This window comes from Polaromonas sp., assembly GCF_043778355.1.
Classification (GTDB): Bacteria; Pseudomonadota; Gammaproteobacteria; order Burkholderiales; family Burkholderiaceae_C; genus Polaromonas.
The window spans coordinates 1-53,467 of the sequence record NZ_JAYWHI010000077.1; the positions used below are offsets into that span (position 1 = coordinate 1).

Genomic DNA, 53,467 nt, shown 5'->3' on the forward strand with positions numbered 1-53,467 from the left:
TGCGGTCGTGGAGCAGCGCGGCGACCCGGCTGCGCTGGGTACCGCTGAGGGCGCCTTGGGTGAAGAAGCCGGATTTCAGGCTGACGCGGTACTCGGTGATGCGTTCGATGCGTTTGACTGCGAGCCCGCAGTTGTGGGCGATGTCGGTGGCCTTGGAAGCCCAGGGCGAGACGGTGCCAAAACGGGGCGAGACGATGAACAGCAGGCTATCGCTGGCTGCGGGCGCGGCGGGCTCACCGTAACTGAGCAAGGCGGCCAGCCGGGCCCGGAGGTCCTCGCCCGGCGGGGCTTCGGTCGCCACCAGATGCACAAAACGGGCGCTGATACCGCTGATTTTGGGTTCTATGGCTTGCAGGCGGGGAAGCAGTTGCTGAATACGGAAGTCGCTCAGGGCGCTGATGCCGTGGGCATCGCCCTCGAAAGTCGTCAGGTGCAGGGTCACGGTGGCGGTGGCCTTGTGGTTGTCGGCGGGCCGCAAGGGGCCACCGGGGTGCTCGTTAACCCTGAATTTTATCAGCGATGGCTGCCCTGCCTGCCGTCCTGAAAGGCAAGTGGGATAATCGCGGCATGAGTATTACGTACAAAGACGCGGCGGGCATTGAAGGCATGCGCGTCGCCTGCAAACTGGCGTCCGAGGTGCTGGACTACCTCACGCCGTTCGTCAAAGCCGGCGTGACGACCAGGGAAATCGACCGCCTCGCCAACGACTACATGGTCAATGTCCAGGGCACGGTGTCCGCCACGCTGGGTTACCAGCCGCCGGGCTACCCGCCCTACCCGGCTTCGCTGTGCACCTCGCTGAATCACGTGGTCTGCCACGGCATCCCGAACGACAAGCCACTCAAAAAAGGCGACATCATGAACATTGATGTCACCGTGATCACCAAGGACGGCTGGTTCGGCGACAACAGCCGCATGTACATGATCGGCGACGTGTCGATTGCCGCCAAACGCCTGTGCCGGGTCACCTTCGAGGCCATGTGGCAAGGCATCATGCGCGTCAAACCGGGCGTGCGGCTCGGCGACATCGGTTTCGCGATCCAGACTTTTGCCGAAAAACAGGGCTTTTCGGTGGTGCGCGAGTTCTGCGGGCACGGCATCGGCCAGCGCTTCCATGAAGAACCCCAGGTGCTGCATTACGGCCGCCCCGGCACGCTCGAAGAGCTCAAGCCCGGCATGACCTTCACCATCGAGCCCATGATCAACGCCGGCAAACGCGACATCAAGGACGGTGCCGAAAAAGACGGCTGGACCATCGTCACGCGCGACCATTCACTGTCGGCGCAGTGGGAACACACCGTGCTGGTGACGCCAACCGGCTACGAAGTGCTGACGATGTCGGCGGGCAGCCCGGCCACGCCGGACTTTGTGGCGGCCTACCACGCGGCCGCCGCGCCCGTCACGGCCGACTCGGCGGCCTGAGCCGGCGCATCGCCGCATCCCGCGCCCGCAGATGCTGTCCGCGCTGCCTTCCCCGCCTGCCCAGACCGAAGCGGCCGTTCTGCGCGCGCAGTACCGCGCCGGCAAAAACGCGTTGCTGGCCTCGCTGGCCGGCAGCGGCTCCTCCACACGCGGCATCCACAGCCTGCTGCGCCGGCTGGCCCGGCACACCGACGCCACCCTGCGCCAGCTCTGGTCAGGCGCTGATTTTCCCGTCGGCTGCGCGCTGGTGGCCGTCGGCGGATTTGGCCGCGGCGAGTTGTTCCCCCATTCAGATGTTGACGTGTTGCTGCTGTTGCGCGACGACTCGCAGGTCGAAGGCAACCCGGCGCTCAAAAGCAAGATTGAAGCTTTTATAGGCGCCTGCTGGGACAGCGGGCTCGAGATCGGCTCCAGCGTGCGCACCGTCAAGGACTGCGCTGAGGAAGCCGCCAAGGATGTGACGGTGCAGACCTCGCTGCTGGAAGCGCGGCTGGTGGCAGGTTCCACCAAGATTTTTGCGGCCCTGCTTGCCCAACTCGACAGCCTGATGGACCCACAGGCCTTTTTTGTGGCCAAGACGCTGGAAATGCGTCAGCGCCACAACAAGTTTGAAAACACGCCTTACGCGCTGGAACCCAACTGCAAGGAGTCGCCGGGCGGCCTGCGCGACCTGCAACTGGTGCTGTGGGTGGCCCATGCCGCAGGTCTGGGCAAGACCTGGGACGAGCTGGCCCGCAATGGCCTGGCGACTGCTTTCGAGGTGCGCCAGATCAAGGCCAACGAGGCCTTGCTGAGCCTGATCCGCGCGCGCCTGCACCTGATCTCGGGCCGGCGCGAAGACCGGCTGGTGTTCGACCTGCAGACCGCCGTGGCTGAATCCTTTGGGTACTCGGCACAGGCCGACGATGGCAGTAAGTTGCCGCGCCGCGCCAGCGAGGCACTGATGAAGCGTTATTACTGGGCGGCCAAGGCAGTAACCCAGCTCAACCAAATTTTGCTGCTCAACATCGAGGAGCGCATCAGCCCGCACAACGCGCCATTGCGTGTGATCAACGAGCGCTTTTTCGACAAGGGCGGCATGATCGAGGTGGCCAGCGACAACCTCTACCAGCGCGAGCCCCACGCCATCCTCGAGACCTTTTTGCTGTTCCAGACCACGCCCGGCATCCAGGGCCTGTCGGCCCGCACCCTGCGCGCGCTGTACAACACGCGCAGCATCATGAACGCGGGCTTTCGCAGCGATCCGGTCAACCGCGACACCTTCCGCCAGATTCTGCAGCAGCCCTCCGGTATCACGCACGCGATGCGCCTGATGAACCAGACCTCGGTGCTGGGGCGTTACCTCTGGGTGTTTCGCAAGATCGTCGGGCAGATGCAGCACGACCTGTTCCACGTCTACACCGTGGACCAGCACATCCTGATGGTGTTGCGCAACGTGCGGCGCTTTTTCATGGCCGAGCATGCGCATGAGTACCCGGCCTGCTCGCAACTGGCGGCCGGCTGGGACAAGCCCTGGATTCTGTACATTGCCGCGCTCTTCCACGACATCGCCAAAGGCCGCGGCGGCGACCATTCCGAGCTCGGCTGCCTGGACGTGCGGGTGTTCTGCCGCCAGCACGGTATCCCGGCCGAAGACGCCAAATTGATCGAGTTCCTGGTCGGTGAACACCTGACCATGAGCCGCATTGCGCAAAAGGAAGATCTGAGCGACCCGGAAGTCATTGGTGCTTTTGCCAAACGTGTCGGCAATGAGCGTTACCTGACCGCGCTCTACCTGCTGACCGTGGCCGACATTCGTGGCACCAGCCCCAAGGTCTGGAACGCCTGGAAAGGCAAGCTGCTGGAAGATCTGTACCGCTACACCCTGCGCGTGCTGGGCGGCCGCGCGCCAGACGCCGACGCCGAGGTCGAGTCGCGCAAACGCGAGGCACTGGCCATGCTGGCCCTGCATGCGGAGCCGTTTGAGGCGCACAAGGCACTGTGGGACACCCTGGACATCAGTTATTTCATGCGCCACGAGGCCGGCGACATTGCGTGGCATGCACGCCATCTGTCGCGTCACGTTGGCGCGGCCAAGTGCGTGGTGCGGGCGCGCCGATCGGCCGCTGGCGAAGGCATGCAGGTGCTGGTGTACACGCCCGACGCGCCCGACCTGTTTGCCCGCATCTGCGGTTACTTCGAAGAAGCCGGTCTGAGCATTCTGGACGCCAAGGTGCACACCGCCAAACCCTACAAAGACGCGCCCGGTTATGCGCTGGACACTTTCCAGGTCGTGAGCCCGACCCTGGCCGAGCACTACCGCGAACTGGTGGCCATGGTGGAAGCCGACCTGGTCCGCACGATTGAGGAAAACAAGCCGCTGCCGCCGCCCGGCAAGGGCCGGGTGTCACGCCGGGTGAAAAGCTTTCCGATCGCGCCGCGCGTCGACCTGCGGCCCGACGAAAAAGGCCAGCGCTGGCTGCTCAGCGTGTCGGCCAGTGACCGGGTCGGCCTGCTGTATTCGATTGCCCGCGTGCTGGCACACCACCGCATCAACCTGCAACTGGCCAAGGTCACGACCTTGGGCGAAAGGGTGGAAGACACGTTTTTGATCGACGGGCCTGAGCTTCAGCAGAACAAGGCGCAGATCGCCATCGAGACTGAAATCCTCGAAGCGCTGGCGGCCTGACCGCGCAGCGGGCTTACCAGGGACTCGCCCGGTCATGCCAAAATGACGGTTCTTAATTTTTTATTATTTACATATAAATCAACAAGTTAAACGCCTTTATTAAAGTTACACCTTATCACTGTTTAACACTTGCGGTAGTCGGTCTGAGGCAGACAATGGGCAAAGGCAGTATCGGTATTCCAGCGCATTAAAGAGGAATGCATCCGGTCCAGCCGCCGAACATTCAAGCTCAAGGAGACTGCCATGCATGCCCAGACCCAAACGCTGTTGGACCGTGAACAACAACTGCTGACCTCACGCGAATGCGACGACGACGGCCGGCCGTTGGCCCGGCAGATCTTTTTCGAGGCCGACAACTGGTTGGTGCCCGAAATTTATGGCGAGTTGCTGGCCACCCATGCCGCGTGGCTCGCCGACCGACCCGAACAGGTGGTGCTGGTCTCCGGCCACAGTTATGGCACCGGCAGTCACCGCTTCTTCTGGTTGATGGGTGATCGCCGCGCCATTGCCGTACGTTCGGCGCTGCTCAAGGCCGGCGCCGGACCGAAACAGGTACTGATCCAGAGCCGGGGCGCCGCCCGCCCGCTGATCGAGATGGCCGGTGAGGAAGTCGCGCAGTACCGGCGCCGCGTCACGCTGGACTATCTGGACGCCCAAGCCTTGAACACCGCGCCCCTGCCGCAGGATGGGTCAGCCGACTGGTGGCGCTCGGTCTTCGGCACGGGTGGCAAGGCGCCGCTGCCGGCCGATCTGCCAGCCTCGCAGGGCGGCTGACAAGCAAGTTGTCAGTCGTCTTCGGACGCGTCCAGTCCTGGAAACAGCACCTCGGTGAAGCCGAACTGCGTGAAGTCGCGAATCCGCATGGGGTAAAGCTTGCCGATCAGGTGATCACACTCGTGCTGCACCACCCGGGCGTGAAAACCCTCGACCGTGCGGTCTACAGCGTCGCCGTAGGGGTCGAAACCGGTGTAGCGAATGCGTGAATACCGTGGCACCAGCCCGCGCAGGCCAGGCACCGACAGGCAACCTTCCCAGCCGTTTTCCTCCTCGTCCGAGAGCGGTGTGATGACCGGGTTCAGCAGCACGGTGCGCGGCACCAGCGGCGCGTCCGGGTAACGCGGGTTGACTGCATCGGTGCCGAAAATCACCAGTTGCAGGTCGACGCCGATCTGCGGCGCAGCCAGCCCGGCGCCGTTGACCGAACGCATGGTCTCGAACATGTCGGACACCAGCAAATGGATCTCGTCGGTGTCGAATTCGGTCGCGGGGGGCGCAACACGCAGCAGGCGCGGGTCGCCCATTTTCAGAATTTCGCGGATGGTCATAGCGCAGGATGGGAAAGCAAAACCCCGAGCATACAGAGCCGCGAACGCCGCACGGCAAAATGGGGCATGGCTAACCGACCCGAACCCGCGCTCCCCGCCGCTGCACCGCCCGCAGCGCCGGTGCGCTGGCTGCTGATCGCGCTGGCGCTCACCAGCCTGGTGCTGGGCATCGTCGGGCTGTTCCTGCCGGTGTTGCCCACTGTGCCCTTCGTCCTGCTGTCGGCCTGGGCCGCCGCCCGCAGCTCACCGAAACTGCTGGCCTGGCTGGAAGCCCACCGCGCCTTCGGACCGATGCTGACCGAGTGGCGGCGCGGCGGTGTGGTGCGCCGGCGTGCCAAATGGCTGGCGACCCTGACCATGAGCGGCAGTGCGCTGATCTTGCTGCTGACGCTTCCGCAGCGCTGGATGGCGCTGGCGGGAATGGCCGTCATGGGCAGTGTGCTGGTGTGGCTCTGGCGACGACCGGAACAGATGCCGGAAGAAGGCAATCCATCCGCCTGAAAAATCTCAGGTTGCCGGCGCTTCCAGCAAAAGCAGCAAGCCAGCCTCGTCAATCACGGTGATGCCCAGTTCCTGCGCCTTGGTCAGCTTGCTGCCGGCCTCGGTGCCGGCGACCACGTAATCGGTTTTTTTGCTGACCGAGCCGGCCACCTTGCCCCCGGCGGCCTCCACCTTGTCCTTGGCCTCGTCGCGGCTCAGCGTCGGCAGGGTGCCCGTGATGACAAAAGTCTTGCCCGACAGCGGCTGCGGCGTGCGCGCGGCCGGCTCGGCCTCTGACCAGTGAACACCGCAGGCGCGCAGTTGCTCAACCACCTCGCGGTTGTGCGGCTGGTCGAAAAAGGTGCGCAGGCTCTGCGCGACGATGGGCCCGACGTCGCTGACTTCGAGCAGTTGCGCCTCGGTCGCAGCCATGATCGCGTCCAGCTTGCCGAAGTGGCGCGCCAGTTCCTTGGCTGTGGCTTCGCCCACGTGCCGTATGCCCAGGCCAAACAGGAAACGCGGCAAGGTGGTGGCCTTGGACCTGTCGAGTGCCTGCAGCAGGTTTTGCGCGGACTTGTCGGCCATACGGTCCAGTCCGGCCAGCGCCGTCAGGCCCAGCTTGTAGAGATCGGGCAGCGTGCGGATGATGTTGGCGTCAACCATCTGCTCGACCAGCTTGTCGCCCAGGCCTTCGACCTCGACAGCACGCCGGTGCGCGTAATGCAGGATCGCCTCCTTGCGCTGGGCGCCGCAAAACAGGCCGCCGGTGCAGCGGTAGTCGGCCTCGCCCTCCTCCCGCACGGCGTCGGAGCCGCAGACTGGGCAGGTGCGCGGCATGGTGAACACCGGACCGCGTTCGGGCTGAGCCTGTACACGCCTTGCCCGGACATCCGCCCCTTCGACAGGCTCTGGGAGAACGGGAGGAAGAACCACGCTGACCACTTCGGGAATCACATCGCCGGCCCGCCGTACGATCACGGTGTCGCCGACCCGAACGTCCTTGCGCCTGGCCTCATCCTCGTTGTGCAGCGTGGCGTTGGTCACGGTGACGCCCCCGACAAACACCGGCGCGAGTTTGGCCACCGGCGTCAGTTTGCCGGTTCGGCCGACCTGCACGTCGATGGCCAGCACGGTGGTGATCTGCTCCTGAGCCGGGTATTTGTGCGCCACCGCCCAGCGCGGCTCGCGCGTGACAAAGCCGAGTGTTTTCTGCAGGGCCAGGCTGTTGACCTTGTAAACGACGCCGTCGATGTCGTAGGGAAGCTGATCCCGTTCGCCTGCAATCTTCTGATGAAACGCTATTAATTCAGGAGCGCCTTGCGCAGTCTGGGTATGGGCTGCGACCGGAAAACCCCATGATTTGAGCGTCAGCAGCAACTGGAAGTGGGTGTCGAACTGCGGACCGCCCTCCTCCTGCGGCGTGACCTCGCCCAGGCCGTAGGCAAAAAAGCTCAGGGGGCGCTGGGCGGCAATGGCGGGATCGAGTTGCCGAACCGCACCCGCTGCGGCATTGCGCGGATTGACAAAAGTCTTCTCGTTTTTCAGGCCCTGGGCGATTTTCTCGCGCTGCTTGTTATTGAGCGACTCGAAATCGTCGCGGGCCATGTAAACCTCGCCGCGCACTTCGAGCACAGCCGGTGCGTCCTTGGGCAGGCGCAGGGGAATCTGCCGGATGGTCTGGATGTTCTGCGTCACGTCTTCGCCGACCTCGCCGTCGCCGCGCGTGGCGGCCTGCACCAGCACGCCGTCTTCGTAACGCAGGTTCATCGCCAGGCCGTCGAACTTGAGTTCCGCCACGTAGTCCACCGGCGGATCGGACTCGGCCAGTCCCAGCTCCTTGCGCACGCGGGAGTCGAAGTTCTGCGCCCCACTTGCCTCGGTATCGGTTTCGGTGCGTATGCTGAGCATGGGCACCGCATGGCGCACACTGGCGAACTGGTCCAGCGCCTTGCCGCCCACACGTACCGTCGGTGAGTCCGGGCTGGCCAGTTCCGGGTGCGCAGCTTCCAGTTCCTGCAGCTCCTGGAACAGCTTGTCGTACGCGGCATCCGGAATGCTCGGTTCATCGAGCACGTAATAACGATGGGCGTGTTGGTGCAGCTGGTTGCGCAGCACGGCCATGCGTTCGGCAGGCGACGGTCCGTGCGCCGCGAACAGGTCAGGGGTGGCCATGGCAGAGCAACAGCTTCAGGAGAACAGCCGGCGTCCCAGTGCCGAGCCGGCCGGCATGTCGCGCTCTTCCAGGGTGTTGTAGAGCTGCTCCAGATCGGCGTGGATGGCTTCCATGGCTTCGGGGCGGATCGGCTGGCCCTGGTCGTCGATGATCACGCCGTCCATGCTGGCGGCCAGTGCAATCGCCGCTTCGCACATGCGCACAAACGGCTGCTCGGCGCGCAGCACTTGCGGCACGTCCAGCGACAGCGTCAGTTCGCGCAATGCGGTCTGTTCAGGGTCTTCGGCCATGGCGGCCTGGGTGTCGAAGGACAGACCCAGCACCGGCGGTGCGTGCGGACCGGACTGGCTGGCCGGCAGCACCATGCGGCCGGGGATGGAGCCGGCGACAAAACCGAGTTTGGCTGCGTTTTGCTGCACATAACCGGGACTCCAGGCCGTGTGTTTGGCGCGCAGGGTGAAGCTCAATTGGGCATCATGGGCGCTGGCAAAGTTGTCGAGCTCGCGCGCGCGCGCCACCTCGTCCATCATGTCCGGAAACTCGGGCTGGCCGTCAATGGCGTCGGCAAAGGCCTGTGCTTTCATGACAAATTCCGAGTATTCAATCTGGTTCAGCGCGCCGGTGCGGTTGGCGAGCTGCACGCCGGCCTGGAAGGCGCTGTAACGCTGGCCGGCGGCTGGCGTTTCCCAGGCGCCCGTGGCCAGGCTCAAGCCTTCGACCGCAAACGGCTTGCTTCCGGCGCGGCGCGAACCGGGCATGGCGGCAAGCGCCGCCTCGCCAGACACCACCGAATCGATGATGATGGGCGCGATCACGTCGATCAGCGCGTCCAGGCCGGGCTTTTTCTCGGGCACGGTCAGCGCCGTCAGGGCATCGAGGCTGGAGTCGACATCGAAACCCGGTTCCAGCCGCTCGGCTTGCGTGTCGGGCGGCAGTTCATCACCCGTGGGCTCGATGCCAGGAGACACCGGGTCGGGCGTGGGTTGCATCGGCAGGTTTTTACGGGCCGACCATGCGCCGTGGGCCACCACGATGGCCAGCAACAAGCCGCCAATGATGGCCAGACTGATCTGGAGGGTACTCATGCTGCCTCCACAAAACCAAGCGCCGCTTCCATATCGACGGCAACAATGCGCGAGACGCCCTGCTCCTGCATGGTCACGCCTATCAGTTGTTCAGCCATTTCCATGGCAATCTTGTTGTGGCTGATGAAGAGAAACTGCGTTTCCTTGCTCATGCTGCTCACGAGCTTGGCATAACGCTCGGTGTTGGCATCGTCCAGCGGTGCGTCGACCTCGTCGAGCAGGCAGAACGGCGCGGGGTTCAGCTGGAAGATCGCAAACACCAGCGCAATCGCCGTGAGCGCCTTTTCGCCACCCGACAGCAGATGAATGGTCTGGTTTTTCTTGCCCGGTGGCTGGGCCAGCACCTGCACGCCGGCATCCAGAATTTCCTCCCCGGTCATCATCAGTTTGGCATTGCCGCCACCGAACAGGCGCGGGAACATCTCGCCAAAATGGCGATTCACCGTTTCAAAGGTCGATGACAGCAGGTCGCGCGTTTCTGCGTCGATTTTCTTGATCGCGTCTTCCAGCGTGTTCATGGCCTCGTTGAGGTCGGCCGACTGCGCGTCAAGGAACTGCTTGCGTTCGCGCGCGCTGGCCAGCTCGTCGAGGGCGGCCAGATTGACCGCGCCCAGCGACTGGATGTCGCGGTTGATGCGGTCAATCTCGCCCTGCAGGCCCGAGAGGCGCACGTTGCCGGACTGGATCGATGTCTCGACCGCGGCCAGGTCGGCCTGGGCGTCGCCCAGCAACTGCGCGTACTGCTCGAAACCCAGCCGCGCGGCCTGCTCCTTGAGCTGGAACTCGGTGATGCGCTGGCGAAGCGGTTCAAGTTCACGTTCCAGTTGCAGGCGACGCTCGTCGCTGGCGCGCAGCTTGGTGGTCAGGTCGTCGTACTGGCTGCGTTTGGCGCCCAGATCGGACTCACGCTCCAGCTTCACATTCAGCGCGTCCTGCAAGCCGGCCTTGGCCGCGGCATCACTCAGGCGCGACAACTCCTCTTTCGCACGTTCTTCCTCGCTGGCAATCGACGCGGCCTGCTGCGCCGCGATGGCCATGGAGCGTGTCAGCTCGTCGCGGCGCGAGGCCAGGCTGCGCAGCGCAAACTGCGCTTCCTGGGACTGGCGCTCCAGCGCACGTTGTTGCTCGCGCGATTCATTGAGTTTGCGTTCGGCCTCAATCACGCGGTCGTCGAGCTGGGCGTGGCGTTCCTGGCTATCGGCGAGCTGCATGTCGAGTTCTTCGAAGCGCGCCTCTGCGGTGGCCCTGCGCTCCTGCAGGTCGGTCATTTGCGCGTCGATTTCGCCGAGGTCGGCATTGATCTGTTCGCTGCGCGCGCGGGTCTGTTCGGCCAGTTGCGTCAGGCGCAAGACCTCGACTTGCAGCTCGTGCGTGCGGCTCTGGCCTTCGGCGGCGTCGCGGCGCGCCGTCGCCAGCCGCTGCGCTGCGTCGGCGTACGCGGCCTCGGCACGAATCAATGCACTGCGTGCTTCGTCGCTGATCAGCGACTGGCCGCGCAGCTGTTTTTCGAGATTTTCAATTTCCTGGGCGCGCGCCAGCAGGCCGGCCTGCTCGGAGTCCTGGGCGTAAAAACTCACGCTGTGCTGCGTCACCGCGTGGCCGGTCTGCACATAAATGACCTCACCGGCCTGCAATTGCTGGCGCGCGGACAAGGCGTCGTCGAGGCTGGCGGCAGTCAGGCAACCGTGCAGCCAGTCGCCCAGCAGCGCCGCCTGGCCGGCGTCATTGAGGCGCAGCAAACCGGCCAGCGGTTTCAGGCCGGTGCGCGAGGCCGGTGTCGGCGCTGCGGCTAAAGGGGCTGAATAAAACGACAGTTTGGCCGGCGGTGTGTCGCGGCCATCGGTGCCGGCAAATCCGCGCACCATGTCCAGCCGCGAAACTTCCAGCGCGCCCAGGCGTTCGCGCAGCGCGGCTTCGAGCGCATTCTCCCAGCCCTGCTCAATGTGGATGCGGCTCCACAGGCCCTGCAGCCCGTCCATGCCGTGTTTGGCCAGCCAGGGTTTGAGTTTGCCGTCGGTCTTGACTTTTTCCTGCAGCGCCTTGAGGGCCTCCAAACGCGCCGACAGTTCGGCCTGCTTGGCCGATTCGATGTTGACAGCCTGCTGCTTGCTCCGGCGGTCCTCGTCAAGCTGCGGCACGCTGTCGGTCAGCTCGTGCAGGCGGGCTTCGACCATTTCCTGGTTTTCCTGCGCGGCGCTGAACTGGGTGTTGAGGTTGGTCAGGCGTGTTTCGTCGGGTGCATTGAGGGCATTTTTGTCGGCGCTCAGGCGTTCGTGGCGCAGGCTCAGGGCCCGCGACTGCTCCTCGATGTTGCGCTGGTCGGCGGCCAGCACCTGGATCTGCTGCTGCACCTGGCCGACGCTGCTACGCTGCTCATTGGCTTTGGATTGCGCAGCGCGCAGCGCTTCTTCGAGTGCCGGCAACTGGCCGGCCTGGTCTTCGCTTTGCGCGGCCAGCAGTTCCGACTGCTCCTCGGCCTGCAGCGCCTGGGCGGCGAGGTTTTCGGTTTCCTGGGCTGCATCGTCCTTGCGGGCAGCCCACTGCGCAGTTTGCTCCTTGAGTTGTTGCAGGCGCTGCTCGACCCGCTGACGGCCTTCGACCACAAAACGGATTTCAGCTTCCAGCCGACCGACTTCGGCGCTGGCTTCGTAGAGCTTGCCCTGGGCCTGGTTCACCTGGTCGCCGGCGGCGTAATGCGCCTGGCGGATGGTCTCCAGGTCAGTCTCGATATGGCGTAAATCAGCGATGCGGCTTTCCAGGTCGTTGACCGACTTCTCCGCGTCGGCCTTCACCCTGGCCTGGTCGGCTTCGCTCTCGGCGCGCTTCAAGAACCACAATTGATGTTGCTTGAGCGTGGCATCGGCGTGCAGCGTGTTGTAACGCAGCGCGACCTCGGCCTGCTTTTCGAGCTTTTCAAGGTTGGCATTGAGCTCGCGCAGAATGTCCTCGACCCGCGTCAGGTTCTCGCGCGTGTCGCTCAGGCGGTTGGCGGTTTCGCGTCGGCGCTCCTTGTACTTGGACACACCGGCGGCTTCTTCGAGGAACAGGCGCAGTTCCTCGGGCTTGGATTCGATGATGCGGCTGATCGTGCCCTGGCCGATGATGGCGTAGGCGCGCGGGCCCAGGCCGGTACCGAGGAACACGTCCTGCACGTCGCGCCGGCGCACCGGCTGGTTGTTGATGTAGTAGCTGCTGGTGCCGTCGCGTGTCAGAACGCGCTTGACGGCGATTTCGGCGAACTGGCCCCACTGGCCGCCGGCGCGGTGGTCGGTATTGTCAAAGACCAGTTCGACGCTGGAACGGCTGGCCGGCTTGCGGATGTTGGTGCCATTGAAGATCACATCCTGCATCGACTCGCCGCGCAACTCGGAGGCGCGGCTTTCACCCAGCACCCAGCGCACGGCGTCCATGATGTTGGACTTTCCGCAACCGTTGGGACCGACCACACCGACCAGTTGGCCAGGCAACACAAAATTGGTCGGTTCGGCAAACGATTTGAACCCGGATAACTTGATCGAATTGAGACGCACGGCAGACCCTGTTTTTTTCTTGGCGCTTTGAAGCTAAGTTGTTGATTTTTATAGCACTTTTCGAAGGCGCTGAACCTGCTTCCAGCAATGCAGAGCCTGCAATGTTACCCGAGGCAGTACGGCTGGCCGCTGTAAAAAAGGGTGTCCGACACCGGGCCGCAGGGCATGCTGCTGATTTAGGCATCAAATCGGCCTCCAGCCCATAGGCGACAAGCGCGAGCAGCTATTCATTTTGTAGCATTCCAAAAGGGGTCTGGCTGAAACTGCCATCGCAGCGGCGCACACACTGGATAATCCGGGCCATGAATCCTCTGTTGAAACGCCTGCAGCCCTATCCTTTCGAGCGGCTGCGCCTGCTGCACGCGGGTGTCACGCCCAACCCGGCTTACCGCCCTATCAGCCTGGGCATCGGGGAGCCCAAACATGCGACGCCCGAGCTGATCAAGTCCGCGCTGAGCGCCAGTCTGGGCGGGCTGGCCAGTTATCCGGCAACGGCCGGCGAACCCAGGCTGCGCCAGTCCATGGCGGGCTGGATGCAGCGGCGTTACGGCTTGAGCCTGGACCCGTTGACCCAGATCCTGCCGGTCAACGGCTCGCGCGAAGCGCTGTTTGCGCTGGCGCAGACCATCATCGACCCGACCCAGCCGGGCGCGACCGGGCGCCGCGCAGGGCCGCCCCAAGCAAGCACAGCCCCCTCGGGGGGCAGCGAACCACACGAAGTGGGGAGCGTGGGGGCTCTTGTCGTTTGCCCCAATCCGTTTTATCAAATCTACGAGGGTGCTGCGCTGCTGGCCGGCGCCGACACCTGGTTTGCGCCCAGCGACCCGGCGCGCAACTTTGCGGTGGACTGGGCCGCCGTGCCCCAGGCTGTCTGGCAAAAAACGCAACTGCTGTTTGTCTGTTCGCCCGGCAACCCGACCGGCGCGGTGATGGGCCTGGACGAATGGAAGCTGCTGTTCGAGCTCAGCGACAAACACGGCTTTGTGATCGCCTCCGACGAGTGTTACAGCGAAATTTATTTCCGCGACGAGCCGCCGCTGGGTGGCCTGCAGGCCGCCGCGCAACTCGGCCGCCACGATTTCAAAAACCTCGTCGCGATGACCAGCCTGTCCAAACGCAGCAACGTGCCCGGACTGCGCAGCGGTTTTGTGGCCGGCGACGCCGCGCTGATCAAGCCGTTTTTGCTCTACCGCACTTACCACGGCAGCGCCATGAGCCCGATCGTGCAGTCGGCCAGCATCGCCGCCTGGGACGACGAGGCCCATGTGGTGGCGAACCGCGCGATGTACCGCGAGAAATTTGCCCGTGTCACGCCGCTGCTGGCCGCCGTGATGGACGTGGCCCTGCCCGATGCCGGCTTTTACCTGTGGGCGCAGGTCCCGGCAAGTTTCGCCGGCGACGACACGGCTTTTTCGCGCGAGCTTCTCGCTCTTTACAATGTCGTGGTGTTGCCCGGCAGTTACCTGGCCCGCGAAGCGCGCGGCCACAATCCGGGCGCCGGCAGAATTCGCATGGCCCTGGTGGCTGAAACCGCCGAGTGTGTCGAAGCCGCCGAAAGAATCGTTCAATTTATCCAATCCAAGGCCCATTTAAAATGAAACAAGACCAGCTCGAAAGCATCATCAACGCCGCCTGGGACGAACGCGCCAACTTGTCTCCGCAGGCCGCCTCCAAGGAAATTCAGGATGCGGTAGAGCACACGATCTCCGAACTGAACGCCGGCCGGCTGCGCGTGGCCACGCGCCAGGGCGTGGGCCAGTGGACCACCCACCAGTGGATCAAGAAGGCCGTGCTTCTGAGCTTCCGCCTGAAAGACAACGTGATGATGCGCGCCGGCGACCTCGGCTTCTTCGACAAGGTGCCGACCAAGTTTGCCCACCTGAGCGAAGAGGAAATGAAGGCCAGCGGCGTGCGTGTGGTGCCGCCTGCCGTGGCGCGCCGCGGCAGCTACATCGCCAAGGGCGCGATCCTGATGCCAAGTTATGTGAACATCGGCGCTTACGTTGATGAAGGCTCCATGGTCGATGCCTGGGCCACGGTCGGCAGTTGCGCGCAGGTTGGTAAAAACGTGCACCTGTCCGGCGGCGTCGGCCTGGGCGGCGTGCTGGAGCCCCTGCAGGCGAACCCGACCATCATCGAGGACAACTGCTTCATCGGCGCCCGCTCCGAAGTCGTTGAAGGCGTGATCGTCGAGGAAAACTCGGTGATCTCCATGGGTGTCTACATCGGCCAGAGCACGCCGATTTATGACCGCGAGGCGGATACCGTGACCTATGGCCGCATCCCGGCCGGCTCCGTCGTGGTGTCGGGCAACCTGCCCAAGGCCGGCGGCAAATATTCGCTGTACTGCGCCGTGATCGTCAAACGTGTGGACGCCAAGACCCGCGCGACCACCAGCCTCAATGATCTCCTGCGCGACTGATTGACTGATCGGAACCGCCATGAATGCGCCGACCATGAGCACGATGGAACGTATCCTGCGTTTGATGGCCGATAAAAAGGCCTCCGACGTTTACCTGTCGGCCCATTCGCCGGCCCTGATCAAGATCAACGGTGAGGCCATCCCGATCAACAACCAGGTCCTGCCGCCCGACGCACCGCGCAACCTGCTTGCCGAGGTGCTGCCGCCTGCAAAAATCGAGGAACTCGAAGAACTCGGCGAGCTCAACATGGCGTTTCCGCTGCCCGGCGTCGGTAACTTCCGCATCAGCGGCTTCAAGCAGCGCAGCACCTACGCAGCGGTGATTCGTTATGTGCCCAGTGAGATACCGGCGCTGGAAAGCCTGAATGTGCCGCCCATCCTGGCTGAACTGATCATGGAAAAACGCGGCCTGCTGCTGATGGTCGGCTCCACTGGCGCCGGCAAAAGCACCACGCTGGCGGCCATGATGGACCATCGCAACGCCACCCAGCCCGGCCACATCCTGACGATTGAAGACCCGGTCGAATTCTTGTTCACCAACAAAAAATCGGTGGTGAACCAGCGCGAGGTCGGCAGTGACACCCAATCACTGCAGGTGGCGCTGAAAAACGCGCTGCGCCAGGCGCCCGACGTGATCCTGATCGGCGAGATCCGCGACCGCGAAACCATGTCGGCGGCGATTGCCTATGCGCAGTCCGGCCACCTCTGCCTGGCCACCATGCACGCCAACAACAGCTACCAGGCGCTGAACCGCATTCTGAGTTTTTACCCGGTGGAAGTGCGCAGCACCATGCTGGGCGACCTGGGCGCGGCCATGAAGGCGATTGTTTCGCAGCGCCTGCTGCGCACCCAGGCCGGTGGCCGCGCGCCAGCGGTTGAGGTCATGCTCAACACCAAGCTGATTTCCGAACTGATCGAAAAAGGTGATTTTTCCGGCGTCAAGGAAGCCATGGAAAAGTCCATGGCCGAAGGCTCACAGACCTTTGAGCAGGACATTGCCAAGCTGATCGTCAACGGCACCGTCACCCGCAAGGAAGGCATTTTGCACGCCGACTCGCCGACCAACCTGATGTGGCGCCTGGAAAACGACTTTGCCGTGGCCGCCAAAGCAGCGGAGCCTGAAGACGATCCGGACGACGAGCCTTCATTCACCGAGATCACCCTGGACGTGAAACACTGAAGATGTCCAGAACGCTGCAGCTCGCTGAGCAACTGATTTCGCGTCCCTCCGTCACGCCCGACGACGCAGGCTGCCAGGCCATCCTTGCTGCCCGCCTGGCGCCGCTCGGCTTTCAATGCGAAACCATCGTCAGCGGACCGGATCACTTCCGCGTCACCAATCTATGGGCGAAATTCAAGGGTTTTGGAGATCCAGCCCATGCCGGACAAGGCTCATCAGCTACTGATTCGATAGCAAAAGCACCCCGGACGCTGGTTTTTGCCGGCCATACCGACGTGGTGCCAACCGGCCCGCTGGAGCAATGGACCAGTCCGCCTTTTTCGCCGAGCCACCGCGATGGTGTGTTGTACGGCCGCGGTGCCGCCGACATGAAGACCTCTATCGCGGCCATGGTGGTTGCCGTCGAAGAGTTCCTGGCGGCCCACCCGCAGCCGAATTTATCCATCGCCTTCCTGATCACCAGCGACGAGGAAGGCCCGTCGGTGGATGGCACGGCCGTGGTCGTGCAGCAGCTCAAGGCGCGCGGCGAGGTGCTGGACTACTGCATCGTCGGCGAACCGACGTCGGTGGACCAGCTTGGCGACATGATCAAGAACGGCCGGCGCGGCACGCTCAGCGGCAAGCTGACGGTCAAGGGTGTGCAGGGCCACATCGCCTACCCGCACCTTGCCAACAACCCGATCCACCGCTTTGCCCCTGCACTGGCCGAACTGGTCGCCACCGAATGGGACAAGGGCAACCAATTTTTCCCGGCCACCAGTTGGCAGGTGTCGAATGTGCATGGCGGCACCGGCGCGTCCAACATCATTCCGGGTGAACTGGTGGTGGACTTCAACTTCCGCTTTTCGACCGAATCGACGGCCGACAGCCTGAAAACCCGGCTGGAAGCCATTTTGCAGAAACACCAGCTCGACTACGCGCTGAAGTGGACGCTGGGCGGCCAGGCCTTTCTGACCACGCCGGGCGAACTGGTGCAGGCGGTCAGCGAGTCCATCAAAGCCGAGACCGGCTTAGTCACTGAACTGTCCACGACCGGCGGCACCAGCGACGGGCGTTTTATCGCCAGCATCTGCCCGCAACTGATCGAGTTCGGGCCGATCAACGCGTCCATCCACAAAATTGATGAACATGTGCTTGTCAGCGCATTGGACCCGCTGAAAAACATCTACAAGGGCGTGATGGAGCGCCTGGCCGCCCTGTGAGCGCCGCGCAGCCGACCACCGTCATCGCGCTGGTTGAACACTGGGCCGACCGGCTGGAAGCAGCCGGCCTGACCCTGGCCGACGGCTTTGGCCAGGGCACACTGACCGCGTTTGACGAAGCCGCCTGGCTGGTGTTGTGGTCGCTGGGCCTGCCGCTGGATGAGCTCGATGAAGAAGAAAATACGCCTGTCACTCCCGCCGATGCGGCAAAGGTTGCCAGGCTTCTGGAAGCACGCATCAGCACCCGTAAGCCGGCCGCCTACCTGACACGCGAAGCCTGGCTGCAGGGTGTGCCGTTTTATGTCGATGAACGCGCGATCATCCCGCGCTCGCTGATTGCCGAGCTGCTAGTTGATGAAAGCATTGATCCCTGGCTCAATGAAACCACCCACCGCGTGCTGGATTTATGCACCGGCAACGGAAGTCTGGCGATCCTGGCGGCCATGGCATACCCGGAGGTGGCGGTGGACGCCGCCGACATCAGCGCCGACGCGCTGGCCGTGGCGAAGATCAATATCGATGTGCACGAGCTGCAGCAGCGCATCACGCTGATTGGATCTGACGGCTTGGCGGCCTGCCCCGGCCCGTATGACCTGATTTTGTGCAATCCGCCCTATGTGAATGCGGCCACCATGGCCGCCCTGCCGGCCGAGTTCCGGGCCGAACCAGCCCTTGCGCTGGCCGGCGGTGAAGACGGGATGGACTTCATCAGAAGCCTTTTTCTAAACGCCGCCGCGCATATGAGCGAAAATGCTGTTTTGGTGCTGGAAATCGGCAACGAGCGCGAGAATTTTGAGCGTGCCTTTCCCGAGCTGGAACCCCTGTGGTTCGAGACCAGCGCAGGCCCTGACCAGGTTTTACTGCTCACGCGCCAGCAACTGGCCTGAGTTTGGCCTGAAACCTGCGTAATGGCTCTCACGGCTGTGAATGCCGAACAATTTGTCTGTTTGAAATGATTACCCTTAAAAATGTGGTGCTGCGTCGCGGCGCCAAAGTGATTCTCGACAGCGCGTCTGTCAGCATGAACCCCGGAGAAAAAATCGGCCTGGTGGGTCGCAACGGTGCGGGCAAGTCCTCGCTGTTTGCGATGCTCAATGGCACGCTGCACGAAGACGGCGGCGAGTTTTACATTCCCGCCCAATGGCGCATGGCGCAGGTCGCCCAGGACATGCCCGAGACCGAACAAAGCGCCACCGACTACGTGATCGAGGGCGACGTGGTGCTGCTGGCCGCGCAGGCCGAGGTCACCGCCTCTGAAGACAGTGGCGACGGCGACCGCATGGCCCATGCCTACATGGAGCTGTACGACGCCGGCGCGCACGATGCGCAGGCACGCGCGCAGGCGCTGATTTTGGGCCTGGGTTTCAAGGTCAGCGAGCTCGACAACCCGGTCAACAGCTTTTCCGGCGGCTGGCGCATGCGGCTGCAACTGGCGCGCGCGCTGATGTGCCCGTCCGACCTGCTGCTGCTCGATGAGCCGACCAACCACCTGGACCTGGACGCCCTGGTCTGGCTGGAAGCCTGGCTGCAGCGTTACCAGGGCACCATGCTGGTTATCAGCCATGACCGCGAGTTTCTCGACGCGGTGACCGACGTCACCGTGCACATCGAACGCGCCAAACTCACGCGTTACGGCGGCAACTACAGCAAGTTTGAAGACCTGCGCGCCGAGCAGATGGCGCTGCAGCAGGGTGCGTATTCCAAGCAACAGGACAAGATCGCCCACCTGCAGAAATTCATTGCGCGTTTCAAGGCCAAGGCCAGCAAGGCCAAACAGGCACAAAGCCGGGTCAAGGCGCTGGACCGCATGGAGAAAATCGCGCCGCTGTTGGCCGAGGCCGATTTCACCTTTGAGTTCAAGGAACCGGCGAACCTGCCCAACCCCATGTTGTCGATGCAGAACGCCTACTTCGGCTACCCCGCACCAGAAGACGCGCCGGCCGACACGCCGCCCACCGTCATCGTGCAAAACGTCAGCAAGTCGGTGCTGGCCGGCCAGCGCATCGGTATTCTGGGCGCCAACGGACAGGGCAAATCAACACTGGTCAAAACCGTGGCGCGTGCTCTCGCCCCCATCAGTGGCGACATGACCGAAGGCAAAGGCCTGAACATCGGCTACTTCGCGCAGCAGGAGCTCGACGTGTTACGCCCCGCCGACAACCCGCTGGAGCACATGATCCGGCTGGTCAAGGAAGTCACCGCTGCGGGGAAAATGGGCAACCAGCCGACACGCGAACAGGACTTGCGCAGTTTCCTGGGCAACTTCAACTTCAGCGGCGACATGGTCAAACAGTCCGTGGGCAGCATGAGTGGTGGCGAAAAAGCCCGCCTCGTGCTCTGCATGATCGTCTGGCAACGCCCCAACCTGCTGCTGCTCGATGAGCCGACCAACCACCTGGACCTGGCCACGCGCGAGGCGCTGTCGATGGCGCTCAACGAGTTTGAAGGCACCGTCATGCTGGTCAGCCACGACCGGGCGTTGCTGCGCGCGGTCTGTGACGAATTCTGGATGGTGTCCCAAGGCGGTGTCGCGCCGTTTGACGGCGACCTGGACGACTACCAGAAATACTTGCTCGACTATGCCAAGCGCCAGCGCGAGGACGCCAAAAAGGCGGCCAATACCCCCACACCGGCTGCAGCCGCTATCAAAACAGTAGCTTCCAGCGCCCAACCGACAGGAGCTGCAGGTGCATTTGATGCCAAAAAACCGGCTGACAAAAAGCAGGAGGCCCAGCGCCGCCAGCAGCAGTCCGACAACACCAAGCCGCTGCGTAAAGAGCTGGAAAAAACCGACACCCGCATGGCAGCCCTGAACGCCGAGCGCGACAGCCTGCAGGCCAGCCTGGCAAAAACAAGCGCCCCGGCGGAAATGGCGCAATCGGGAAAACGCCTGAAGGCCATAGAAGCCGAACTGGTGACGCTGGAAGAGCGCTGGCTGGAACTGACCGAGCAGATCGAAACCGCCACCGCCTGACAAGCACTTGGGTGGGTGGCCCTACCTCTGGCCGGTATTTCGCGCTAAAGTGGTTTTCATGCCCACCGCCCTTCAAATGGCTGCCGATGACGCGGCCCTCGCCGCAGCCGTTACCCGCAGCCGAAAATTGTTGCACAAACGCGCCGTGGTCGCCGCGGCCGCCAGCGCCGTGCCGGTACCCGGCCTGGACTGGGCCGTCGATGCGGCCATGCTGTCTCGGCTGATTCCCGAGATCAACAAGGAGTTTGGTCTAACGCCGCAGCAACTCGACCAGCTTGACCCGACAAAACGCGATCAGGTCCAGAAGGCCGTCACCATGGTCGGCTCGGTGCTGATCGGCAAGCTCATCTCCAGAGATCTGATCCTCAAGGCAGCCACCAAAATCGGCATGCGCCTGACCACCAAACAGCTCGCCAAGTACGTGCCCTTCGCCGGCCAGATCGTCGCCGCCACCGTCGGTTATGCAGCGATCCGTTACCTCGGTGAGGAGCACATGAAGGACTGCATCCGGGTGGCGCAGCAGGCCCAGCTGGAGGTGCCGCTGCTCGGCTATTCGGGCTGACGCTGCAACACCCCCAGGCGTACCGCCGCGTTCGGCAAATGGCAGCATGCAAACGCCCGAAGGCAAACACCGTGGCAGCAGAGGCGCAATATCACGTAGTGAAGCGACCGAGACGGGTCCAGGCAGCGTCCATGTCGCCGGTCAACGCAGAGAACTGCGCCGCCACCGTTGTCTCTCCCCGAATCGCGAACACGCTCTGGCCGGCTGCTTCGTAAACCAGTCGGGCATCGTCGTGCTCGTGGATGGAGGCGAAAACGTCTCCAGTCAGCAATTGCTGCAACGGCATCTCCAGAGGTTCGGGTGCGCCTGGCTCTGACCAGGCGTCGATCCAATCGCTGCGCACCACCCGGCAAGGTTTGCCACTGTGTGCTCGCGTGATGACGGTGTCTTCGCTGCCACTGGCCACGAGCCTTGCCATCAAGGCTGGCGTCGTGTGATTTTCCCGTGCTGCCATCCATAAGGTACCCAGCCAGGCGCCTTGTGCTCCCATCGCTATGGTGCCAAGCACCTGGGCCCCGGTGGCGATGCCGCCGGCAGCCAGCACGGGCGCATCGCCTGCAACCGCCAGAATCTGCGGCAGCAACGACATGGTACCTACCAGGCCGGTATGTCCCCCTGCGTCGTACCCCTGGGCGACCAGGACTTCGGCCCCCATGTCCAGAGCCTTTCGCGCGTGACGCACAGAGCCCACCAGCGAAAAAGTCAGCATGCCACGAGCCTTGGCCTGCGCGATCAGCTCAGGCCGCAACCCGATAGCTGTGGCCACCCCTCGGGCATTCGATGCCAATACAGCTTTGATCTGTTCCTCAAACAAGGCCTCTGTGCGAACCTGCGTGGTGAAAAAGCTCGGCCTGACCGGCGGCTTTATGTTGAATCGGTTGCGCAAGCCCTGCACAAACTCCACCTGGCCAGCTGGCAAAGAAGTGCTTTGAAGTTCCCGGCTCGTCGCCGGGGGCATGTTGGCGGGTAACATCAAATCGAGGCCGTACGGCATGGCGCCCATGCGCTTTTTCACCTGGGAAAGTATCCGAGCGATCTCGTGCGGCATCTCGCGCGCCAGACCCAGTACAGGAAAGCCGCCTGCGCGTGCGATTTCCACGGCCACATCCACCGAATGCGAAAAACCAAAAATCGGGTACTCGATCCCCAATCTGTCGCAAATCGGCGTGCGGATTTTGGGCATCACTGCCCCTCTATGCCCGCCTGCTTGATCACCCTGCTCCACTTCGTGAATTCGAGTCCGACAAAAGCATCGAACTCGGTTGGCGATTGTGGAGCCAGTTCCATCCCGAGCGCATCGAATTTGACCTTGACATCCGGCAGGGTCAGTATTTCAGCAACGTCTGTAGACAACTTGCGGGCGATCGCATCGGGTGTCTTGACCGGAGCCACCAGACCAAACCACGTGCCGACTTCATAACCAGGCAGCTTGGCCGCTTCGGCAAGAGTAGGCAGGTCAGGTAACACTGTGGAGCGCTTTGCGGTAGTCACGGCAAGAGGCCGCAGCTTTCCGGCCTTGACATGCGGTACGGCAAGTGCCGCGGTCAGCGGCATCATCGTGACGCGGCCCGACAGAAGGTCGTTCATTGCGTCGGGCTGTCCCTTGTACGGTACGTGTGTCAGTTTGATGCTCGCCATCTGCGCGAGCAGTTCTCCAGCGAGGTGATTGGAGGTTCCGACCCCGGCGGTCGCATAGGTCAGCGGCGTCGGGCTTTTTTTCGCCAGATCCACCAGTTCGGACATGGTCTTGGCAGGTACATCCGGGTGAACAACAAAGACGTTGGGGATGAACCCGAAACCCCCAATGGCGCGGAAATCGCGAACGGGATTCCAGGTCACGCCCCTGGTAAGGCTGGGCGCAACAGCATGGCTCGGGCTGACCAACAGCAGCGTGTAGCCGTCGGCGGGCGCTTTGGCCACGAAGTCAGTTCCGATGGCACCGCCTGCCCCCGCCTTGTTCTCCACGATCACCGGCTGGCCATACTTGACAGAAAGTTTCTCCCCGATGAGGCGTGCAACCGAGTCCACTACGCCGCCAGCCGAGAACGGTACAACGATACGTAGCGGCCTGGCAGGGTAGGCGTCGCCCTGGGCCCATGCTGGCGCAGCCGCAATGAGAGACAGTGCGCCGAGGCTGGCAGCGGTCAGGTTTCGCAAGGTTTTCATGTATGTCTCCATTCTGGTTTGGTGGATATCCGGCACGCCGGACATGGGGTTGATTTCAGGCGTCGTGTGCTGCCAGTGCCATGGTGCGTTTGGCAATATTGAGCAGGTGGATCTGGCTGGTGCCTTCGTACAGGCGGAACAACCGGACATCGCGATAGAAACGCTCGGCGACGTTGTCGGCGATATAACCGCCTCCGCCGAATACCTGTACCGCGCGATCGGCGACGCGACCACACATTTCAGAGGCGAACAGCTTGCACATCGACGCTTCCATGGTGACGTCATGCCCGTCATCACGCTTGCGCGCCGTTTCGAGCAGCAGCGCACGAGCCGCGTGAACCTCGACGTTGCTCTCTGCAATCATCTGTTGTACCAACTGAAAATCGCCGATGGGCTGTCCGAACTGACGGCGCGAGCTGGCGCGGCGGATCATCTCGTCCACCAAACGGATGGCCGGTCCGATGCACAGTCCAGCGAGATTGATACGCTGCTTGTTGAGCGCTTTCATTGCGGTACGGAAGCCTTGCCCGGTCACGCCCCCAATAACAGCGCTTGCGGGGACCCGGCATCGGTCGAGTACCACCTCGCCTACGGGAGAGCCATGCTGGCCCATCTTCCGGTAAGCAGCCGGAGTGGACAGCCCGGCAGTACCGCGTTCGATCAGGAAAGCGGTAATGCCCGCTGCCCCTCTGGCCTGCGTATCGGTTCGCGCAAAAACAGTAAACAGGTCTGCCAGCGGGGCATTGGTGATGTAGCACTTGGTTCCGGTGATGACGTAGTCATCACCTTCGCGCACAGCAAGCGTTTTTTGCGCGGTTGCGTCGGATCCGGCTTCAGCTTCGGTCAAAGCGAAGCAGCCCGTGACCTTGCCGCTGGCCAACAAGGGCAGGTACTTCTCCTTCTGTTGCGGCGTCCCATCGACCACCAGCGATTCGGAAGCGATGCCGGTATTTCCGCCAAAACGCGCTCTGAAAGCGGTAGCCACCTGCGACACTTCGATGTTCACGAGGGAAAGCTCCTCGCTGCTTAACCCGGCGCCGCCATATTCTTCAGGAATACTGTGACCAAACAGGCCCATCTGGCGCATGCGCTCCACGAGCAGTTCCGGAATCTGGTCGCTTTGATCCACCTCTTGTTCAACCGGCGCGCATTCCGTACGCACGAACCGGCGTACGTCTGCCAGTAGCGCAGAAAAGTGTTCGGCATTGCGAATCATGGTGATGCTTTCATTGGTGAAGGTCTCAGCGAAGGCCTTGGGCGGCCTCAAGTTGTCGCACGGTATCCATCAGATGCGGCACGACATCGCGCACCAGCTTGTCCTTGGGCATGCGATAGGCCGCCAGGGTGCAGTTCATGGCCACAGGCGCTTCGCGCGGAGGCACCCGCACTGGCACGGCGACCGCATAGACGTCTTTTTGCCAGTCGCCGCGCGAATAGCAGTACCCTTCCGCCGCAAAGAGCTGCTGATCGGCCTCCCAGGACTGCCGGTGCAAGTCGAACAGGGCCTTGTCATGCACTTTCAGATGATTGAGGATGGCCGTGCGCTCCGCGGGCGCACAAGCCAGGATGAGCGCACGCCCAATGGCGCTTGGCAGCAGAGGCCGGGTACTGCCGATGTCTGGCAAATGCCGGTTGGCAGCATCAACGCGAACCGTATCGATATAAACGACCTCGGCGCGGTCGCGCATGCCCAGGTTTACAGTACAGCCTGTCTTGAGCGCCAACTGCTCAAGCAGCGGGCGTGCGGCCTGGCGCACGGACATGCTGGCAAGCAGCGGATGCCCGAGTGAGAGCACGCCCGTGCCCAGCCGGTATTTCTGGAGGGCAACATCCCGGCTCAGATAGCCGAGCAGCGTGAGCGTATAGGTCAGGCGCGATACCGTGGGCTTCGGCAGCCCAGTGCGATCAGAAATCTCGCGATTGCCAAGCATGGGATCGGCAGCACTGAACGCCCGGAGCACATCAAGGCCGCGCGCCAGGTTCATCGAGAACTGGCGGTCAGTCGATAGGTCGTGCGGGTTGACCAATCCAGGTAAAGCGAGGGCAGTCATGTTCCGGGGCTTGGGTGTCTTGGTGGCCATAATTAGTCTTGGGAGAAGGGAAGTCAATCAATTGAGCCGGATGTTTCGCTGTGCGAAATAGTCATTGTGGTGGCGTCCCGGTTCTGGCAAAACAGCCGCTTCGCAGTGGCTACAGGCCGTAGCCGATCAAAGGGCATCCATTGAACAAGAATTCACCTTCCTCCCCCGGCTCGCTCGCCGGAGTGCGCATCCTTGACATGGCCACGGTACTGGCAGCTCCGATGGGCGCGACCCTGTGCGCCGACCATGGTGCAGAAGTGGTCAAGCTGGAGCTGCCGGACGGCAGTGATGCATTGCGCACCTTGCAGCCGGTAAAGGACGGGATGGCCTTGTGGTGGAAGATCGCCAATCGTGGCAAACGCGGCATTACGCTGGACGTGCGCAAACCTCGCGGCCGTGAGATTTTTCTCTCGATGTTGCCGCACTTCGATGTCCTGGTCGAAAACTTCCGCACTGGAACCATGGACCGCTGGGGCCTGGACATCGAAACGCTGCATCACGCCAACCCGCGCTTGATTGTGTTGAGGCTCACCGGTTTCGGTCAGACAGGACCCTACAGGGAACGACCTGGATTTGCACGAATTTTCGAGGCCATGAGTGGGTTCACGAACCTCACTGGTGCGGAAGGTGGTTCGCCGCTGCACAGCAACTTCCCAGTGGGTGACGCAGTGGCCGGGCTCTTTTGCGCGTTTTCCATTGCGGCGGAAGTAGCCCGACTGCGAGGTAACCCGCAAGCCAAAGGCGCCGAGGTTGACCTCGCAGCAACCGAGGCGCTGTTCCGCCTGCTGGATCCACTGCCTGTGGAACACGAACAATTGGGTCAGGTCAGAACACCCGTTGGAAACTGTGCGAGCTATACCGCGCCCTCCAATATGTACAGAAGTGCAGATGGAATTTACTTCTCGCTCGTGGCGTCGTCGGACGCGATATTTGTGAGGCTTTGCCATGCGATCGGCCAACCCGAATGGGCGGAGGATGCGCGCTTCAAGACCAATCCTTCGCGGGTGGTGAACGTGCGTGAGCTGGACGCTGGACTCGCAGCATGGTTTGCGGCCCATGACTACGCAAACATAGCTCCAACGCTCGAGGCTTCCAGCATTCCCTTCAGCAAGATCTACACCATTGCTGACATCGAACAGGATGCGCACTACCTCGCTCGCAATGCGATCGTGCGCTTGGCTGATCCTGACTACGGCACCCTGCCTGCGCCCTGCATCGTGCCACGTATTGTTGGCCGCGACATGCCGATTCCGCGTACCGGCCCCTCTGTGGGCGAACACAATGCGGAGGTCTATGCACAACACGGGATTGACGCGTTTGAACTCGCACGGCTGCGCGAGGCGAAAGTGATTTGAGCGTGTCAATGAACCCGGGATCAAGCTGTCATGCAAACATTCAATACCCTCTTGCCACCCGACTTTTTGGCCTTGCGGACACATCTGGTCGGCGACCACAGCGATAGCAGGATCGAACGCTTGCGCCTGGATGACCTGTCGCCAGGCGATGTTGTGATCCGCACCCGCTATGCAGGAGTGAACTACAAGGACTGCCTCTCGCTTCACAGCCAGGCCAGGATCATCACATCGTTTCCGCGCGTCGCCGGGATCGAACTGATGGGTGAGGTCGTTGAATCGTCAACGCCCGATTTTCAGCATGGGCAGCCAGTTTTGGTACATGGATTTCAGACGGGTATCGCATTCGACGGCGGATTTTCTGAGTACGTCCGCGTGCCTGCCGTCCACGTTCAGGCATTGCCGGAGAACCTGACACCGCACGAGGCTGCTGTGCTTGGAGTTCCGGGTTTTACCGCAGCGATGGCGCTGGAGCGGTTCGAGGATCATGGCTTGACGCCTGCGGCCGGAACAGTGGCGGTGAGCGGTGCTGGGGGCGCAGTGGGGCTCGTGGCTATTGCGATCCTCGCCCGGGCAGGCTATCGCGTAGCGGCAATCACGCGGCGCATGGAACAAGCCGGAAGTCTTTTGGCGGCCGGTGCAACGGAAGTCGTGGACGCCGCCGTGCTGGGCCAGGCACAGCGCCCCCTCGAGAGGGCGCGGTTTGCAGCTGCCATCGACAACGTCGGTGGCCCGATGCTGTCGTGGCTGCTGCGTTCCATGCAGGATGGGGGAAGCGTCGCCTCGGTCGGAAACGCCAGCGGCAACACCTTTGAAGGTAGTGTCTTGCCATTCGTGATGCGGCGGGTGCAGCTGTTCGGCGTCGTGGCCAACGCACCCTGGCCGCAACGCCGCAGGCTCTGGGCTCGTCTCGGTGGCGACCTGAAGCCGAACTTCGCCACGCTGATGCCACACGTGCAGCATATCGGCTTGCACGATTTGATGGCGCATACCGCCCGGCAACTGGAAGGCTCCACGTCCGGTCGGGCCCTCTTGACCTTCGATGATCAGTGATGCTGCGCCAAGGAGACTCGATATGGGGCCGTTGAAAGGCGTGAAAGTCCTTGAGATCGAGGCCATGGGACCGGTACCGTGGGCTGCCATGATGCTTTCGGACATGGGCGCTGATGTGCTGCGGCTTGATCGGCCGGTAGCACCTGACATCGGGGTGGTCCGCGACAAGAAGTTCCAGTTCACGGAAAGGGGCCGGCGGTCCGTGATCGCCAACCTGAAGGACCCCGCTGGCGCAAAAGCCGCGCTCGCACTCGTGTCCAAGGCCGATGTTTTGCTGGAGGGCATGCGTCCAGGTGTCATGGAGCGGCTGGGCTTGGGACCCGAGCAATGCCTGGCAATCAATCCCGCCCTGATATATGGACGGATGACGGGGTGGGGCCAAACCGGCCCTTTGGCTCACGCGGTAGGCCATGACATCAATTACATCGCGGTAGCCGGTGTACTGCACGCGATTGGAACTGCAGATACACCCGTGCCACCGCTCAACCTGGTCGGTGACTACGGAGGCGGCGGCATGCTGCTGGCCTTGGGAGTGATGGCGGCGTTGATCGAAACGAAGGCCAGTGGCCACGGCCAGGTGGTCGACGCTGCAATGATCGACGGATCGATGTCAATGATGGCTGCCGTGTTGGGGCGACATGCAGCCGGCGAATGGAAAGATCAGCGCCAAAGCAACATGCTTGACGGCGGCGCACATTTCTACGGCATTTATGCCACCAGCGATGGCAAACATGTGGCTGTTGGCGCTATTGAGCCGCATTTCTACAAAGCGTTGCTGGCGGGACTTGGGCTGGACGACCAAGAACTGCCCGCTCAGCATGACCAGCAGGCGTGGCCGGCGTTACGACTCAAGTTCGCGGCGATTTTTTGCCAGAACACCCGTGACCACTGGTGCACGGTTTTTGAAGGCACCGAGGCATGCGTATCACCCGTCCTTTCCCTGACCGAAATTGCCGCCCATCCTCATAATGCACACCGAAGGAGCTTTGTGGATATCGGTGGGATCATGCATCCTGCACCCTCACCGCGTTTTTCCAGAACACCTGGCCGGATCGCTGGTCCGCCAGTAGACCGCGGCTTCGGCGGTGCCGGGGCTCTGGTCGATTGGGGGTTTGAAATCGGCGATCCCGAACTTGCGGGTCTGTCGTGTCGCAGTGCAAGCCCATGACTTGGCAAGAAAAAAGCGCCTGACTTTCCAGTCAGGCGCTTTCAAATTCTGGTGGGGCCTGCGGGGGTCGAACCCACGACAAACGGATTAAAAGTCCGCTGCTCTACCAACTGAGCTAAGGCCCCGAGGGGCATCTTTCGATACTTCCCGGTCTTTGCTGCATCGTGTGCAGCAAAGCCTTGAATTATAGCGTTATTTTTTCGGGCTTTGCAAACTCACGCTGCAATTTTGTGGAGCACCCAGCCGGCCGCACACAGGCCGAAGGTCGAGGTCACGCTGACGACCGATCCATAGCCGTGGCAATTGAGACTGCCGTCGCTTTGTTCGTCGCCGGAGACCACGCACGCCGGGCCATCGTTGTCATCCGACCCGGCGGCCACCGATGCCGCTGGCTGCATCACGGCCTCGCGGCTGAACACGCAGGCGACACCGATTTTTCCCTTGCGCGCCGCGCCCTGCTCCTTGCGCAGCCGGTAACGCAGTTGCGCCAGCAAGGGGTCGTGCGTGACCAGCGCAAGATCGTCGATGTCGACCTTGTGCGCGTGACGCTTGCCACCGGCTGCACCGACGCTGATCAAATTGATTTTGTTTTTAATGGCCCAGGCCGCCATCGCGGTTTTGGCCCTGACCTGGTCGCAGGCATCAATCACGGAGACGTGTTCACTTCCCTGCAGCCCGGCGATCACCGGCCAGTTGGCGGCATCGACAAATTCCTCAACACACGCCACTTCACACGCGGGGTGGATGTGCGCGATGCGTTCGCGCATGGCCAGCACCTTGGCCTGCCCCACTGTGTTGTCCAGCGCGTGGATCTGGCGGTTGATGTTGGACTCGGCGATGTGGTCGAGGTCAATCAAGGTGAGCCTGGCCACGCCGCTGCGCGCCAGCGCTTCAGCGGCCCAGGAGCCGACGCCGCCCAAGCCAACCACGATCACATGGGCACTGCGAATTTTTTGAGCACCCGCTGCGCCGTAAAGACGCGCCAGGCCACCGAAGCGGCGTTCCAGATCAGCATCCACTAGACGCTGCGCTCCAGCCGCCAGACCTGGTAACGTACACCGGCCACGCAGCCTGCCAGGATCGCCGCCACGGCCACGAAGCTGGTCGCGCTCAGCGTCGAAATGCCCGACAAACCCTGACCGATGGTGCAGCCCATGGCGGTCACGCCGCCCACGCCCATCAATACAGCGCCCACCAGGTGGTTGCCGGTGTCTTCGGCGTCGCGAAACCCTTCCCAACGGAAGCTGCGCGTGAGCAGCGAATACACGGCCGAGCCGGCCACCACACCAAACACCGACACGATGCCGACGGTCAGCAATTTGGCCTTATCGCTGAAGAACATCAGCCAGTCCACGGTGAAAGCCACCGGTGCGACAAAACTCAGCGCCTCCATGCGGCCCGAGTTGGTGGCCAGAAAAGTCTCCTGCAGCGTATCGGGATGCTCGGCGACATAACCCAGGTGGCCGCTGACCCACCACATGGCCGCAACCACCGCGCCAATGCCCAGGCCGGCCAGCAGGTTGTCAAAGCTGCGAAAGTCCGCGCCCAGCAGGGCCCAGATGATCAAGCCGCCACCAAGTACCAATGCAATCACGAGGCCGGCCAGCACTGGGGATACACCCGCCACAGCACCAACCCAGTTCGACAGCGCTGCGTTGCTGGTGAAGTCAAGGGCTACCCGGTCCACCGTGGCCACACGCAGCACGGCGGTGATCCCCTTGAGTGTGGCAAAGGCGGCCACAGCCATGACCACAAACACCACCAGCGACTTCAGGTTGCCACCGCCGATACGAACCAGCGTCTTGCTGCCGCAGCCGGACGCCAGCACCATGCCGAAGCCAAACAGCCCGCCGCCCACCAAGGCCGACAGCCAGATGAAACGGTTCGAGGCATACAGGGTTTTGGAGGGGTCAATCAGACCGGCAGCGGCCATGCCATAAAAGCCGATCATCGCCACACCGATGGCCATGCCCCACATGCGCATGCGGGTCCAGTCGCCCATGTTGAGGATGTCGCTGACCGCCCCCATGGTGCAAAAATGCGTGCGCTGGGCGATAGCGCCAAACAGCATGGAGAGGATGAATGCCGCCCAGAGAACCTGGGTGGTGAGGGCGTTGAGCTGGGAGGTGTCCATCGCCCGATTTTACGGCCGTCTAGCGTGGATGCGCCTCTTCACCAGCTGGGGCCGCAGAACCGGCTCTGCCGGGCCGCGCGCGCAGCGCCCCTCCGGGGAGCAGCGTATTACACGCCGTGAAAAGCGTCGCGGCTTTACTTCAGTTTGCTGAGACGATCCTTGGCCACCGCGGCAGCTTCCGACTGCGGATAGGCCTTGAGCAGATCCTGCAAGGTCTTGCGAGCGCCGTTGATATCCTTGAGCTCGACCTGGCAGTTGGCCACGGCCAGCACCGCCTCGGGCGCACGAACGTGCTCGGTATCGGTAGCCACCAGGGTGCGGAAATTGGTGATGGCATCGCGGTAATTGCGCAAGGCGTACTGTGCATTGCCGAGCCAGAACAGGGCCGGTGCCTTGTAGCCGCTTTGCGGGTAACGCTTGAGAAAATTGGTGAAGGCCACCTGCGCCGGGGCAAATTCACCCTTGCGCATCACTGCCAGCGCGGCCTCGAACTCCTGCTTCTCCGCCGGCTCCGCAACAAATTCCCTGCCGTCGACCGTCACCTTGGATGGCTCGAACTTGCTGAGCCGGGCGTCGAGCCCCTGTGACAAATCCTTCTGGATGCGCTGAACCTCGGACAACTGGCGGGTCACCTGTTCGCCCTGCCCGCGCATTTGCGCCATCTCGCTGCGCAGCGCATCAATCTGGCCTGACAGCTCCAGCAGGCTGCGCCTGAGCTGCGCATTGTCCTCGTTGGCCTTGCGCAAATCCTCGTTCATGCGCTGCTGCGACACGTCCAGCCGCTGGCGCATCTCAAGAATCGCCTTGCGCGCCTCATCGTCTTCAAACAGGCCCGCATGGGTGTTGAAAGCCAACACGCAGGCCACAGCGGCCAGGACAATCCGGAAGTGCGTCAAGATGGGGCTCCGGTTTAACGGTAGTTGAATTCAGCGCGGCGGTTCTTGGCGAAGGAGTCTTCGTCGGTGCCGGTCGCAGCTGGTTTTTCTTCGCCGAAGCTGACGGCTTCAACCTGCGCATCGGTCGCGCCCAGCAGGCCCAGCGCGCGGCGCACGGCTTCGGCACGTTTTTGGCCCAGCGCCAGGTTGTATTCGCGGCCACCGCGCTCATCGGTGCTGCCTTCAATCACCAGTTTGCGCGCCTTGTTGGCGCTCAGAAAACGGGCATGGGCTTCGACGGTGGCCTGCGCTTCAGGCTTGATGACAAAGCTGTCGTAATCAAAATAAATCACGCGGGCGGCGCCGGGAGGGCCAGCCAGTGAGGGATCGGTGGCGCCGATCAGCACCGGGGCCACGTCGCGGCCGGTCACGCCGGAGGCGTCACCGGTGGCGCTTGGGGCTGTTGTCACCGGTGCCCGGTTTTCGACCGGCACATCATTGAGCTTGACGCCGGAACTGCAACCGACGATGACAGCAGTCAGGGTGATGATGGCGGAGAGAGAAAAGATGCGTTTCATAAATACCTTGGCTAAAAATTAAAAAGAGGAGGATTAGCGCTGCTGGACTACCTCTGGAAAGGTCCCCAGTCAGGCTCGCGTATGTCTCCGGTGGAGCCGGTCAGGCGGGCTTTAATTTTTCCGTCCAGCGTGGTGGTCAGCAGGGCTTCGCGGCCTTGCTGCTGCGTGGCATAAACGACAAGACGGCTGTTGGGCGCAAAACTCGGGCTTTCATCGCCGTTGGTGTCGGTGATGGCTGTTGCAGTTCCCTTGCCCAGCTCCATGACGTGCAGTTTGAAGGCGCCACCGATGCGGGAAATATAGGCCAGCCAGCGGCCGTCCGGACTGATGGCCGGGGATATGTTGTAACTCCCGGTAAAGGTCACGCGCTCTACGTTGCCGCCCGAGGCCCCCATGCGGTAGATCTGCGGTGAGCCACCCCGGTCACTGACGAAATAGATGAAGCGGCCATCGGGAGAAAACGCCGGCTCGGTATCGATGCTGGCAGATTGCGTGAGGCGGCGCGGCTCTCCCCCTGCCGCAGCAATCGCGTAGAGTTGCGAGCCGCCATCCCGGCTCAGCGTGGCGACCAGCTGGCTGCCATCGGGCGACCAGGCCGGCGCGCTGTTGGAGCCGCGGAAATTGGCGAGCAGGCGACGTTTCCCGGAAGCCACGTCGTGGGCATAAATCACCGGCTTGCGTGACTCGAAGGACACATAAGCGAGCTGCGAGCCATTGGGCGACCACGACGGAGAAATAATCGGTTCGGGGCTGGCCAGCGCCGACTGCGCGCCCTCCCCGTCAGAATCTGCCACCCACAGGTTGTAACGTGTGCCGGCCTTGGTCACGTAGGCGATGCGGGTCGAAAAAACGCCCTTCTCGCCGGTCAGTTTTTCGTAAACAAAGTCGGCGATGCGGTGCGCCGACAGGCGCAAATCGCTCTGCGGCACCACATAACTCTGGCCGCCCAGGTCCTGCCCGCGCACCACGTCCCAGAGGCGGCAACGCACGTCGTAGCGCCCATCGGCCAAACGTGTGACGCTGCCGGTCAGCAAAGAGTCTGCAGCACGCTGGCGCCATACGGACAAGTCGGGCCGGGAGCTTTCGTCAAGCGGGTTGCCGCTGGCATCGACCGCGCGAAACTGGCCACTGCGTTCGAGATCCGCCTGGACGATGGCGGCGATTTTTTGCGGGGACTGCGCGTCACCGCGAAAGGCGGCAATCGCTATTGGCAACTGGGTCAGGCCCACACCCGACACCTCGACGCGAAACTGGGCCCAGGATGCCGGCATCATGGACAGCGCGCCCAGGCCAGTCAGGCCGGCGATCAGGCTGCGTCGGCCCGGCAGGCAATCTACAGGCGGGAAATTTTCAGGTTTTTTTGGGTGCATTTTGCTGGTTCAAACAATACAGAGTGAAGTATTTGCCGAAGGCGGCCTGGGCCTGCATGGCGCAGACGGCGAAGCCCATGCTGCCGTCGAGGATGCCAAGGCGAAAAACATAACTTTTCAGGAAGGCCATCAGGCCCGATATTACCGCCCGCGGCATGGAACTGGGTCTGCCACGCGCGTGGGCCTGCTGGGCCCAGGCCAGGCTGTATTGCTCAAGCTTGCGCCAGTAGTGCGCGGGCGTGGGATAACTGTAATGCAGCAGGCGGGAATTCAAGCGGACCACGGCGCCGGACTTGAGGATCACACGCTCATGCACGAGATCGTCGCTGAAGCCGGCCTGACCGCGCCGGAACAGGCGCAGTACCCGGTCCGGGGTCCAGCCGCAATGATGGATCCATTGCCCGCAAAACTGCGTGAGACGCGGAATCTCGAAGGCATCGGCGGCGCGGTTTTGCATGGCCTGTTGAATCTCCAGCGCCAGCTCCGGTGTGACGCGTTCGTCGGCGTCGATGGAGAAGACCCAATCGTGTCTGGCCAGGCTCAGGGCCAGGTTTTTTTGCGGACCAAAACCAGGCCAGGCCTGGGTTTGCGTCACCTCCGCCCCGAAGTCACTGGCAATGGCGCGGGTGTTGTCCGTGCTGGCGTTGTCCACCACGACCCATTGGTCTGCAAATCGGACGGACTCCAGGCATGCCTGCAAATTGGCCTCTTCGTTTTTGGTGATGATGATGACGGAAAGGCTCATGGTGCGTGATGTGTTGAAGTCCCAATCAGCCGCTGCCATTCACCTGCCTGATCAAGTTGACGATTGTGAATGCTGCGCGCAGGAAGGCTTGTAGGAATTGGCCTTCAATTGTTCCACGATAATGCTGGCTTGTTGACTCTATGGTCCTCAAGGGCCTGCTCCCACTATTTATGCAAGATGCGTTGCGAGTCAAAAAGGTCATGCGTGAGGCGCAAAATGCAGCCGGGCTGGCGCCCGGCAAGGCTTTGCAACGCTGCGCATGGCCTTTTTGGCCGCAACCCGAAGGGAATATGGTTAAAACAACGCCACTCGTTGTTGCACTCCTATCTCAGCCGCCCAGGCTGAGCGTCGTCGCGCGCCTGGATTGGCGCTGTTTTAACCATATTCGCACTTGCATAAATAATGTGAGCAGGCCCTGGGCAGCATCCATGCCAAAAATCGCAGTGAACTTTACCCGTGTGTATGCGGGGCGGATGCAAACACAGGCTGGGCGGTCGGCTTCGGCGTCCGGGGTTTCCGCTTGACACGCGGCGTCGTTCCCGCCCGCGAATCGATTGCGCCAGCGCCCATCAGGCAACGGCTGCGGCGCATCTGGCCGTATTTCAACCAGTCCCGCAGCGCCTGGGTGATCGCCATAGGCGCCACCGTGATCGCGTCTGCCACCGAACCGCTGGTGCCGGCCTTGCTCAAACCTTTGCTCGACAAGGGCTTCCAGAAAGGCGGCATTGATTTGTGGGTGATACCGGTGTCGCTGATTCTGCTGTTCGGGGTGCGCGGTTTTGCCGGGTTTGTGGCGCAGATTGCACTGGCCAAGGTCACCAATCTGGGCTTGCTGGAACTGCGCAAAGCCATGTTCGGCAAGCTGCTGTCGGCGCGGCTGGACCTGTTTTCGAGCCAGTCGGCCAGCGCCCTTGCCAACACGGTGGTGTATGAGGTGCAAAACGGCTCATCCATGCTGGTCAACTCGGTCATGGGCCTGACGCGCGACACCTTGACCCTGCTGGCCCTGTCGAGTTATCTGCTCTACCTGAACTGGAAGCTGACCCTGATCGTGACGCTGCTGATACCGGCTGTGGCCTGGGTCATGCGTGTGCTCTCCAGCCGGCTTTACCGGCTCACCAAGGCCAGCCAGAGTGCGACCGATTCGCTGGCGTATGTGGTGGAAGAAAACGTGCTGGCTCACCGCGATATCCGACTGCATGCGGCGCAGGGTGACCAGGCCAGGCGTTTCGCGCAGCTCAGTGATGCATTGCGGCGCTTGTCCATGAAGTCCATCGCCGCGTCTGCCGCCATGACCCCCACCACGCAGATGCTGGCGGCGGTCGCCCTGTCGGCCGTGATTTCGGTGGCCCTCGTGCAAAGCGCGACCGACGGTACCTCGGTCGGCTCGTTTGTGGCTTTTGTGACGGCCATGCTGATGCTGGTGGCGCCCATCAAGCACCTGTCAGAGGTCGCCAGCCCGATCACACGCGGTCTGGCAGCGCTGGAGCGCGGGCTTGATCTGATGGAAAAAACACCTGACGAACAAGGCGGCAGTTTTTTCAAGCTCCGGGCAGACGGGCACATCCGGTTCATCAACGCCCGCGTGGCCTATGGAAACGAGGGGGCGACGGCAGTGGACTCGGTAAGTCTGACCATCCACCCCGGTGAAACCGTGGCGCTGGTAGGCGCGTCCGGCGCGGGTAAAACCACGCTGGTCAATCTGTTGCCGCGTTTTGTGGAGCCGACGTCCGGTTCCATCGAACTCGATGACCATGACCTGCGTGAATGGCAGATAGATGCGCTGCGCAGCCAGTTTGCGCTGGTCAGCCAGCATGTGGTGATGCTCAACGACAGCATTGCGGTGAATGTGTCGCTGGGCGCCGAGCTGGACCGCGCACGTGTGCAGCGCTGCCTGCAGGCCGCCAACCTTGAGCGTTTTGTTGCCGATCTGCCGCAAGGCATGGACACCCTGGCCGGCCACAATGCCACGCAGTTGTCTGGCGGCCAGCGTCAGCGCCTGGCCATTGCACGTGCGCTCTACAAGGATGCGCCGGTGCTGATCCTCGACGAAGCCACCTCGGCGCTGGACACCGAATCCGAGCGTGCTGTGCAGGAAGCGCTGCAACGCCTGATGCACAACCGCACAACGCTGGTCATCGCACACCGGCTGTCCACCGTGCAACATGCCAGCCGAATCGTGGTCATGGACGCCGGCCGCATTGTGGAGACCGGCACCCATGCCGAGCTGGTCACCCGCGACGGCCCGTACGCCCGGCTGTACCGGCTGGGCCTGTACGATTCCGATCTCTCGAAAAATCCAGCCTCCATGCAACTCTCATGACAGTTTCCATCAGTGGTTTCACCTTCATCCGCAACGGTGTTGAACTGGGCTTTCCCTTTGAAGCTTCGATTCGCTCGCTGCTTCCGCTGGTCGACGAATTTGTGGTGGCCGTCGGCCGCGGCAATGACGACACATTGGCTCGCGTGCTGGCCATCGGCGACCCAAAAATTCGCGTGATTGAAACCGTCTGGAACGAACGCATGGCCGACCGGGGCTTTGTGTATGCCCAGCAAAAAATGATTGCCCAATACGCATGCACCGGCGACTGGGCGTTTTACCTGGAAGGCGATGAGGTGGTGCACGAAGACGACCTGCCCGCCATCCGCGCCAGCGTCGAAAAGCACCACGCCAACCCCGAAGTGGAAGCACTGGTGTTCGATTACCGCCACTTTTATGGCTCGGCGCAGTGGGTCTCGATCAGCCCTGGCTGGTACCGCCGCGAATGCCGCTTGATCCGCAACACCATTCGCTCCTACGCGCCCGACGGCCAGTACTGGCTGGTCACCACCGAGCACAAAAAACCACGCAACCCCAAGGCCGCGCTGGCCAATGCACACATCTTTCACTACGGCTGGATCCGTCGCAACGAAGACATGCAGAAAAAACTCGACCAGGTCAGCAAATACTGGGCGAGTTCGACCAAGATGGAAGTGCACTACAGCCAGTTTGACGCGCGGGCGCTGGAGTCTTTTCATGGCACGCATCCCGCCGTCGCAAAAGAGTGGCTGGCCACCGGGGCCGAGCAGGCCTTGCGGATTGATCCAGCCTACCAGCCCACCCGCAAGGAAAACAAATACCACCTGATGCGGCGAATCGAACTGCTGACGGGGCTGGACTTCAGCCGCAAACACTTCAAGCTGGTCGCTTGAGTGTGCGTGCCTCAGCTTTTGAGGCAGCCAGCGACGACAGGTACACCGCCTCTTGCTGGCGTGCGATGTCTTCCCAACGGTAATGACTCGCAAAAAGCCGCCCTTGCCTGCCAAACGCCCGGCGCAAACCCTCGTCCCCGGAGATCAGCCGTAGCGCTGCGCCCAGCTCCTGCGCACTGCGCGGGTCATCAAGCAGCAGCGCATTCACGCCATGGCTCAGCAAGCCGGAGATACCGCAGTAGGTCGCGCTGCTGACCACCACCGGCAAGCTGTGCGCCATGGCCTCCAGCACCACCATCGCAAACGTATCTTCGAGTGTCGGGTGCACCAGCGCGTCTGCTGCACGGTAGGCCGGCGCTACGTCCTGCAGCGCACCCAGAAAAAACACGCGGGCGACGACACCGAGCGACTCGGCTCGCCGCCTGAATTCGGGAATATGCGCAGGGTTGCCGACCACGGCAAGCACCACCTGCTCAGGCAGCGTCGCCAGGACCTCAAGCAAATTGACCAACCCTTTTTTACGGTAATCGTTACCAACAAACAGCAGGCAAAACCGGGCGGGCGGAAGGCCCAGCGCGATCCTGGCCGCCAGCCTGTCCTCCTGGTTGGGGAGCGCCGGGAGCGTCACACCTGGCGTGATCACCGTCGTCATCGCGCGGGAGCCGGGATAGGTCGCCGCCATCGTCAGGCCCAGGTTGTCCGAGGTCACCACGATGCGTCGTGTTTTTTCAGGCTGGAACCTCAGTCGCTCCAGCCCAAGGTAGGTCAGCAGCCGGGGGCTGCTCACCACCTTGATCCAGCGCAGCAGACGGCGCGCACCGGTTCGTCCATGAAACAGGTTGTGCCTGACCGGCACCACATGCACGGTCTGCACCTGGCCATGCCAGGTGTTTTCATGGGAATGCACGATGTCGAAACCGGTGCGGGTGGCGCGCCAGGTGGCAAAGGCGTACCAGAGCTGGTTGAGCCAGCGCGGCTTGCGCATGGGCATCGAAACACGGTGGTAACTCACGCCAGGCGCATGGTGATTGATCTGCTGCGCGAACACATGCACATCATGGTGCAGCGCCAGTTGCTCGACCAGCGCGATCGAATACCGCTCTGCGCCGCCCCCCGTGCTGTCAAAAATACGGTTGAGCACCGCAATACGAAGCCGTTGCGGTGCAGCCGGGCTCAAGCGCGCTCCCGGTCTTCGTAGGCTGTGGCGATTTTGAGCCAGAACACCGGCAGGCTGGTCGAGCGCACCACGGGCACACGCGGCAACTCCAGCAAATTGCCATTGATGGTGCTGCGGCCCCGGCGCGTGGTGGTGACGGTCTCGAAGCCGGCCTCACGCGCCATAAGCACATGTTCCGGCGCGTATTCGCCATAGGGGTAGCAAAAGTGCTGAACCGGCGTGGCCAGCAGGGCTTCAAGTGCCGCCTTGTCCTGCGTCATCTCGCCCAACGCCGTCGGTGCGTCGCTTTGCAGCAGGCGCACATGGTTTTGCGTGTGCGAACCCACTTCCTGCCCGCCAGCCACCCACAGTCGCAACTGGGCGGCATCCATCAGCGGCACCTGCGCGATCCCGATCTCGCGGTCCCAGGCATTGGTCTGACCCAGCAAGTTGCTGACGGCATAACAAGTCGAGGAAAAGCCATGGCGTTGCAGCACCGGCAGCGCTTGCGTGAGGTTGTTCAGATAACCGTCGTCGAAGGTGATACCCACCACCTTGCCGCTTCTTTTACCCTTCAGATAAGGCAGCAAGGCGCTCATGGACAGGCCCTGGTACCCGAGCAGTTTGAGCAGCGCCATCTGGCGCGAGAAGGCTGCGGGCGACACATACAGGCCGCGAAATGGCGCCCCCCTGGGTGGCGCTTCGCTGATCTGGTGATACACCAGAATCGGAATGGACGGCGATGAACTGGCGGCGGCAGACATATACAGGACGCTATTTTTGCAGCAACTCAGAGCAACACAATATCGTATTGTTCCTGCGCCATCGCCGCTTCCGCCTGCAGCGAAATAGGTTTGCCGATGAAATTGCTCAGTCCAGCCAGGTGCTGGCTTTCTTCATCGAGAAACAGTTCGATCACCTTGGGTGATGCAATCACCCGGAACTCGCGGGGGTTGAACTGGCGCGCTTCGCGCAGAACTTCGCGCAGGATGTCGTAGCCGACGCTGCGTGCTGTCTTGACCACGCCTTTTCCCATGCAGGCGCTACAAGGCTCGCACAACTGATGCGCCAGTGACTCGCGGGTTCGCTTGCGGGTCATCTCCAGCAGACCCAGCGCTGAAAACCCATTGACGTGGGTCTTGATGCGGTCACGCGCCAGTTGTTTCTGGAATTCGGCCAGCACGGCGTCGCGGTGGCTGACCTGCACCATGTCGATGAAGTCGACAATCACGATGCCGCCGAGGTTGCGCAGGCGCAGTTGCCGGGCAATCGCCAGCGAGGCTTCAAGGTTGGTTTTGAAGATGGTGTCGTCGAAATTGCGCGCGCCGACAAAACCGCCGGTGTTGACGTCCACCGTGGTCAGCGCTTCGGTCTGGTCAATGATCAGGTAACCGCCGGATTTGAGATCCACCCGCCGGCCCAGGGCCTTGGCAATTTCCTCATCGATATTGAACAGGTCAAAAATCGGCCGCTCGCCACTGTGCAGTTGCAGCCGTTGCAGGGTGGCAGGCATGAACTCCGTGGCAAACAGCTTGAGCTGGTCGAACTGCTCGCGCGAATCAATGCGTATGCTCAGCGTGTTTTCCACCACCATGTCGCGCAGCACGCGTTGCAGCAGACTCAGATCCTGGTGCAACACCGACGTCGGCGGCAGCCGGAGCGCGGCATCCTTGATGCGGGCCCAGGTCTTGCGCAAATAAGCGATGTCTTCGCCGAGCTCCGCGTCGGTCGCGTCCTCGCCATTGGTACGCAGGATGAAACCACCACCCATGTCGCCGGTCAGGGCCTGCAGTCGCTGGCGCAGTTCCTCGCGTTGTGCCGACGGAATTTTCTGCGACACACCGATGTGATTGTCCTGCGGCAGAAACACCAGCAACCGGCCGGCAATGCTGACCTGTGCGGTCAGCCGGGCGCCCTTGGTGCCTATCGGGTCCTTGAGCACCTGCACCATCATGGCCTGGCCCTCGAACAGCTGCTTTTCGATCGGCCGTGGGGCCGCCGGGCTGGACGCGCCGTCGTTGTCGGCATGGCGGCTGGCGATGCTGCTCATGAGGTCGGCCACATGCAAAAACGCCGCGCGCTCCAGGCCGATGTCGATAAAGGCCGACTGCATGCCCGGCAGCACCCGCACCACCTTGCCAAGGTAGACGTTGCCGACTAGACCGCGCTCCAGCGTGCGCTCCACGTGCAATTCCTGCACCGCGCCGTATTCGACCACCGCCACGCGGGTTTCCTGGGGGGACCAGTTGATCAGGATGTCTTGTTGCATCTGTTGTCTCTATATTTTCAAGCCGGCTGCGCGCAGCAATCCGCCCGTTTCATGCAGGGGCAAACCCATGATGCCCGAATAACTGCCGCTGATATGACGGATGAACATGGCCGCCCTGCCCTGCACCGCATAGGCGCCGGCCTTGCCCATGGGTTCACCCGAGGCCACGTAGGCGCGGATCTGCGCCGGGGTCATGGGTGTGAAGGTCACGCGGGAGACGCTCAGGGCCTGCAGGCGCTTGCGCCCGGACTGCACCGCGACCGCAGTCAATACCCGGTGCGTGGTGCCCGCCAGCTCACCGAGCATACGCGCAGCATCGGTTTCATCGGCCGGCTTGCCATAGATGCACCGACCCAGCGCCACCGTGGTGTCTGAACACAAGACGGGCGCGGGCGGCAAGCCGCGATTTTTCAAGCGGGCGACGGCAGCGTCGAGCTTGAGCTGCGTCACGCGCTGCACATAGGCGGTGGGCGACTCGCCTGAAAGCACCACCTCCAGCGCCTCGCTGTCTTCAGCGGCATCTGGCAGCAGCAACTGGCAATCAACACTCAACTGTTGCAGCAATTGGCGGCGGCGCGGGCTTTGAGAGGCGAGGTAGATAAAGTCAGTCATGGGGGAGGATCAATGAAACCAGGCTGTCATCCCGGCCTCTGAGCCGGGATCCATCGTGGCGAGCCCGTGACCTCACTTTTTGCGAGGCATGAATCCCGGATCGAGTCCGGGATGACACTCTACTTGTCATCATTCTCGATGATAGGGATGATTCACCGTGATGCTCCAGGCGCGGTACAGCTGCTCGATCAGCAGCACACGCACCATGGCGTGCGGCAGGGTCAGGTCCGACAGGCGCAAACGCTCGTGCGCGGCTTGCTTGAAACCCGGATCCAGGCCATCTGGCCCGCCAATCACGATGGCCACGTCGTCGCCGCCCAATTGCCAACCTGTGAGCCGGGCCGACAACGCCACCGTGGTCACGGCCGTACCACGTTCGTCCAGCGCCACGATCCGTGTGCCTTTGGGAATCACACCTTCAATCCGCTGGCGCTCGGCGGCCAGCAGGGTGTCCAAAGTCTTGGATGCGCGCGGCTCGGTCTTGACGGCCTTGAGTTCGACCTTCAGTTCCGGCGGAAAGCGTTTGGCGTAGTCGTCGTAAGCGGTCTGCGCCCAGTCGGGCACCTTCTGGCCGACGGCAACAATTGTCAGCCTCATTGGCTCCGGGTGGAGGTCTTGCGAGCGGCTGGTTTTTTGGCGGCGGATTTGGCCGCCGTTTTAGCGGTCGTTTTCCTGGCTGCCACTTTTTTGGTGGCGGGAATCTTGACGATTGGCGTCTTTGCCGCTGTTTTCTTCGCGACCGGTTTGGCAGCCGGCTCGGTCACCGGAGCGGCGGCGTTCCGTTTGGCCGTCCAGTCATTGGTCTTGCCGACACGGCCGACATAGGTGCCGTCATCGGTGCGGGCAGTTTTCTTCGCGGCGGGTTTGGCTGCCACTTTTGCAGGCGGCTTCGCCGATTTGGCTGCGGGCTTGCCGGTTGCGCGGCCTTTCGCCGGCTTGGCCACCTCTTCGGGCTCAGGTTTGGAAGCCTTGACCAGCGGCGCCGGCGCACCAAGCTTGAGCTTGACCGGCTTGTCGCCCCACAACTCTTCGAGGTGGTAATACTGGCGGATGGTCGGCTGCATGATGTGTGCCACGGCGGCGCCGCAATCCACGATGATCCACTCGCCGTTTTCTTCGCCCTCAATGCGCGGCTTGGAGAAACCGGCGTCACGCACGGCATCACGCACACTGGCGGCCAATGCCTTGGTTTGCCGGTTGGAGGTGCCCGAAGCGATGATCACGCGTTCGAACAGTGAAGTGATGTGTTCCGTGTCAAACACCTGGATGTCTACCCCTTTCACATCTTCCAGCCCATCAATGATGGCTCGCTGCAGTTTCTGGACGTCTTTTTTGGCAGCGGTGGTGTTGGCGGGGGTGGAGGTCATGCAGTGTGGGCTTCAATAAAAATAAAGGGGTCGAATCAGGGCGAAATATAGAGACGATGGCGCTCAATATAACGCGCAACGGCCTCGGGAACCAGCCGGACCAGGCCTTGCGGCGTTGCAGTGCCCGCAGTGATTTGCCGCCGGATATCGGTGGCACTGAGGGGCATCAGGGGCAATTGCAGGTGTACAAGCGGTCGCAAAAGCCGGATTTTGGGGTTAAATCCGGCCTCAGCCCATGTCGGGTCTGTACGGTCTGCTATACAAATTATAGCTATCTGGAGCAGGTCTTCCCAGCGGTGCCAGCTTTTCAGCGCCGCAAACTGGTCTTTGCCGATGATCAGGTAGAGCTGGGCACCGGGGTTTTCGACCTGCAGCGCCTCCAGCGTGTCGATGGTGAAGCTCGGTCCGGCGCGCTGGAGTTCGCGCGGATCGACCTGCACCCGCGCCAGCCCGTCAAACGCCAGTTGGCTCATGGCCAGCCGGTGTTCCGGAGCGCTGAGCGCCCTCTCCTTGTACCAGGCCTGCCCGGTCGGAATGACCAATAGAGCATCGAGCTGCAGTTGGGCGACGGCTGCACTGGCCAGCGCGACATGGGCCACATGTGGCGGGTCAAAAGAGCCGCCAAACATGCCGATGCGCCGCGCGCTGGCAGCCGGTTCGCTCAAAGCCAGTCCCGCCGTATCAAAAACGCCTTGTAAAGCCGATCTTCCGCCGACCCGGCTTCTACTGCGCGCTGGTAGGACCAGCTGACCAGCGGCGGCATCGACATCAGGATGGACTCGGTGCGCCCGCCCGACTGCAGGCCGAAATGGGTGCCACGGTCCCACACCAGGTTGAATTCGACGTAGCGGCCACGACGGTAAAGCTGGAAATCACGCTCACGCTCGCCATACGCCATGGCCTTGCGGCGTTCGACGACAGGCAGGTAAGCCGGCAGGAAGGCATCGGCGACCGATTGCATCATGGCCAGGCTGCCGTCAAAGCCCAGTTCCTGGAAGTCATCAAAAAACACGCCGCCGATGCCGCGCTGCTCATCGCGGTGTTTCAGGTAGAAATACTCGTCACACCAGGTCTTGAAGCGCGGGTACTTGTCCTCGCCGAACGGCGCCAGCGCGTCGCTGCAGGTCTGGTGGAAGTGACGCGCGTCCTCTTCAAATCCGTAATACGGCGTCAGGTCCATGCCACCGCCAAACCAGGACACTGGCGCGCCCGACGCCGGCGTGGCGATCAACATGCGCACGTTCATGTGCACCGTCGGCACGTAGGGGTTGCGCGGGTGAAACACCAGCGACACGCCCAGCGCTTCAAATGGCGCGCCGGCCAGTTCGGGCCGGTGCTGCGTCGCCGAAGGCGGCAGCCGCGGGCCGCGCACGTGCGAGAAGCCGCAGCCGGCGCGTTCGAACACCTGGCCCCCTTCCAGGATCATGGTGGTGCCATTGCCCTGCAGCGGCTCGTCCGGCGCCTTCTGCCAGGGATCAACAGCAAACACCCCGCCGTCGATGGCGGCGATGCTGGCGGTGATGCGCTGCTGCAGCGCCAGCAGGTAACTGCGAACGTGGGAGGTGTCTGTCATGGTCTTCATTTCACTGGAATGTGAGCCGACGAAAAGAGGGAGTGGCGACAGTGCCAGGAAGCAGTTGGACCGACCAAGACTGCGACGGCTGGCAATCCATGCCCATCAGGGCTTGATCGCCCGGAATCCGATGTCCTTGCGGTATTGCGCGCCGTCAAAATGGATGGTCCTGGCGGTCTCGTAAGCCTGGTGCTGCGCCTCTTTCACCGAACTGGCCAGCGCCGTGACACACAACACGCGCCCGCCCGAGCTCAGCACGCTGCCTTTGGCGCCGCCCTCAGCGGTGGCCGTGCCGGCATGAAACACCACCGTGTCGTCAGCGCCGGACGTGTTGACCGGCGGCAGGCCGGTGATCACATCACCCTTGCGCGGCTGCAGCGGGTAGCCGTGCGCGGCCATGACCACACCGAGCGCCACACGGCGGTCCCATTCGAGCTCGACCTCGTCGAGCTTGCCGGAGGTCGCCGCCATCATTACGTCGAACAGGTCCGACTTGAGCCGCATCATGATGGGCTGGGTCTCGGGGTCACCCATGCGGCAGTTGAACTCCAGGGTTTTGACCTTGCCGTCGGGCGTGATCATGAGGCCGGCGTACAGGAAACCGGTGAAGGGAATGCCGTCTTTTTCCATGCCCCTGATGGTCGGCAGGATGATCTCGCGCATGGCGCGGGCATGCACCGTGGGTGTGACCACCGGCGCCGGCGAGTAGGCACCCATGCCGCCGGTGTTCGGGCCCTGGTCGCCGTCAAGCAGGCGTTTGTGGTCCTGGCTGGTCGCCATCGCCGCCACGTTTTTGCCGTCGCACATCACGATGAAGCTGGCTTCCTCGCCGTGCAAAAACTCCTCGATCACCACACGCGCGCCGCCGGCATTGTGCGTCACGCCCAGCGGGTTGAAGCTGGGGTCGGGCGCCAGCATGAATTCAATCGCTTCGTGCGCTTCGTGCAGGCTCACGGCCACCACCACGCCCTTGCCGGCGGCCAGGCCGTCGGCCTTGACCACAATCGGCGCGCCCTTTTCGTCCACATAGGCATGGGCTGCCGTGGCATCGGTGAAGGTCTCGTACTCGGCCGTCGGAATACCGTGGCGCTTCATGAAGGCCTTGGAAAACGCCTTCGAGCTTTCCAGTTGTGCGGCAGCTTTGGTCGGGCCGAACACCCGCAGGCCGTGCAGACGGAACTCGTCAACAATGCCGGCCGCCAGCGGCTGCTCGGGGCCAACCACGGTCAGTGCGATCTTTTCAGCAAGCGCCCATTCACGCAATGCCTTCACATCGGTGATGGCGATGTTTTCCAGCCTGGCGTCCAGCGCCGTTCCGCCGTTGCCCGGCGCAACGTACACCGCCTGCACCTTGGGAGACTGGGCGAGCTTCCAGGCCAGCGCATGTTCACGGCCACCGCCGCCCACCACTAAAACTTTCATGCGGGAACTTTCATTGGTTTGATTTTCTTATTCCGAAATGGCTGCATTGTGGAAAACGTCCTGGGTATCGTCCAGGTCCTCCAGCACGTCCAGCAGGCGCTGCATTTTTTCGCCCTCTGTGCCTGCCATTTCGATCATGTTGTCAGCACGCATGGTGACTTCGGCCACCTCGGGCGTCAGGCCAGCCGCTTCGAGCGCATTCTTGACAGTCTCGAACGCCGTGTAGGGCGTCAGCACCTCGATGGCGCCGTCTTCGTGGGTGATCACGTCGTCAGCGCCGGACTCCAGCGCCACTTCCATGATCTTGTCTTCGCTGGTGCCGGGCGCAAAAATCAGCTGGCCGCAGTGTTTGAACTGGAAAGCCACCGAGCCTTCGGTGCCCATGTTGCCGCCGTGTTTGGAAAACGCATGCCGCACCTCGGCCACGGTGCGCACCTTGTTGTCGGTCATGCAGTCCACGATGATGGCCGCGCCGCCGATGCCGTAGCCTTCGTAACGCACTTCCTCGTAATGCACCCCTTCCAGGCTGCCGGTGGCCTTGGCAATGCCGTATTTGACGTTTTCATTGGGCATGTTGGCCGCCTTGGCCTTGTCCACCGCCAGCCGCAGCCGCGGGTTGGTACCCAGGTCGCCGCCGCCCATGCGGGCCGCGACCATGATTTCACGCATCACACGGGTCCAGATCCGCTGGCGTTTTTCGTCCTGCCGCCCCTTGCGGTGCTGAATATTCGCCCATTTACTGTGACCGGCCACGGAAATCCTTTGGAATTGATTTAATCTACAAACCGTATTTTACTTTTAGGGAGCTCTGCACAGCTCCGCGCGAGTTCGTACAGTCCGGATCGGGATGAGCTGCCAGGCGCGTTTTGCAGCCAATAGCATGACTATTGGCAAGAAAGGCAACGCCGCAGATCGCCTGAGCCCGGGCTGTCACGGACCGCGAGGGGTGGTGCAGAGCTTCCTCCAACTACAGGACACCCCATGGCCGAGCCCTTTCTGATTGCCCGGAACGCTTCCACCACCTGTGAGCTGCTTCCAGCGCTGGCCAACCGGCACGGCCTGATCACCGGCGCTACCGGCACCGGCAAGACGGTGACCTTGCAGACGCTGGCGGAAAACTTCTCGAAAATCGGCGTGCCGGTTTTCATGGCCGACGTCAAGGGCGACCTGGCCGGTATCAGCCAGGCCGGAAACATCGGCGACAAGATGGGCGCCGTGCTGAAAGATCGTGGCATCACCAAGCCGGAGCCGCTGGCCTGCCCCACCACAGTGTGGGACGTGTTCGGCGAGCAGGGCCACCCGGTGCGCGCCACCGTCTCCGACATGGGCCCGCTGCTGCTGGGCCGAATGTTGGGCCTCAACGAGACCCAGGCCGGCGTCATCAACCTGGTCTTCAAGATCGCCGACGACGCCGGCATGCTGCTGCTGGACCTCAAAGACCTGCGCGCCATGCTGCAGCATGTGGGCGACAACGCCAGCAAGTTCACCACCGAATACGGCAACATCAGCGCCGCCAGCGTGGGTGCGATCCAGCGCGGCTTGATGCAGATCGAAACCCAGGGCGGCGACAAGTTCTTCGGCGAGCCCATGCTCAACATCAGCGACTTCATGCAGACGGTCGACGGCAAGGGTGTCATCAACATCCTGGCTGCCGACAAACTCATGAACTCGCCGCGCCTGTACGCCACCTTTTTGCTCTGGATGTTGTCGGAGCTGTTTGAGCAGTTGCCCGAGATCGGCGACCCGGACCAACCCAAGCTGGTGTTTTTCTTCGACGAGGCGCACTTGCTGTTCAAAGAGGCGCCCAAGGCGCTGATCGAACGCATCGAACTCGTGGTGCGGCTGGTGCGATCCAAAGGCGTCGGCGTTTATTTCGTCACGCAGAACCCGCTGGACATTCCCGATTCGGTGCTGGCCCAGCTTGGCAACCGGGTGCAGCACGCGCTGCGCGCCTTCACACCGCGCGACCAGAAGGCCGTCAAGGCGACGGCCCAGACCATGCGGCAAAAACCCGGCCTGGACATCGAGACCGCGATCACCGAACTGGCGGTGGGTGAGGCGCTGGTGAGTTTTCTCGACAGCAAGGGCCGACCCAGCATCACCGAGCGCGCCTATGTGCTGCCGCCCGGCAGCCAGATTGGCCCGATCACGCCGCAGCAGCGCAATGTCCTGATTGCCGGTTCGCTTGTGGCAGGGGTTTATGAAAAAGCGACAGATCCCGAGTCAGCCTACGAGATGCTGAAGGCCCGCACCGAAGCTGCACAGGCCGAAACCGCCAAGGCAGCCGAAGCTTCCGGCGGCTTCATGGGCGGCCTGAGCGACGTGTTGTTTGGCTCCAAAGGCCCGCGCGGCGGCCAGCGCGACGGCATGGTGCAGCAGGTGCTCAAGTCCGAAGCCCGCAACCTGGCGCGTCAGGTCTTGCGCGGTGCGCTGGGGAGCATCCTGGGGGGCAAGAAGCGCTGAACGCTCGCCCGCGCGGCGATTTATCTGCGCCGGCAGTTGCTTTTCCGGCACAGCCCTTGCAAGCCTCGGATGTCGTCGGTACATTCGATTTTTTGAAGGGTTCCCTTTATGCCTGCCGAGCTTGCCAAGCCTTCTGACACGGTTGCCGACACCCCGCCCACCAGCGCACCGACCGCTTCGAGTCCCTCCCCCCGCCACATCCGGCTGACCTCGCACGCGGGCGGTCAGGGCGCGTTGCCGATCCACTGGGCTGCTGCCACCGCCACCGAGCGCGGGCCGGTCATAGGCACCACCACCAACCGCAGCCACCGCAATGTGATCGGCACCCACAGCGGCTCCTACAGCGTGTACCGCGCGCTGGCCGTGGCGTCGGGCGCGCTGTCAGCCAGCCACAAGGCCGACCTGACCAACACCTCGCCGACCGACATCATCGGCCCCTACCCGCAATGGAGCGAACCGGGACGCATCGTCGCGATGGACCCCTGGGGCGCGACCGTGGCCGATGTGTTCGCGGCTGAACTGGCAGCCGGCTACGACATCCGCCCGACGATTGCCGTGACGCAGGCGCATGTGATCCTGCCCGAGGTGATCGAGGCGCTGCAGTCCGGCCGGCTCAAGGCCGACGGCAAATACCTGACCGCCGGCGGCGCGGCCATGGTGACCAAGGTGGCGGTCGAGCCGGTCTGGTACCTGCCCGAAGTGGCGCGGCGTTTTGGCTGCAGCGAGACCGATTTGCGCCGCGTCTTGTTCGAGGAAACCGGCGGCATGTACCCCGAGCTGGTGACGCGCAGCGACCTGGAGGTCTTTTTGCCGCCCATAGGCGGGCTCACCGCCTACATCTTCGGCAAACCACGCGACCTGGCCAACCCCGACATCGAACTGACCGCCCGCGTGCATGACGAATGCAACGGCTCCGACGTTTTCGGCTCTGACATCTGCACCTGCCGCCCTTACCTGACCCATGCCATTGAAGAATGCATTCAGGGCGCGCAGCGTGGCGGTGTCGGTCTGGTGTCCTACTTTCGCAAGGAAGGCCGGGCGCTCGGTGAGGTCACCAAGTTCCTGGTCTACAACGCGCGCAAGCGCCAGGTCGGCGGCGACACCGCTGACCAGTACTTCAACCGCACCGAATGTGTAGCGGGGGTGCAAGACATGCGTTTCCAGGAGCTGATGCCCGATGTGCTGAACTGGCTGGGCATACGCAAGATCCACCGGCTGGTCTCCATGAGCAACATGAAGTACGACGCGATCACGGCCGCCGGCATTGAGGTGGTCGAGCGCGTCAACATCCCCGACCACATGATTCCCGCCGACGCCCAGGTCGAGATGGACGCCAAGATGGCGGCTGGCTACTTCACGCCCGGCGCGGTGCCGACGGCCGAAGAGCTCAAAAAAGCGAAAGGCCGGGGGCTGGATGCCTGAAGCTGTCACCACCCACCCCCAAACCGCTATCGATTCAGTAGCTGCTTACGCCCGCCAGACAGGGGCTACAGCCGAATTACGCTCCACAAAAACGATACGCAGCCGGGCGCAGGCCCTGCTGGCGCGTGCACGCCGCGGCGAGTCGACCTGGTTTGCGGTCAACGATGGCGCCATGCTGACCGCCGCCGCGCTGGTGGCTGAACTCACCCGCGCGCGTTACCCCGATCTGGTGATTCCGTACCACAGCCGCTGGCGGCATTTCGAGGCCGGTGGCGTGGACCGGCTGGCGCAACTCAACACTGCCTTGGGTTCCATCGGCCCCGCTGAACGCGCCCGTGCGCAAATTGACCTGGCGCTGGTCAGCGTGCTGCTCGACGCTGGCGCCGGGCCCAGTTGGTGTTACCACGAAGCCGCCATCGGCGAGCATCCGGCCCAGGAGTTCACCCGCTCCGAAGGCCTGGGTGTGGCGAGTTTTCATGCCTTCATGGCCGGCCTGTTTTCCAGCGACCCGGCGCAGCCGCTGCAGGCCGACGCCGCCGGCCTGCAGGCCCTCACGCCAGAACGCCTGGCTGCAGCGTTTCAGGTCGGCCCCGACAACCCGCTGATCGGCGTCGACGGCCGCGCCGCGCTGCTGCGGCGCCTGGGGCAGACGCTGCAGGCCAACCCGACGGTGTTCGGCCAACCCGGCCGGCCCGGCCACCTGTTCGACCGCCTCGCGTCCACCGGCAGCGGCACAGTGCAGGCGCACGATGTGTTGTCGCTGCTGCTGAGCGGCCTGGCGCCCATCTGGCCCGCGCAGAACGCGCTTGATGGCGAGCCACTCGGCGACTGCTGGCGCCACCCGGCCGCTGGCCAAGAGGCCGACGGCCCGAGCCGCGGCTGGATGCCCTTCCACAAACTCTCGCAGTGGCTGACCTATTCGCTGCTCGAACCGTTTGAGTGGGCCGGCGTGCAGGTCCAGGGCCTGGACGCGCTGACCGGCCTGCCGGAATACCGCAACGGCGGCCTGTTTCTTGATGCCGGTGTGCTGATGCTCAAGAACCCGGCGCTGGCCGGGCGCCTGCACGCCCCCGGCGACGAGCTGATCGTTGAATGGCGCGCGCTGACGGTGGCCCTGCTCGACGAACTCGCGCCGCGGGTGCGCGAACAGTTAGGATTGAGCGCCGCACAGATGCCACTGGCCTGTGTGCTGGAAGGCGGTACCTGGGCGGCAGGCCGCGCGCTGGCGCAGCAATTGCATGAAGGCCAACCGCCTCTGAACATCCAGAGCGACGGCACCGTATTTTGAATCAAAGGCAAGACAAGACATGAGCACCCGTAACGACAAAGTCCACCTGATCGACCACCCGCTGGTGCAGCACAAGCTCACGCTGATGCGCCGCAAGGACGCGTCCACCAACACCTTTCGCACCCTGCTCAACGAGCTCAGCATGCTGATGGCCTACGAGGTCACGCGCGACATGCCGATGCAGGACATCGAAATCGAAACCCCGCTTGAAAAAACCATCTCCAAGGTCATCGACGGCAAAAAGCTGGTGTTTGTGTCCATCCTGCGCGCCGGCAACGGCATTCTTGAAGGCATGCTCAGCGTGGTGCCGGGCGCGCGTGTCGGCCACGTCGGTCTGTACCGCGACCCGAAAACCCTGACCGCCGTCGAGTACTACTTCAAGATGCCGCACGACATGGAGGAGCGCGACATCGTCATCGTCGACCCGATGCTGGCGACAGGCAACTCGGCCATTGCTGCGGTTGAGCGCCTGAAGGAGCTCAACCCCAAGTCGATCAAGTTCGTCTGCTTGCTGACCTGCCCCGAAGGGATCGCCGCGCTGCAAAAAGCCCACCCGGACGTGCCAATCTACACCGCCGCCATCGACCGCGAGCTCAATGACCACGGCTACATCCTGCCGGGCCTCGGAGACGCCGGCGACCGTATCTTCGGCACGAAATAGACCTCCAGCCCCTATGCAGCGGGCGCAAGCAGCTCCTGATTCGATAGCGCCTTCGTCGCCGGTTTGCGGCATCCAACCACGAGGCTGACACATGCTGGACCTGCTGATCATCAACGCCTCCCTGCCCGACGGCCGTACCGGCATGTCGATCGCCGTGTTGAACGGCAAGATCACCGAAGTCGTCGATGGACCGATCGCCGGCGTGCAGGCGCTTGAGACCGTGGACGCCGGCGGCTATTTGCTGAGCCCGCATTTTGTGGACCCGCACTTCCACATGGACGCCACGCTGAGTTACGGCCTGCCGCGCGTCAATGAAAGCGGCACCCTGCTCGAAGGCATTGCGGTGTGGGGCGAGTTGAAACCCTCACTCAAGGCTGAAGCCATCATCGAACGCGCCCTGACCTACTGCGACTGGGCTGTGGCCAAAGGCCTGCTCGCCATCCGCAGCCATGTGGACACGAGTGATGCCAGCCTGCTGGCGGTGGACGCGCTGCTGGAGGTCAAGAAACAGGTCGCGCCTTATATCGACCTGCAGCTCGTCGCTTTCCCGCAGGACGGTGTGTTGCGCAGCCAAGGCGGTGTCGAGAATTTGAAACGCGCGCTTGACAAGGGTGTCGACGTGGTCGGCGGCATCCCGCATTTCGAACGCACCATGGCCGAGGGCACCGCCAGCGTGAGGCTGCTGTGCGAGATCGCCGCCGAGCGCGGGCTGCTCACCGACATGCACTGCGACGAGTCGGATGATCCGCTGAGCCGCCACATCGAAACCCTGGCGTTTGAGGCCCAACGCCTGGGCCTACAAGGCCGCGTCAACGGCAGCCATTGCACGTCCATGCACAGCATGGACAACTATTACGTGAGCAAGCTGCTGCCGCTGATTGCCGAGAGCGGCGTCAGCGTCATCGCCAACCCGCTGATCAACATCACCTTGCAAGGCCGCCACGACACCTACCCCAAACGCCGCGGCATGACCCGCGTGCCCGAACTCATGGCCGCCGGCGTCAACGTCGCCTTCGGCCACGACTGCGTGATGGACCCCTGGTACGGCATGGGCAGCGGCGACATGCTCGAAGTCGCCCACATGGGCCTGCACGTGGCGCAGATGACCAGCCAGAAAGGCATTCGTGACTGTTTTGATGCAGTGACGGTCAACGCCGCGAAGGTGATGCACCTCGACAACTACGGTATCGCACCGGGCTGCGATGCGAGTTTTGTGCTGCTGCAGGCGCGGGACGGGGTGGAGGCCATCCGGTTGCGGGCGAATCGATTAAAAGTGTGGAAGAAGGGACAGTTGCTGGCGCAGACACCCGAGGTGGTGGCGAGCTTGACCGTCGCACACCGACCGACCCAAACCGCCTTCTTCAAGGTAAGTTAAAACTTGCAGCTTCCCCCTTGAAGCGCATGGCTCTCAAGGCACCGGCAGCACGATATCCACCCGCCCGCCGCCCATAAAGCTGCACGCCAGCGTCAGTTCCCCGTGATGGCTTGCCACCAGGT

Annotated in this window: 45 protein-coding genes, 1 tRNA gene and 1 pseudogene; 21 read left to right on the top strand and 26 right to left on the bottom strand. The window is 62.7% G+C overall.

Annotated elements, in window-relative coordinates:
* Nucleotides 1-442: pseudogene (locus tag ACH2CW_RS11310) on the bottom strand (phosphoribosylformylglycinamidine synthase); the annotation flags it as partial.
* 125 nt (nucleotides 443-567) lie between these two features.
* Between ACH2CW_RS11310 and map the strand changes: the two are divergent.
* The 3 genes from map to ACH2CW_RS11325 all read left to right on the top strand — a co-directional run bounded on the left by map (nucleotide 568) and on the right by ACH2CW_RS11325 (nucleotide 4,864).
* Nucleotides 568-1,422, top strand: a complete 855-nt coding sequence (gene map / locus ACH2CW_RS11315; RefSeq protein WP_395058129.1) for a type I methionyl aminopeptidase — start codon at nucleotides 568-570, stop codon at nucleotides 1,420-1,422.
* Between the two features lie 31 nt (nucleotides 1,423-1,453).
* Nucleotides 1,454-4,090 (top strand): [protein-PII] uridylyltransferase, encoded by a 2,637-nt coding sequence (locus ACH2CW_RS11320; RefSeq protein WP_395058131.1) that lies wholly within the window; start codon nucleotides 1,454-1,456, stop codon nucleotides 4,088-4,090.
* 243 nt (nucleotides 4,091-4,333) lie between these two features.
* Nucleotides 4,334-4,864: an OmpA family protein gene (locus ACH2CW_RS11325; protein ID WP_395058133.1), complete on the top strand. Its 531-nt coding sequence runs from the start codon at nucleotides 4,334-4,336 to the stop codon at nucleotides 4,862-4,864.
* Between the two features lie 11 nt (nucleotides 4,865-4,875).
* Here ACH2CW_RS11325 and def read toward each other — a convergent pair whose 3' ends face one another.
* Entirely contained in the window at nucleotides 4,876-5,415 is a 540-nt protein-coding gene (def, locus tag ACH2CW_RS11330; protein ID WP_395058134.1) for a peptide deformylase, read from the bottom strand.
* A gap of 66 nt (nucleotides 5,416-5,481) precedes the next feature.
* On the opposite strand from def, the gene ACH2CW_RS11335 reads away from it, so the two are divergent.
* Nucleotides 5,482-5,916 (top strand): YbaN family protein, encoded by a 435-nt coding sequence (locus ACH2CW_RS11335; RefSeq protein ID WP_395058136.1) that lies wholly within the window; start codon nucleotides 5,482-5,484, stop codon nucleotides 5,914-5,916.
* A gap of 6 nt (nucleotides 5,917-5,922) precedes the next feature.
* Here ACH2CW_RS11335 and ligA read toward each other — a convergent pair whose 3' ends face one another.
* The 3 genes from ligA to smc are packed head-to-tail and all read right to left on the bottom strand — an operon-like array spanning nucleotide 5,923 to nucleotide 12,683.
* Nucleotides 5,923-8,067 carry an NAD-dependent DNA ligase LigA gene (ligA, locus tag ACH2CW_RS11340; RefSeq protein WP_395058138.1) on the bottom strand — a complete coding sequence of 715 codons (2,145 nt, stop codon included), beginning with the start codon at nucleotides 8,065-8,067 and terminating at the stop codon, nucleotides 5,923-5,925.
* 15 nt (nucleotides 8,068-8,082) lie between these two features.
* On the bottom strand, nucleotides 8,083-9,153 hold the full coding sequence (locus tag ACH2CW_RS11345; protein WP_395058140.1) for a cell division protein ZipA C-terminal FtsZ-binding domain-containing protein: 1,071 nt from the start codon (nucleotides 9,151-9,153) through the stop codon (nucleotides 8,083-8,085).
* On the bottom strand, nucleotides 9,150-12,683 hold the full coding sequence (gene smc / locus ACH2CW_RS11350; RefSeq protein WP_395058142.1) for a chromosome segregation protein SMC: 3,534 nt from the start codon (nucleotides 12,681-12,683) through the stop codon (nucleotides 9,150-9,152). The genes ACH2CW_RS11345 and smc overlap by 4 nt, the downstream gene beginning before the upstream one ends.
* A gap of 302 nt (nucleotides 12,684-12,985) precedes the next feature.
* Here smc and dapC point away from each other — a divergent pair, with 302 nt between their 5' ends.
* From dapC to ACH2CW_RS11385, 7 genes are all read left to right on the top strand, one after another.
* Nucleotides 12,986-14,281 (top strand): succinyldiaminopimelate transaminase, encoded by a 1,296-nt coding sequence (gene dapC, locus ACH2CW_RS11355; protein WP_395058144.1) that lies wholly within the window; start codon nucleotides 12,986-12,988, stop codon nucleotides 14,279-14,281.
* A complete protein-coding gene (gene dapD / locus ACH2CW_RS11360; RefSeq protein WP_395058146.1) occupies nucleotides 14,278-15,105 on the top strand; it encodes a 2,3,4,5-tetrahydropyridine-2,6-dicarboxylate N-succinyltransferase in 828 nt (275 codons plus the stop codon). Before dapC ends, dapD begins: the two co-directional genes overlap by 4 nt.
* 34 nt (nucleotides 15,106-15,139) lie before the next feature.
* Nucleotides 15,140-16,285, top strand: a complete 1,146-nt coding sequence (locus ACH2CW_RS11365) for a PilT/PilU family type 4a pilus ATPase (RefSeq protein WP_395058214.1) — start codon at nucleotides 15,140-15,142, stop codon at nucleotides 16,283-16,285.
* Between the two features lie 2 nt (nucleotides 16,286-16,287).
* Nucleotides 16,288-17,487, top strand: a complete 1,200-nt coding sequence (gene dapE / locus ACH2CW_RS11370; protein WP_395058148.1) for a succinyl-diaminopimelate desuccinylase — start codon at nucleotides 16,288-16,290, stop codon at nucleotides 17,485-17,487.
* Nucleotides 17,484-18,374 (top strand): 50S ribosomal protein L3 N(5)-glutamine methyltransferase, encoded by an 891-nt coding sequence (prmB, locus tag ACH2CW_RS11375; protein ID WP_395058150.1) that lies wholly within the window; start codon nucleotides 17,484-17,486, stop codon nucleotides 18,372-18,374. The genes dapE and prmB overlap by 4 nt, the downstream gene beginning before the upstream one ends.
* 65 nt (nucleotides 18,375-18,439) lie before the next feature.
* Nucleotides 18,440-20,461, top strand: a complete 2,022-nt coding sequence (locus ACH2CW_RS11380) for an ABC-F family ATP-binding cassette domain-containing protein (RefSeq protein ID WP_395058152.1) — start codon at nucleotides 18,440-18,442, stop codon at nucleotides 20,459-20,461.
* 58 nt (nucleotides 20,462-20,519) lie between these two features.
* On the top strand, nucleotides 20,520-21,023 hold the full coding sequence (locus ACH2CW_RS11385; RefSeq protein WP_395058154.1) for a hypothetical protein: 504 nt from the start codon (nucleotides 20,520-20,522) through the stop codon (nucleotides 21,021-21,023).
* Between the two features lie 91 nt (nucleotides 21,024-21,114).
* Here ACH2CW_RS11385 and ACH2CW_RS11390 read toward each other — a convergent pair whose 3' ends face one another.
* Genes ACH2CW_RS11390 through ACH2CW_RS11405 form a run of 4 tightly spaced genes read right to left on the bottom strand, consistent with a single transcriptional unit; the run spans nucleotide 21,115 to nucleotide 25,240 of the window.
* A complete protein-coding gene (locus ACH2CW_RS11390) occupies nucleotides 21,115-22,206 on the bottom strand; it encodes an NAD(P)H-dependent flavin oxidoreductase (protein ID WP_395058156.1) in 1,092 nt (363 codons plus the stop codon).
* Nucleotides 22,206-23,189, bottom strand: a complete 984-nt coding sequence (locus ACH2CW_RS11395; RefSeq protein ID WP_395058158.1) for a tripartite tricarboxylate transporter substrate binding protein — start codon at nucleotides 23,187-23,189, stop codon at nucleotides 22,206-22,208. Before ACH2CW_RS11395 ends, ACH2CW_RS11390 begins: the two co-directional genes overlap by 1 nt.
* Before the next feature lie 55 nt (nucleotides 23,190-23,244).
* Nucleotides 23,245-24,405 carry an acyl-CoA dehydrogenase family protein gene (locus ACH2CW_RS11400; RefSeq protein ID WP_395058160.1) on the bottom strand — a complete coding sequence of 387 codons (1,161 nt, stop codon included), beginning with the start codon at nucleotides 24,403-24,405 and terminating at the stop codon, nucleotides 23,245-23,247.
* A 25-nt stretch (nucleotides 24,406-24,430) separates the two neighbouring features.
* Nucleotides 24,431-25,240 carry an IclR family transcriptional regulator gene (locus ACH2CW_RS11405; protein ID WP_395058162.1) on the bottom strand — a complete coding sequence of 270 codons (810 nt, stop codon included), beginning with the start codon at nucleotides 25,238-25,240 and terminating at the stop codon, nucleotides 24,431-24,433.
* A 170-nt stretch (nucleotides 25,241-25,410) separates the two neighbouring features.
* Here ACH2CW_RS11405 and ACH2CW_RS11410 point away from each other — a divergent pair, with 170 nt between their 5' ends.
* Genes ACH2CW_RS11410 through ACH2CW_RS11420 form a run of 3 tightly spaced genes read left to right on the top strand, consistent with a single transcriptional unit; the run spans nucleotide 25,411 to nucleotide 28,843 of the window.
* On the top strand, nucleotides 25,411-26,625 hold the full coding sequence (locus ACH2CW_RS11410) for a CaiB/BaiF CoA transferase family protein (protein ID WP_395058164.1): 1,215 nt from the start codon (nucleotides 25,411-25,413) through the stop codon (nucleotides 26,623-26,625).
* Between the two features lie 30 nt (nucleotides 26,626-26,655).
* Nucleotides 26,656-27,675: a YhdH/YhfP family quinone oxidoreductase gene (locus ACH2CW_RS11415; RefSeq protein ID WP_395058166.1), complete on the top strand. Its 1,020-nt coding sequence runs from the start codon at nucleotides 26,656-26,658 to the stop codon at nucleotides 27,673-27,675.
* A 22-nt stretch (nucleotides 27,676-27,697) separates the two neighbouring features.
* Entirely contained in the window at nucleotides 27,698-28,843 is a 1,146-nt protein-coding gene (locus tag ACH2CW_RS11420; protein ID WP_395058168.1) for a CaiB/BaiF CoA transferase family protein, read from the top strand.
* 49 nt (nucleotides 28,844-28,892) lie between these two features.
* Here the strand turns inward: ACH2CW_RS11420 and ACH2CW_RS11425 are convergent.
* The 7 genes from ACH2CW_RS11425 to ACH2CW_RS11455 form a co-directional block, all read right to left on the bottom strand.
* Nucleotides 28,893-28,968, bottom strand: a tRNA-Lys gene (locus ACH2CW_RS11425).
* A gap of 90 nt (nucleotides 28,969-29,058) precedes the next feature.
* Nucleotides 29,059-29,862, bottom strand: coding sequence for a ThiF family adenylyltransferase (locus tag ACH2CW_RS11430; RefSeq protein ID WP_395058170.1), 804 nt, complete (start codon nucleotides 29,860-29,862; stop codon nucleotides 29,059-29,061).
* Entirely contained in the window at nucleotides 29,862-30,977 is a 1,116-nt protein-coding gene (locus ACH2CW_RS11435; protein WP_395058172.1) for a YeeE/YedE family protein, read from the bottom strand. The genes ACH2CW_RS11430 and ACH2CW_RS11435 overlap by 1 nt, the downstream gene beginning before the upstream one ends.
* A gap of 134 nt (nucleotides 30,978-31,111) precedes the next feature.
* Nucleotides 31,112-31,873, bottom strand: coding sequence for a tol-pal system protein YbgF (gene ybgF, locus ACH2CW_RS11440; RefSeq protein WP_395058174.1), 762 nt, complete (start codon nucleotides 31,871-31,873; stop codon nucleotides 31,112-31,114).
* 14 nt (nucleotides 31,874-31,887) lie between these two features.
* A complete protein-coding gene (gene pal, locus ACH2CW_RS11445; RefSeq protein WP_395058176.1) occupies nucleotides 31,888-32,430 on the bottom strand; it encodes a peptidoglycan-associated lipoprotein Pal in 543 nt (180 codons plus the stop codon).
* A gap of 47 nt (nucleotides 32,431-32,477) precedes the next feature.
* A complete protein-coding gene (gene tolB, locus ACH2CW_RS11450) occupies nucleotides 32,478-33,800 on the bottom strand; it encodes a Tol-Pal system beta propeller repeat protein TolB (RefSeq protein WP_395058178.1) in 1,323 nt (440 codons plus the stop codon).
* Nucleotides 33,781-34,545, bottom strand: a complete 765-nt coding sequence (locus ACH2CW_RS11455; protein WP_395058180.1) for a glycosyltransferase family 2 protein — start codon at nucleotides 34,543-34,545, stop codon at nucleotides 33,781-33,783. Before ACH2CW_RS11455 ends, tolB begins: the two co-directional genes overlap by 20 nt.
* A 520-nt stretch (nucleotides 34,546-35,065) precedes the next feature.
* Here ACH2CW_RS11455 and msbA point away from each other — a divergent pair.
* Together msbA and ACH2CW_RS11465 are read left to right on the top strand one after the other, a co-directional pair.
* Nucleotides 35,066-36,868, top strand: a complete 1,803-nt coding sequence (gene msbA / locus ACH2CW_RS11460; protein WP_395058182.1) for a lipid A export permease/ATP-binding protein MsbA — start codon at nucleotides 35,066-35,068, stop codon at nucleotides 36,866-36,868.
* Nucleotides 36,865-37,737: a glycosyltransferase gene (locus ACH2CW_RS11465; RefSeq protein ID WP_395058184.1), complete on the top strand. Its 873-nt coding sequence runs from the start codon at nucleotides 36,865-36,867 to the stop codon at nucleotides 37,735-37,737. The genes msbA and ACH2CW_RS11465 overlap by 4 nt, the downstream gene beginning before the upstream one ends.
* Here ACH2CW_RS11465 and ACH2CW_RS11470 read toward each other — a convergent pair.
* The 10 genes from ACH2CW_RS11470 to ACH2CW_RS11515 all read right to left on the bottom strand — a co-directional run bounded on the left by ACH2CW_RS11470 (nucleotide 37,721) and on the right by ACH2CW_RS11515 (nucleotide 46,889).
* Nucleotides 37,721-38,914, bottom strand: a complete 1,194-nt coding sequence (locus tag ACH2CW_RS11470) for a glycosyltransferase family 4 protein (RefSeq protein WP_395058186.1) — start codon at nucleotides 38,912-38,914, stop codon at nucleotides 37,721-37,723. The genes ACH2CW_RS11465 and ACH2CW_RS11470 overlap by 17 nt on opposite strands.
* Nucleotides 38,911-39,657, bottom strand: coding sequence for a polysaccharide deacetylase family protein (locus ACH2CW_RS11475; RefSeq protein WP_395058188.1), 747 nt, complete (start codon nucleotides 39,655-39,657; stop codon nucleotides 38,911-38,913). The genes ACH2CW_RS11470 and ACH2CW_RS11475 overlap by 4 nt, the downstream gene beginning before the upstream one ends.
* Nucleotides 39,658-39,683: 26 nt before the next feature.
* Complete coding sequence (rng, locus tag ACH2CW_RS11480) at nucleotides 39,684-41,162, bottom strand: ribonuclease G (RefSeq protein WP_395058190.1); 1,479 nt, start codon at nucleotides 41,160-41,162, stop codon at nucleotides 39,684-39,686.
* A 9-nt stretch (nucleotides 41,163-41,171) separates the two neighbouring features.
* Nucleotides 41,172-41,774 (bottom strand): Maf family protein, encoded by a 603-nt coding sequence (locus tag ACH2CW_RS11485; protein ID WP_395058192.1) that lies wholly within the window; start codon nucleotides 41,772-41,774, stop codon nucleotides 41,172-41,174.
* Between the two features lie 129 nt (nucleotides 41,775-41,903).
* A complete protein-coding gene (gene rlmH / locus ACH2CW_RS11490; protein WP_395058194.1) occupies nucleotides 41,904-42,371 on the bottom strand; it encodes a 23S rRNA (pseudouridine(1915)-N(3))-methyltransferase RlmH in 468 nt (155 codons plus the stop codon).
* The gene (rsfS, locus tag ACH2CW_RS11495; RefSeq protein ID WP_395058196.1) at nucleotides 42,368-43,141 is read right to left on the bottom strand and encodes a ribosome silencing factor; all 774 of its coding nucleotides are present in this window, start codon (nucleotides 43,139-43,141) and stop codon (nucleotides 42,368-42,370) included. Before rsfS ends, rlmH begins: the two co-directional genes overlap by 4 nt.
* A 35-nt stretch (nucleotides 43,142-43,176) precedes the next feature.
* Nucleotides 43,177-43,770, bottom strand: a complete 594-nt coding sequence (gene nadD / locus ACH2CW_RS11500) for a nicotinate (nicotinamide) nucleotide adenylyltransferase (RefSeq protein ID WP_395058216.1) — start codon at nucleotides 43,768-43,770, stop codon at nucleotides 43,177-43,179.
* 32 nt (nucleotides 43,771-43,802) lie between these two features.
* Nucleotides 43,803-44,714 (bottom strand): oxygen-dependent coproporphyrinogen oxidase, encoded by a 912-nt coding sequence (gene hemF / locus ACH2CW_RS11505; RefSeq protein WP_395058198.1) that lies wholly within the window; start codon nucleotides 44,712-44,714, stop codon nucleotides 43,803-43,805.
* 105 nt (nucleotides 44,715-44,819) lie between these two features.
* Complete coding sequence (gene purD, locus ACH2CW_RS11510) at nucleotides 44,820-46,136, bottom strand: phosphoribosylamine--glycine ligase (RefSeq protein ID WP_395058200.1); 1,317 nt, start codon at nucleotides 46,134-46,136, stop codon at nucleotides 44,820-44,822.
* A 27-nt stretch (nucleotides 46,137-46,163) separates the two neighbouring features.
* A complete protein-coding gene (locus tag ACH2CW_RS11515; RefSeq protein ID WP_395058202.1) occupies nucleotides 46,164-46,889 on the bottom strand; it encodes a YebC/PmpR family DNA-binding transcriptional regulator in 726 nt (241 codons plus the stop codon).
* Nucleotides 46,890-47,117: 228 nt separating this feature from the next.
* Between ACH2CW_RS11515 and ACH2CW_RS11520 the strand changes: the two genes are divergently transcribed.
* The 5 genes from ACH2CW_RS11520 (at nucleotide 47,118) to ACH2CW_RS11540 (ending at nucleotide 53,345) form a co-directional block, all read left to right on the top strand.
* Nucleotides 47,118-48,599, top strand: a complete 1,482-nt coding sequence (locus ACH2CW_RS11520) for a helicase HerA-like domain-containing protein (RefSeq protein WP_395058204.1) — start codon at nucleotides 47,118-47,120, stop codon at nucleotides 48,597-48,599.
* Between the two features lie 108 nt (nucleotides 48,600-48,707).
* Nucleotides 48,708-50,021 carry a GTP cyclohydrolase II gene (locus tag ACH2CW_RS11525; RefSeq protein WP_395058206.1) on the top strand — a complete coding sequence of 438 codons (1,314 nt, stop codon included), beginning with the start codon at nucleotides 48,708-48,710 and terminating at the stop codon, nucleotides 50,019-50,021.
* Nucleotides 50,014-51,309 (top strand): URC4/urg3 family protein, encoded by a 1,296-nt coding sequence (locus ACH2CW_RS11530; protein WP_395058208.1) that lies wholly within the window; start codon nucleotides 50,014-50,016, stop codon nucleotides 51,307-51,309. Before ACH2CW_RS11525 ends, ACH2CW_RS11530 begins: the two co-directional genes overlap by 8 nt.
* A gap of 19 nt (nucleotides 51,310-51,328) precedes the next feature.
* Nucleotides 51,329-51,970: a uracil phosphoribosyltransferase gene (upp, locus tag ACH2CW_RS11535; protein WP_395058210.1), complete on the top strand. Its 642-nt coding sequence runs from the start codon at nucleotides 51,329-51,331 to the stop codon at nucleotides 51,968-51,970.
* Nucleotides 51,971-52,061: 91 nt separating this feature from the next.
* A complete protein-coding gene (locus tag ACH2CW_RS11540; RefSeq protein WP_395058212.1) occupies nucleotides 52,062-53,345 on the top strand; it encodes an amidohydrolase family protein in 1,284 nt (427 codons plus the stop codon).
* The last annotated feature ends 122 nt before the right edge of the window (nucleotides 53,346-53,467 follow it).

Excerpts from the sequence above, each read along its gene's own strand:
- map (WP_395058129.1), top strand. The coding sequence starts at position 568 with ATGAGTATTACGTACAAAGACGCGGCGGGCATTGAAGGCATGCGCGTC.
- ACH2CW_RS11320 (WP_395058131.1), top strand. The coding sequence starts at position 1,454 with ATGCTGTCCGCGCTGCCTTCCCCGCCTGCCCAGACCGAAGCGGCCGTT.
- ACH2CW_RS11325 (WP_395058133.1), top strand. The coding sequence starts at position 4,334 with ATGCATGCCCAGACCCAAACGCTGTTGGACCGTGAACAACAACTGCTG.
- def (WP_395058134.1), bottom strand. The coding sequence starts at position 5,415 with ATGACCATCCGCGAAATTCTGAAAATGGGCGACCCGCGCCTGCTGCGT.
- ACH2CW_RS11335 (WP_395058136.1), top strand. The coding sequence starts at position 5,482 with ATGGCTAACCGACCCGAACCCGCGCTCCCCGCCGCTGCACCGCCCGCA.
- ligA (WP_395058138.1), bottom strand. The coding sequence starts at position 8,067 with ATGGCCACCCCTGACCTGTTCGCGGCGCACGGACCGTCGCCTGCCGAA.
- ACH2CW_RS11345 (WP_395058140.1), bottom strand. The coding sequence starts at position 9,153 with ATGAGTACCCTCCAGATCAGTCTGGCCATCATTGGCGGCTTGTTGCTG.
- dapC (WP_395058144.1), top strand. The coding sequence starts at position 12,986 with ATGAATCCTCTGTTGAAACGCCTGCAGCCCTATCCTTTCGAGCGGCTG.
- dapD (WP_395058146.1), top strand. The coding sequence starts at position 14,278 with ATGAAACAAGACCAGCTCGAAAGCATCATCAACGCCGCCTGGGACGAA.
- ACH2CW_RS11365 (WP_395058214.1), top strand. The coding sequence starts at position 15,140 with ATGAGCACGATGGAACGTATCCTGCGTTTGATGGCCGATAAAAAGGCC.
- dapE (WP_395058148.1), top strand. The coding sequence starts at position 16,288 with ATGTCCAGAACGCTGCAGCTCGCTGAGCAACTGATTTCGCGTCCCTCC.
- ACH2CW_RS11380 (WP_395058152.1), top strand. The coding sequence starts at position 18,440 with ATGATTACCCTTAAAAATGTGGTGCTGCGTCGCGGCGCCAAAGTGATT.
- ACH2CW_RS11385 (WP_395058154.1), top strand. The coding sequence starts at position 20,520 with ATGCCCACCGCCCTTCAAATGGCTGCCGATGACGCGGCCCTCGCCGCA.
- ACH2CW_RS11390 (WP_395058156.1), bottom strand. The coding sequence starts at position 22,206 with ATGCCCAAAATCCGCACGCCGATTTGCGACAGATTGGGGATCGAGTAC.
- ACH2CW_RS11395 (WP_395058158.1), bottom strand. The coding sequence starts at position 23,189 with ATGAAAACCTTGCGAAACCTGACCGCTGCCAGCCTCGGCGCACTGTCT.
- ACH2CW_RS11400 (WP_395058160.1), bottom strand. The coding sequence starts at position 24,405 with ATGATTCGCAATGCCGAACACTTTTCTGCGCTACTGGCAGACGTACGC.
- ACH2CW_RS11405 (WP_395058162.1), bottom strand. The coding sequence starts at position 25,240 with ATGACTGCCCTCGCTTTACCTGGATTGGTCAACCCGCACGACCTATCG.
- ACH2CW_RS11415 (WP_395058166.1), top strand. The coding sequence starts at position 26,656 with ATGCAAACATTCAATACCCTCTTGCCACCCGACTTTTTGGCCTTGCGG.
- ACH2CW_RS11420 (WP_395058168.1), top strand. The coding sequence starts at position 27,698 with ATGGGGCCGTTGAAAGGCGTGAAAGTCCTTGAGATCGAGGCCATGGGA.
- ACH2CW_RS11435 (WP_395058172.1), bottom strand. The coding sequence starts at position 30,977 with ATGGACACCTCCCAGCTCAACGCCCTCACCACCCAGGTTCTCTGGGCG.
- pal (WP_395058176.1), bottom strand. The coding sequence starts at position 32,430 with ATGAAACGCATCTTTTCTCTCTCCGCCATCATCACCCTGACTGCTGTC.
- tolB (WP_395058178.1), bottom strand. The coding sequence starts at position 33,800 with ATGCACCCAAAAAAACCTGAAAATTTCCCGCCTGTAGATTGCCTGCCG.
- ACH2CW_RS11455 (WP_395058180.1), bottom strand. The coding sequence starts at position 34,545 with ATGAGCCTTTCCGTCATCATCATCACCAAAAACGAAGAGGCCAATTTG.
- ACH2CW_RS11465 (WP_395058184.1), top strand. The coding sequence starts at position 36,865 with ATGACAGTTTCCATCAGTGGTTTCACCTTCATCCGCAACGGTGTTGAA.
- ACH2CW_RS11475 (WP_395058188.1), bottom strand. The coding sequence starts at position 39,657 with ATGTCTGCCGCCGCCAGTTCATCGCCGTCCATTCCGATTCTGGTGTAT.
- rng (WP_395058190.1), bottom strand. The coding sequence starts at position 41,162 with ATGCAACAAGACATCCTGATCAACTGGTCCCCCCAGGAAACCCGCGTG.
- ACH2CW_RS11485 (WP_395058192.1), bottom strand. The coding sequence starts at position 41,774 with ATGACTGACTTTATCTACCTCGCCTCTCAAAGCCCGCGCCGCCGCCAA.
- rlmH (WP_395058194.1), bottom strand. The coding sequence starts at position 42,371 with ATGAGGCTGACAATTGTTGCCGTCGGCCAGAAGGTGCCCGACTGGGCG.
- rsfS (WP_395058196.1), bottom strand. The coding sequence starts at position 43,141 with ATGACCTCCACCCCCGCCAACACCACCGCTGCCAAAAAAGACGTCCAG.
- nadD (WP_395058216.1), bottom strand. The coding sequence starts at position 43,770 with ATGTTTGGCGGCTCTTTTGACCCGCCACATGTGGCCCATGTCGCGCTG.
- hemF (WP_395058198.1), bottom strand. The coding sequence starts at position 44,714 with ATGACAGACACCTCCCACGTTCGCAGTTACCTGCTGGCGCTGCAGCAG.
- purD (WP_395058200.1), bottom strand. The coding sequence starts at position 46,136 with ATGAAAGTTTTAGTGGTGGGCGGCGGTGGCCGTGAACATGCGCTGGCC.
- ACH2CW_RS11520 (WP_395058204.1), top strand. The coding sequence starts at position 47,118 with ATGGCCGAGCCCTTTCTGATTGCCCGGAACGCTTCCACCACCTGTGAG.
- ACH2CW_RS11525 (WP_395058206.1), top strand. The coding sequence starts at position 48,708 with ATGCCTGCCGAGCTTGCCAAGCCTTCTGACACGGTTGCCGACACCCCG.
- ACH2CW_RS11530 (WP_395058208.1), top strand. The coding sequence starts at position 50,014 with ATGCCTGAAGCTGTCACCACCCACCCCCAAACCGCTATCGATTCAGTA.
- upp (WP_395058210.1), top strand. The coding sequence starts at position 51,329 with ATGAGCACCCGTAACGACAAAGTCCACCTGATCGACCACCCGCTGGTG.
- ACH2CW_RS11540 (WP_395058212.1), top strand. The coding sequence starts at position 52,062 with ATGCTGGACCTGCTGATCATCAACGCCTCCCTGCCCGACGGCCGTACC.